Annotated in this window: 53 protein-coding genes, 3 pseudogenes and 1 riboswitch (1 of these 57 only partly in view); of the genes and pseudogenes, 6 read left to right on the top strand and 50 right to left on the bottom strand. The window is 40.4% G+C overall.

What is annotated here, in order from left to right; genetic code table 11:
- From JCM10596_RS07515 to lepB (JCM10596_RS07460), 11 genes are all read right to left on the bottom strand, one after another.
- Positions 1-438 (bottom strand): Lrp/AsnC family transcriptional regulator (locus JCM10596_RS07515; RefSeq protein WP_025026583.1); only part of this gene is annotated, 438 nt, incomplete at its 3' end.
- A 74-nt stretch (positions 439-512) separates the two neighbouring features.
- The gene (locus JCM10596_RS07510) at positions 513-1,058 is read right to left on the bottom strand and encodes an isoprenylcysteine carboxyl methyltransferase family protein (protein WP_025026582.1); all 546 of its coding nucleotides are present in this window, start codon (positions 1,056-1,058) and stop codon (positions 513-515) included.
- 24 nt (positions 1,059-1,082) lie between these two features.
- Positions 1,083-2,171 (bottom strand): type III polyketide synthase, encoded by a 1,089-nt coding sequence (locus tag JCM10596_RS07505; protein ID WP_025026581.1) that lies wholly within the window; start codon positions 2,169-2,171, stop codon positions 1,083-1,085.
- Between the two features lie 116 nt (positions 2,172-2,287).
- On the bottom strand, positions 2,288-2,602 hold the full coding sequence (locus JCM10596_RS07500) for a DMT family transporter (RefSeq protein ID WP_025026580.1): 315 nt from the start codon (positions 2,600-2,602) through the stop codon (positions 2,288-2,290).
- Entirely contained in the window at positions 2,602-2,943 is a 342-nt protein-coding gene (locus JCM10596_RS07495) for a DMT family transporter (RefSeq protein WP_025026579.1), read from the bottom strand. Before JCM10596_RS07495 ends, JCM10596_RS07500 begins: the two co-directional genes overlap by 1 nt.
- A gap of 59 nt (positions 2,944-3,002) precedes the next feature.
- Positions 3,003-3,101: riboswitch (guanidine-I (ykkC/yxkD leader) on the bottom strand.
- A 41-nt stretch (positions 3,102-3,142) separates the two neighbouring features.
- Positions 3,143-4,351, bottom strand: a complete 1,209-nt coding sequence (locus JCM10596_RS07490) for a glycosyl hydrolase family 18 protein (RefSeq protein ID WP_025026578.1) — start codon at positions 4,349-4,351, stop codon at positions 3,143-3,145.
- A 107-nt stretch (positions 4,352-4,458) separates the two neighbouring features.
- Positions 4,459-5,001, bottom strand: a complete 543-nt coding sequence (locus JCM10596_RS07485; protein ID WP_025026577.1) for a hypothetical protein — start codon at positions 4,999-5,001, stop codon at positions 4,459-4,461.
- 149 nt (positions 5,002-5,150) lie between these two features.
- A complete protein-coding gene (locus JCM10596_RS07475; protein ID WP_025026576.1) occupies positions 5,151-5,684 on the bottom strand; it encodes a hypothetical protein in 534 nt (177 codons plus the stop codon).
- Between the two features lies 1 nt (position 5,685).
- A complete protein-coding gene (locus JCM10596_RS07470; protein ID WP_025026575.1) occupies positions 5,686-6,333 on the bottom strand; it encodes an HD domain-containing protein in 648 nt (215 codons plus the stop codon).
- Positions 6,334-6,352: 19 nt separating this feature from the next.
- Positions 6,353-7,228: a 5'-3' exonuclease gene (locus JCM10596_RS07465; protein ID WP_025026574.1), complete on the bottom strand. Its 876-nt coding sequence runs from the start codon at positions 7,226-7,228 to the stop codon at positions 6,353-6,355.
- Between the two features lie 70 nt (positions 7,229-7,298).
- Positions 7,299-7,919 carry a signal peptidase I gene (gene lepB / locus JCM10596_RS07460; protein WP_025026573.1) on the bottom strand — a complete coding sequence of 207 codons (621 nt, stop codon included), beginning with the start codon at positions 7,917-7,919 and terminating at the stop codon, positions 7,299-7,301.
- Positions 7,920-8,067: 148 nt separating this feature from the next.
- Here lepB (JCM10596_RS07460) and JCM10596_RS07455 point away from each other — a divergent pair, with 148 nt between their 5' ends.
- Positions 8,068-8,469, top strand: a complete 402-nt coding sequence (locus JCM10596_RS07455; RefSeq protein WP_025026572.1) for a reverse transcriptase-like protein — start codon at positions 8,068-8,070, stop codon at positions 8,467-8,469.
- Between the two features lies 1 nt (position 8,470).
- Here the strand turns inward: JCM10596_RS07455 and JCM10596_RS07450 are convergent, their stop codons facing one another.
- The 5 genes from JCM10596_RS07450 to JCM10596_RS24455 all read right to left on the bottom strand — a co-directional run bounded on the left by JCM10596_RS07450 (position 8,471) and on the right by JCM10596_RS24455 (position 13,810).
- Entirely contained in the window at positions 8,471-9,601 is a 1,131-nt protein-coding gene (locus tag JCM10596_RS07450; RefSeq protein WP_025026571.1) for a DEAD/DEAH box helicase, read from the bottom strand.
- Positions 9,602-9,714: 113 nt separating this feature from the next.
- Complete coding sequence (locus tag JCM10596_RS07445) at positions 9,715-11,115, bottom strand: DEAD/DEAH box helicase (RefSeq protein ID WP_025026570.1); 1,401 nt, start codon at positions 11,113-11,115, stop codon at positions 9,715-9,717.
- Between the two features lie 124 nt (positions 11,116-11,239).
- Complete coding sequence (gene cimA, locus JCM10596_RS07440) at positions 11,240-12,853, bottom strand: citramalate synthase (RefSeq protein ID WP_025026569.1); 1,614 nt, start codon at positions 12,851-12,853, stop codon at positions 11,240-11,242.
- 252 nt (positions 12,854-13,105) lie between these two features.
- On the bottom strand, positions 13,106-13,450 hold the full coding sequence (locus JCM10596_RS07435) for a hypothetical protein (RefSeq protein ID WP_025026568.1): 345 nt from the start codon (positions 13,448-13,450) through the stop codon (positions 13,106-13,108).
- A gap of 108 nt (positions 13,451-13,558) precedes the next feature.
- Positions 13,559-13,810 carry a DUF2533 family protein gene (locus tag JCM10596_RS24455; protein ID WP_034680802.1) on the bottom strand — a complete coding sequence of 84 codons (252 nt, stop codon included), beginning with the start codon at positions 13,808-13,810 and terminating at the stop codon, positions 13,559-13,561.
- 101 nt (positions 13,811-13,911) lie between these two features.
- Here JCM10596_RS24455 and JCM10596_RS24450 point away from each other — a divergent pair, with 101 nt between their 5' ends.
- Both JCM10596_RS24450 and JCM10596_RS24445 read left to right on the top strand, forming a co-directional pair.
- On the top strand, positions 13,912-14,091 hold the full coding sequence (locus tag JCM10596_RS24450) for a hypothetical protein (protein WP_034680799.1): 180 nt from the start codon (positions 13,912-13,914) through the stop codon (positions 14,089-14,091).
- Positions 14,060-15,136, top strand: a complete 1,077-nt coding sequence (locus JCM10596_RS24445) for a DUF2515 family protein (RefSeq protein ID WP_081791947.1) — start codon at positions 14,060-14,062, stop codon at positions 15,134-15,136. The genes JCM10596_RS24450 and JCM10596_RS24445 overlap by 32 nt, the downstream gene beginning before the upstream one ends.
- Positions 15,137-15,182: 46 nt before the next feature.
- Here the strand turns inward: JCM10596_RS24445 and JCM10596_RS07420 are convergent, their stop codons facing one another.
- On the bottom strand, positions 15,183-15,371 hold the full coding sequence (locus JCM10596_RS07420) for a hypothetical protein (protein ID WP_025026567.1): 189 nt from the start codon (positions 15,369-15,371) through the stop codon (positions 15,183-15,185).
- A 153-nt stretch (positions 15,372-15,524) separates the two neighbouring features.
- On the opposite strand from JCM10596_RS07420, the gene JCM10596_RS29720 reads away from it, so the two are divergent.
- A complete protein-coding gene (locus tag JCM10596_RS29720; RefSeq protein WP_199900120.1) occupies positions 15,525-15,692 on the top strand; it encodes a hypothetical protein in 168 nt (55 codons plus the stop codon).
- An 89-nt stretch (positions 15,693-15,781) separates the two neighbouring features.
- On the opposite strand, the gene JCM10596_RS07410 is transcribed toward JCM10596_RS29720, so the two are convergent.
- Both JCM10596_RS07410 and JCM10596_RS07405 read right to left on the bottom strand, forming a co-directional pair.
- On the bottom strand, positions 15,782-16,123 hold the full coding sequence (locus JCM10596_RS07410) for an SCP2 sterol-binding domain-containing protein (protein WP_025026566.1): 342 nt from the start codon (positions 16,121-16,123) through the stop codon (positions 15,782-15,784).
- A gap of 66 nt (positions 16,124-16,189) precedes the next feature.
- Positions 16,190-17,182 carry an aldo/keto reductase gene (locus tag JCM10596_RS07405; protein ID WP_025026565.1) on the bottom strand — a complete coding sequence of 331 codons (993 nt, stop codon included), beginning with the start codon at positions 17,180-17,182 and terminating at the stop codon, positions 16,190-16,192.
- Positions 17,183-17,345: 163 nt separating this feature from the next.
- Here JCM10596_RS07405 and JCM10596_RS07400 point away from each other — a divergent pair, with 163 nt between their 5' ends.
- A complete protein-coding gene (locus JCM10596_RS07400; protein WP_025026564.1) occupies positions 17,346-17,588 on the top strand; it encodes a DUF2573 family protein in 243 nt (80 codons plus the stop codon).
- Between the two features lie 100 nt (positions 17,589-17,688).
- Here JCM10596_RS07400 and JCM10596_RS24440 read toward each other — a convergent pair.
- From JCM10596_RS24440 to cyoE, 8 genes and pseudogenes are all read right to left on the bottom strand, one after another.
- Positions 17,689-19,318: pseudogene (locus tag JCM10596_RS24440) on the bottom strand (gamma-glutamyltransferase family protein).
- Positions 19,319-19,425: 107 nt separating this feature from the next.
- Positions 19,426-19,854: a hypothetical protein gene (locus tag JCM10596_RS07390; protein WP_025026563.1), complete on the bottom strand. Its 429-nt coding sequence runs from the start codon at positions 19,852-19,854 to the stop codon at positions 19,426-19,428.
- A 65-nt stretch (positions 19,855-19,919) separates the two neighbouring features.
- Positions 19,920-20,375: a spore coat protein GerQ gene (gene gerQ, locus JCM10596_RS07385; RefSeq protein ID WP_439644815.1), complete on the bottom strand. Its 456-nt coding sequence runs from the start codon at positions 20,373-20,375 to the stop codon at positions 19,920-19,922.
- Positions 20,376-20,446: 71 nt separating this feature from the next.
- A complete protein-coding gene (locus JCM10596_RS07380) occupies positions 20,447-20,878 on the bottom strand; it encodes a cell wall hydrolase (protein ID WP_025026561.1) in 432 nt (143 codons plus the stop codon).
- Positions 20,879-21,019: 141 nt separating this feature from the next.
- The gene (gene proC / locus JCM10596_RS07375) at positions 21,020-21,877 is read right to left on the bottom strand and encodes a pyrroline-5-carboxylate reductase (protein WP_025026560.1); all 858 of its coding nucleotides are present in this window, start codon (positions 21,875-21,877) and stop codon (positions 21,020-21,022) included.
- Between the two features lie 93 nt (positions 21,878-21,970).
- Positions 21,971-23,110 (bottom strand): S8 family peptidase, encoded by a 1,140-nt coding sequence (locus JCM10596_RS27615; protein WP_081791946.1) that lies wholly within the window; start codon positions 23,108-23,110, stop codon positions 21,971-21,973.
- A complete protein-coding gene (locus JCM10596_RS29110; protein ID WP_051541222.1) occupies positions 23,089-23,868 on the bottom strand; it encodes a hypothetical protein in 780 nt (259 codons plus the stop codon). The genes JCM10596_RS27615 and JCM10596_RS29110 overlap by 22 nt, the downstream gene beginning before the upstream one ends.
- Positions 23,869-24,088: 220 nt before the next feature.
- A complete protein-coding gene (gene cyoE, locus JCM10596_RS07365; RefSeq protein ID WP_025026559.1) occupies positions 24,089-25,051 on the bottom strand; it encodes a heme o synthase in 963 nt (320 codons plus the stop codon).
- Between the two features lie 414 nt (positions 25,052-25,465).
- On the opposite strand from cyoE, the gene JCM10596_RS24430 reads away from it, so the two are divergent.
- The gene (locus JCM10596_RS24430) at positions 25,466-26,239 is read left to right on the top strand and encodes a COX15/CtaA family protein (protein WP_234410433.1); all 774 of its coding nucleotides are present in this window, start codon (positions 25,466-25,468) and stop codon (positions 26,237-26,239) included.
- 46 nt (positions 26,240-26,285) lie between these two features.
- Here the strand turns inward: JCM10596_RS24430 and JCM10596_RS07355 are convergent, their stop codons facing one another.
- From JCM10596_RS07355 to recG, 23 genes and pseudogenes are all read right to left on the bottom strand, one after another.
- Positions 26,286-27,440 carry an LL-diaminopimelate aminotransferase gene (locus JCM10596_RS07355; protein WP_025026558.1) on the bottom strand — a complete coding sequence of 385 codons (1,155 nt, stop codon included), beginning with the start codon at positions 27,438-27,440 and terminating at the stop codon, positions 26,286-26,288.
- 37 nt (positions 27,441-27,477) lie between these two features.
- Positions 27,478-28,329 carry a ribosome biogenesis GTPase YlqF gene (gene ylqF, locus JCM10596_RS24425; protein ID WP_034680796.1) on the bottom strand — a complete coding sequence of 284 codons (852 nt, stop codon included), beginning with the start codon at positions 28,327-28,329 and terminating at the stop codon, positions 27,478-27,480.
- Between the two features lie 60 nt (positions 28,330-28,389).
- A complete protein-coding gene (lepB, locus tag JCM10596_RS07345) occupies positions 28,390-28,959 on the bottom strand; it encodes a signal peptidase I (RefSeq protein ID WP_025026557.1) in 570 nt (189 codons plus the stop codon).
- Positions 28,960-29,106: 147 nt separating this feature from the next.
- Entirely contained in the window at positions 29,107-29,451 is a 345-nt protein-coding gene (gene rplS, locus JCM10596_RS07340; protein ID WP_025026556.1) for a 50S ribosomal protein L19, read from the bottom strand.
- Positions 29,452-29,585: 134 nt separating this feature from the next.
- Positions 29,586-30,335 (bottom strand): tRNA (guanosine(37)-N1)-methyltransferase TrmD, encoded by a 750-nt coding sequence (trmD, locus tag JCM10596_RS07335; protein WP_025026555.1) that lies wholly within the window; start codon positions 30,333-30,335, stop codon positions 29,586-29,588.
- Positions 30,332-30,859, bottom strand: coding sequence for a ribosome maturation factor RimM (gene rimM, locus JCM10596_RS07330; RefSeq protein ID WP_025026554.1), 528 nt, complete (start codon positions 30,857-30,859; stop codon positions 30,332-30,334). The genes trmD and rimM overlap by 4 nt, the downstream gene beginning before the upstream one ends.
- A complete protein-coding gene (locus tag JCM10596_RS07325; RefSeq protein ID WP_051541221.1) occupies positions 30,843-31,274 on the bottom strand; it encodes a YlqD family protein in 432 nt (143 codons plus the stop codon). The genes rimM and JCM10596_RS07325 overlap by 17 nt, the downstream gene beginning before the upstream one ends.
- Positions 31,275-31,345: 71 nt before the next feature.
- Positions 31,346-31,573: a KH domain-containing protein gene (locus tag JCM10596_RS07320; RefSeq protein WP_025026552.1), complete on the bottom strand. Its 228-nt coding sequence runs from the start codon at positions 31,571-31,573 to the stop codon at positions 31,346-31,348.
- A gap of 24 nt (positions 31,574-31,597) precedes the next feature.
- On the bottom strand, positions 31,598-31,867 hold the full coding sequence (gene rpsP, locus JCM10596_RS07315) for a 30S ribosomal protein S16 (protein WP_025026551.1): 270 nt from the start codon (positions 31,865-31,867) through the stop codon (positions 31,598-31,600).
- Between the two features lie 38 nt (positions 31,868-31,905).
- Positions 31,906-33,249 (bottom strand): signal recognition particle protein, encoded by a 1,344-nt coding sequence (ffh, locus tag JCM10596_RS07310; RefSeq protein ID WP_025026550.1) that lies wholly within the window; start codon positions 33,247-33,249, stop codon positions 31,906-31,908.
- A gap of 11 nt (positions 33,250-33,260) precedes the next feature.
- Positions 33,261-33,596, bottom strand: a complete 336-nt coding sequence (locus JCM10596_RS07305; RefSeq protein WP_025026549.1) for a putative DNA-binding protein — start codon at positions 33,594-33,596, stop codon at positions 33,261-33,263.
- Between the two features lie 124 nt (positions 33,597-33,720).
- Positions 33,721-34,719, bottom strand: a complete 999-nt coding sequence (gene ftsY / locus JCM10596_RS07300; RefSeq protein ID WP_025026548.1) for a signal recognition particle-docking protein FtsY — start codon at positions 34,717-34,719, stop codon at positions 33,721-33,723.
- 21 nt (positions 34,720-34,740) lie between these two features.
- Complete coding sequence (smc, locus tag JCM10596_RS07295; RefSeq protein WP_025026547.1) at positions 34,741-38,310, bottom strand: chromosome segregation protein SMC; 3,570 nt, start codon at positions 38,308-38,310, stop codon at positions 34,741-34,743.
- A gap of 187 nt (positions 38,311-38,497) precedes the next feature.
- A complete protein-coding gene (locus tag JCM10596_RS24420) occupies positions 38,498-39,553 on the bottom strand; it encodes an elongator complex protein 3 (RefSeq protein ID WP_025026546.1) in 1,056 nt (351 codons plus the stop codon).
- Between the two features lies 1 nt (position 39,554).
- Positions 39,555-40,256, bottom strand: coding sequence for a ribonuclease III (rnc, locus tag JCM10596_RS07285; RefSeq protein WP_025026545.1), 702 nt, complete (start codon positions 40,254-40,256; stop codon positions 39,555-39,557).
- Positions 40,257-40,302: 46 nt separating this feature from the next.
- A complete protein-coding gene (gene fabF, locus JCM10596_RS07280; RefSeq protein ID WP_025026544.1) occupies positions 40,303-41,553 on the bottom strand; it encodes a beta-ketoacyl-ACP synthase II in 1,251 nt (416 codons plus the stop codon).
- Between the two features lie 105 nt (positions 41,554-41,658).
- Positions 41,659-41,892, bottom strand: coding sequence for an acyl carrier protein (locus JCM10596_RS07275; protein ID WP_025026543.1), 234 nt, complete (start codon positions 41,890-41,892; stop codon positions 41,659-41,661).
- Positions 41,893-41,965: 73 nt separating this feature from the next.
- Positions 41,966-42,712, bottom strand: coding sequence for a 3-oxoacyl-[acyl-carrier-protein] reductase (gene fabG / locus JCM10596_RS07270; protein WP_025026542.1), 747 nt, complete (start codon positions 42,710-42,712; stop codon positions 41,966-41,968).
- Between the two features lie 41 nt (positions 42,713-42,753).
- Positions 42,754-43,689: an ACP S-malonyltransferase gene (fabD, locus tag JCM10596_RS07265; RefSeq protein ID WP_025026541.1), complete on the bottom strand. Its 936-nt coding sequence runs from the start codon at positions 43,687-43,689 to the stop codon at positions 42,754-42,756.
- Between the two features lie 48 nt (positions 43,690-43,737).
- The gene (locus tag JCM10596_RS07260) at positions 43,738-44,745 is read right to left on the bottom strand and encodes a beta-ketoacyl-ACP synthase III (RefSeq protein ID WP_025026540.1); all 1,008 of its coding nucleotides are present in this window, start codon (positions 44,743-44,745) and stop codon (positions 43,738-43,740) included.
- A pseudogene (plsX, locus tag JCM10596_RS24415) lies at positions 44,742-45,739 on the bottom strand (phosphate acyltransferase PlsX). The gene JCM10596_RS07260 and the pseudogene plsX overlap by 4 nt, the downstream one beginning before the upstream one ends.
- 36 nt (positions 45,740-45,775) lie before the next feature.
- Positions 45,776-46,326 (bottom strand): annotated as a pseudogene (gene fapR / locus JCM10596_RS24410) (transcription factor FapR).
- An 88-nt stretch (positions 46,327-46,414) separates the two neighbouring features.
- Positions 46,415-48,065 carry the 3' portion of an ATP-dependent DNA helicase RecG gene (recG, locus tag JCM10596_RS07245; RefSeq protein WP_034680826.1) on the bottom strand. 407 nt of this gene lie beyond the right edge of the window, so the window shows 1,651 of its 2,058 coding nt (coding positions 408-2,058); its start codon lies off the right edge, out of view; the stop codon is at positions 46,415-46,417.

Here is a 48,065-nt window from a genome sequence, read left to right as displayed (position 1 = left end):
CTTATATTTTTTTAATATAAAGTGAGTCGCCGTCGAAATAACATTATCTAAGGTCGACAATTTCTGTGAAACAAAAAAGGCGATATCCTTAATTGAGTCACCCTCAATGACGATAGAGAGGTCATAAGAGCCAGACATCAAATACACGGATTGCACCTCTGGGAATTTATAAATACGAGAAGCAATTTGGTCAAATCCCACATCTCTTTGAGGAGTTACTTTCACCTCAATCATTGCAGTAACCGTTCCCTTCCCATCTGTCTTGTCCCAGTTAATGAGAGCTGGATATTTTAATATAACCTTTTCTTTTTCTAATTTGGCAATGGCCTCCCTGACTTCCGCCTCTGTTACACCCATCATTGTAGCAATGGTTGCAGGCTCTAATCGGGCGTCTTCCTCTAAAAGTCTTAATAATTCATTTGTTCGAGTATGATCCATCTTCTTTCCTCCATCCATGACTTTGTAAATAATCATAAATCACGACGAGCTATAAAAGCAAGGATCGTTTTTTTCTATGGGAGTAATCGGGGGCGGTGGTCGAATACATCTCTATAATTTGTGACTTCTCTCAATGCTTTTTCCTCATAGGGTATGCGAATAGATAACATTAGAGCATTAAGTATCGTAAAAAGCAGTGCTGTATAGAACGCTTGAAAAATGAGAGGGAGAAACAAAACTTCAGCAATGACAATCACATAATTAGGATGCCTAATCCAACGATATGGGCCTTTCTCAATCACCTGCGCCCCTGGAAGGATCATAATTCTTGTATTCCAAAACCTCCCTAACGAAGAGAGACACCATATTCTTAAGATCTGTGCGAGCATAAAAACACTGAAAGGAATATACCACCAGACAGCTAATGACCGGTCTAATAATTGAACCTCAACAAGTAATACTAGAAAAAAAAGACTGTGTAACAGAACCATATACTTGTAATGACTTTGCCCCACTTCATAGCCCCCTTGAGCCATGATCCATTTTTTATTGACCTTGGCGACCTGAAGTTCAACTAGGCGCTGGAGAATAACTATAATCCATAAGAACCAAAAAAACATAAACACCTTCCCTTTCTTTTTTTGTCATGTCCACTGAACTAACAAGAGCTCTGAGCTAAAACCGGGACCCAATGCTGAAATCATTCCAAGTTCCCCTGCTTCTCGTCCGTTTAGCAGAACCCTTTCAAGAACGTATAATACCGTTGCTGAAGACATATTGCCGAACTCTTTTAGTACCTCTTCAGCATATTTCATTTTTTCTTGTGGGATGCTTAATGCACCCTGATAGGCATCAATCACTTTTTTTCCCCCAGGATGGGCAATGAACACATCAATATCTCTTACATCTAGCGAATATTTATCTAGAAAACCCTCCACATTTTGACCTAGCCATTTCCTGACTAAATGTGGGATAGATCTAGAAAATACAACATGGAGCCCTTCATTTTGAACGTTCCACCCCATCACATCCTCCGAATTAGGTAGTAGTGTAGACTGAGTTCCTAAAATGACAGGAACCGACGGGAGAGAGCTTCTTTCCTCTCCCCTTACTTTATCTCCACACATCACAACTGCGGCTACTCCATCCGCAAATAGAGAGGTTCCCACTAAGTTGCTTTTTGATTTATCCTGCTGCTGAAAAGTGAGGCTGCATAATTCTACACATAGGACGAGGACAGTAGACTCTGGAAAAGCTAGGCAATACTCGTATGCCCTCGAAAGTCCACTCGCTCCCCCAGCACAACCGAGCCCCCAAATAGGAATTCGCTTGGTATCCAAACGAAAAGGATAATGATTCATGATTCGTGCTTCTATACTTGGAGTCGATAGCCCTGAAGTAGAGATAAAAAAAATAGCATCAATCTGCTCATATGGGATATTTTTTTTCAAAAATTGTGTGCTGTTTAGGCAAGCCTCAATCGCTTTTCCTCCATACTCCACAGCTTTTGAGATGTAAAGATCATTTTTTTCCTGAAATGTTTTTTGTACATAAAACCAATCTAGAGGCGCTGCAAAGTGACGCTTTTCTATTTGTCCATTAACAAACACCTGCAGCATTCTCTCTATATCATCATATGATTCCTGAAACATTTCTTTGGCAAATTCTACCGCAACTTCTTGCTTCACTTGATAAGGGGGAGAATAGGTTCCTACGGAAAGTATCTTAGGCATGGGCAACCTCCTGTTGATCAAATCCTAACGACATATATGAATAAATCTTTCTTACCCTTGGTATACCCAATTTTTAGGCAAATCATGTTTTCCTATGGAGCATGAAAATTCTTTATTCATGAAACTAGTTTTAATCCAACGGTTGCCGATAAAATCATAAAAATAAATATGATTCTTCTCCATTCCTTGGGCTCACCATAAATAAGCATTCCGATGACAGCACCACCAGAAGCTCCGATTCCAGTCCATACGGCATAAGCAATCCCCATAGGCAAAGATTCCATGGCAAAAGCAAGAAACAGAAAACTAGCTCCAAATCCAACTATGATAAAAGATATAGATTTCCAGTTTCGGTTCTGATTCCAGCGATGAATCATCGCCACACCAAACATTTCAAAAAAGCCTGCTATCACTAAAAATACCCATGCCATTATAAATCCTTCCTTTCTGACTTTTGTTCTGCTGTAACCAGTTTCAAACCCATAACTCCTATTAATAAAAGAAGAATGAAAAAAAGTTTCTTCATTTTAAGGGGCTCGCCAAAAAAGAGAATATCGGCTAAAACAATGCCTACGGTGCCAAGACCAACAAAAACAGCATACACTGTACCTACTGGAAGCTTACGTCCAGATATAATCAATAGATAAAAACTAAGTACAATAGAAATGATTGTACCTATCCAAGTGATAGTGTCATCTGCATGTTTTAAGCCGATTACCCATAAGACTTCAAAAAAAGAAGCCAAATATACTTTAAACCAAGTTGAGTTCATTCGTGATCTACCTCCAGTAATTGTGACTAAAAAAACCTGAGAGAAACTGATAAACAGTTATCTCCCAGGCTTTTATCCCTCCGTGACACAGTAAAACTGTGAGTTTTCTCTCGGACCAGACCAATACAAATGTTTGCGGAACCCTAGAAAACTTTTCTATTTCGTTTGTTTTCACTGCAAATATCATACTTTTTAAAGATTATTGAGCTTGCAAACCTAGCTCCACTGCTTTCCAGAATGATTCATCTTCCAAGCCCATTCTCCATACAGATACTCCGCCTAATTGATATTTTTCAACAAGCTTTGTTTTTTCTAAAATGCTCAGCTCATTTTCATACCAAACCACATGTCGATGTCCGGATGAATCAGTATAATGAAAATATGGAGATTTAGAAGCTTCATCCCATTGTGGAGTAGCGCCCGTTGCAGCTAAAATATTCGGGATATTTCTCCATGTTACAGCTTTATGACCTGATCCAGCCGTTGTATTCCAATCATATCCATAAGCAGGAAGACCCATGAGGATTTTCTCAGAAGGAATTTGGGATACAGCATATTTTAACACATTTTCTACCCAATTATATCCAGCAACTGGTCCGGTTACATTGGACCAGCTCCCATTCTGGTCATACGTCATTAATTGAATATAATCCGCTGTTTGACCTAGTGTAGCATAATCAAAGGCTCCTACCCATGCACTTGAGGGAAAATCAGCTGTTTTGGCTGGAGCTGAAACCATGACTTTTAATCCTTCAGCATGAAATACATTGACTAATTCTCTGATAAATTGATTATAATTAGCACGATCACTGGCATACATGTTTTCAAAATCCATATTGACTCCAATATAACCATTGTTCTTCACTAATGCCAATAAATTCGTAATGGTAGTGGTGCGTAGGTTGACATTAGATAAAATATGATGTGCTAATTGAGGTGAAAAATTTCCATTGTCTATATTGTGAATGGCTGCGTACGATTTAATATTTTTTGAGTCTGCTAGACTGACTCCATCGCTCGGCACATCTCCTGTTACTGTCCCTGTAGCTGTCACGTTAAAAGTAGCCATAGAAATCTGGTTCATATAATCCCCATACTGAGCAAGACTATTGTAGCTATTTTGGTCTGTTGACCAGTATTTGACATAGTAGCCTAGAACAATCTTGGGATCCTTCGGAGCTGGAGCAGGTGTAGCTTCTGGGGCAGGTACAGTTTCTTCCCCAGGTTCTGGAGTCACAATAGGCTCCTCCACTGGTACTGGTGCTGGCTGTTCGACAGGAGTCGGTTCATTAAACTTTGGAGCCTTTGCTTTTCCTTTGGCATTGGCATCTGCAGATTGTGGTACTGAGCTAATGATAATGGCAATAATAAGAAGGAACACAGTAAGAATTTTGATCAGTTTGTTCATGCTGCTAATCTCTCCCTTTTAGTAGAATACATCCTACTAATTATGTCGGTAGATTAGCGAGTTGTTTCGCTAGGTCAATAAGTAGATTTTTTGGTAGTTCTTAGCACCTAGTTTTTGGAATGGTAGACTTGATCTACTAATTCCTTCAGGATAAAGAGCCTTTCTTGAAAGAGCGGTCGATAGTCCAGTGGTCCTATAAACGTTAAAAACTGCTGAGCCACATCGAGGACAGCTTCAACATATTCTCGCTTGTTAATGGTCCAGCTTTGGTAGACTCGATCATCCTGATTCATTCTTTCTTCTATCTCATAGAGTTTAATCTCATCTGGAGAGATATGTTCTACTATAAAGGAATAAGCTCTACAATCTGCATCGCCACAACCACAAACAAAAAAGGGGATCTTCTCCCATTCCTTTTCCTCTGCCCAGCGATTAGGTCGAAATGTCTTTAGACAGCTTTGTACCAGAGCAGCCAGTCCAACATCTATACAGAGTGCTTCATCAATTACGATTTCATCATCTATTTTCAACAACACATCTGCTTGCACAATTTGTAAATCCTGATCCAAGGCTAGGTTACCATAAGTTAATTCAAAGATAAAAATCACTCCTTGTCTAATGAGAAGTGCAGATATAAGGACTTCAGGCAATTAAATTCTCTAGAAAATAAAGATGAGATAAATTCCCGCTCCAAAAAGCAGGACTCCAAATAGAAGGGTTGCAATCATAAAATAATACAAGAATTGATTCTTGCTTCTCCGTTTAAAAAACTCATCCATTTCGCTGTCATCTCCCTTTATTAGCGTTCATTTAAAGCATGGATACTATGAAGAGTCAAATCGATGAGCTCCCTCATATCGTCAATCTGCCCTTCATCAATTTTGCGTCCAAATTCCAAGGAAATCTCATTGTTATAAGAAGGCATGAGAAGTAATTCTTGCTCCACGCTATCATAGAGATAAGAAACCTTCTGCTGAATATGCGGACGGTGCCCCCATATGTCTTGTAAGCATTTGTTGATCTCCGCACATTCTTCCTCTATGTTTTCTACCTTTACTTGGAACCTGACTCGAACAAGACATCCTGGAGTGTATTCATCCTCTTGCTCAAGGATTTCTGATGCTAGATCCTTTGTATCTGCCACAAGCCTTATTTCACCTAACGTACTATCATCTTCTTTAGCTTGAAATTGGATCATGTAATTACGACTCATCGTAGATAATTCGACTCGATCTATGCGATTCGTGACGTCAATCACCCCTGCTAAATCAAGATCATATACTGCTCCTTCAATTACCACTTTTAAATTCTCATAGATCGTAGGATCAAACATGCTATCCCTTCCCATTCCATTCTAAATAGAAATCCTCTAAGTATGTTACTAAACGCTGATGTCTTTCTTCCGCTATGCTTTTCCCAGTCTCCGTGTTCATCAGCTCTTTGAGCTTTAATAGCTTTTCATAAAAATGATTAATTGCCGTGCTTTTACCTGAGCGATATTCTTCAGCACTCATTGCCTCGCGCGGCGGTAATTTAGGATCATAGATAAGCTGTCCTTTCGCACCCGAATAAGCAAAGGTTCTAGCAATCCCAATAGCCCCTATGGCATCAAGTCGATCTGCATCCTGAACGATTCTTCCTTCAAGGCTGCTCATCGGAGGTCGGTTTCCTCCCTTAAAGGACATGGCGGAAATAATCTCAAGGATTTGCTTGATCAGAGCTTCCTCCACCTGAACCTGTCCAAGCCAGCTTCGCACTTTTTGCAACCCGATTTCTTCGCTTTCATTTAACTTTTCATCAGCGATATCATGTAAAAGAGCAGATAGTTCACAAATGAACTGATCTGCACCTTCCCTCTCTGCCATTCTTATTGCGAGCTGTGTAACTCTATAGATATGCCACCAATCGTGTCCACTGCTCTCATTTTCCAATTCTCGTTGAACATATTCTCTAGTGGCTTGAAGTATCTTTTCTTTATTCATTCTTCACCTCATAGATCTTCTAGCTAATTAGCTTCATTAGATTTTTAAACTCCAACAATTCGAATTGTTTCTTCACTCTTTCCTTATCTAACTCCCACAAACACTCCTCTAAAGAATGTTCCAGTGGTACATCACAGCGTATCTCAGCTAGCTTTCTAGAGAGATGAAGCATTTCCATATCTTCCTCTATTTTCTTTCGAATCCCTGCCGATAAAGATGAAAGGTTGTCTAAGACTCCTTCAATAGATTGATGCTCCTGTATCAGCTTTAATGCCGTTTTCTCTCCAATTCCTCTTACACCTGGATAATTATCACTAGTATCCCCCATTAAGCCCTTTAAATCAATAAATTGCTGAGGGGTAATGCCCTTTTCTTCAAGAAATAATTGAGGAGTATACACGGCATAGTTGGACATTCCTTTTTTCATAATGATGACGTTGATTCGATCTGTAAGAAGCTGTAGACTATCGTGGTCCCCTGTCAAGATCTGAACATTCATTTCTTGACTATAACAATGAGCTAATGTACCAATACAATCATCTGCTTCATAACCATGCACACCGATATTAGGGACTCCAAAGCTATCTACAACTTCCTTCACGAGGTCAAACTGTGGCACCAGCTCTTCTGGTGGCGCCACACGATTGGCTTTATATTGATCATATAGTTCCGTACGAAAGGTATGGGCTCCCATATCCCAGACGCAAACAACATGACTTGGTTGAAAGGTTTGTACAGCATCCCAAAAATACTTAACGAAGCCATGTACAGCATTTGTTGGTATACCGGTGCTGGTTTTCATAATATATCCTGTATAGGATGAGGCGTAGTACGCGCGAAATAGTAGAGCCATTCCATCGACAAGCATCACGGATTGCTGGTTGGACAATTTCATCTCTCCTCCGTCTTTTTTAATAGTTGTATTATATCACACAATGAATAGCTGAAAAAAAAAGAAAACAGGACTAAAATGTCCTGATCTTTTCAAAGGGATAGTAGCGAACCACAACGCTTCCTCGAATATTTTCCACAGGAATGGCGCCAATGGCTCTGCTGTCTTTGCTTAGATTACGATTATCTCCCATCACATACACATGGTTTTCTGGAACAACCACTTTAGTAAAAGGTTCTTCCATCTCTTCATTGATATACGGCTCGTTTAATTCCTCACCATTACGGTATACTTTTCCATCTATGTACTCTAACACATCCCCTTCTTTTCCAATCACTCTTTTAATCCAGAAATCCTCGCTTCGATGCCCTCGAATCAAACTAACCAAAAAATTATCGAGGAACTCATCCTTCAATGTTCTTATGCGCTCGACACGACTATCAACGATGACAATATCACCATGTTTCGCTTCTACTCCAAGGATATGAGGGAGTTTAAATAAAAAAACACGGTCTGCCTTAAGTACATCATTCGCCGAAAATATGTCCGCCCCTTGAAAGGTGGGTTCCATCGAGCTACCGCTGACGGTATAGGGTTCGAAGATAAATACATTAATCAAAATGGTGATACTAAAAACAAAAATTAATGTTTTTGTCCACTCAACTATTTCCTTTAAAATCCGAATGACAAACATGCTCTGTTCTCCTTCTCTCCCTAGCCAAAACTAGTATTATTAAGATAAACTGTTATGTATAATGAATATTATTCGTGCAGTAGCACTAAATTCCTGCTAAATGAACTTTTTTTGGGAAATACAGATCAAGTGAAGTGAGGTTCAAAAGATGATAAAAGTATATTTTGATGGAGCCAGTGCGGGTGACCCCGGTCCATCAGGTGCTGGAGTGTTTATTATAGATGACACAGGGAAGGTAGAACAGCACTCCTTCTACCTTGGGATCATGTCAAATCATGAAGCAGAGTATCATGCTTTTATCAAAGCCCTTTCCCTCTGTCTTGATAAACAAGTAAGAATGGTTTCTTTCCATACCGATTCACAATTAATCGAACGGGCTGTTGAAAAAGAGTTTGTCAAAAATAAACTTTTTGAACCCTTGCTACAGGAAGCCCTAGAATTATCACGAAAATTCGATTTGTTTTTTCTTAAATGGATTCCTACCAAACAAAATCATATGGCTGACGCTTTAGCCAAAAAAGGCATCAAGCAAGCCAAGCAAGAAAAGTAATTTACTTGCTTGGCTTAGGATTCTCTAATTTTCCGCCATATAGCTTCTTGCTCTGTAGTTCAACTGACATCGCCTGGGCATATTTTTTCAAGCTGGATTCTTCGAACTTGGAAATCAGTGTGATCACGGTTCCTTCTGCTCCCATTCTCCCTGTTCTCCCTGAACGATGAATATAGGACTCTACATTGGCAGGAAGATCTACCTGAATCACATGCGTCAAGCCTTCGATATCTAATCCTCGCGCAGCAATATCTGTTGCGAGTAGCAATTCAATTCTTCCTTCCCGAAAATGATTAAGGATGGACTCTCTTTCTGTTTTTGATGATAGACCATCTAACACTCCATGCTTAATTCCCATAAATTCAAGCTTTGCCGAAATTTGACCCACTGTGTTGGTTTCATTTATAAAAGCGAGCGCTTTGTTCTTTGAGTTCATGCGTACCAGACGGCGAATATAGTCCACCTTCTCCCTAGGTTCACAGATGAGATACATGTGCTCAACCTTAGAGGGAGCTAGCTCACTCCGAGCAATACGAATCGTTTCCGGCTCCATCATCATTTTTTCTGCCATTTGCTCAATCTTGGCTGGGACAGTTGCAGAAAAGAAAAGGAGCTGGCGATCTTTTAACGTCGTTTTTATAACCTCTTGCACATGATCCATAAATCCCAAGGATAGCATTTGGTCCACTTCATCGACCACTATGGACTTTACTTCATGCATTTTTAATTTCTTCATTTTATTTAGTTCAATAATCCTATTTGGTGTACCCACCACGATTCGAGGATTGGATTTCAGCTTATCCACTTGACGCTTGATGTCCGCACCTCCAATGAAAGAAGCACTTGTCAAGTCCGTTCCTGAGAGCAGCTTCTGCACCTCCTGATGAATTTGCATCACTAATTCCCTTGTAGGAGCCAATATCACGACTTGTGCTTGCTTGATATCTGGCTTGATTTTTTCTAGAAGGGGAAGAAGATAAGCCCATGTTTTCCCCGTGCCTGTTGGAGATTCAGCAATTAGGTCTTTCCCCTGACGAATCAGTGGGATGGCTTTTGCCTGTATAGCTGTCATTTCTTGAAACCCCTGCTTCTCCCATGCTTTTTGTAAAAATTGCGGAAAGGTAGATACCATCTCTAAATCATTAACCATTGTTAAACTCCTTTATCTGTACTTTTCCAAGAATATCTGTTCGAAAGAGTGTTTCGGCTTTACATCGTCTAGAGGATTGCCTCTGATCTATGATTTTAACGAGAAGAGGAATTTCTTTTCGCTTGTGCCCCTTCTTGACGACGTTTTTTTCTGATATTTTCATTGACCGCTTGTTGAACTTTCTTTCGTTTGGCTCGTTGAACTTCTTTCTTCTTTTCCATTTCGATCTTTTTCTTATAGCCTGGTTTTACTTTTTTCTTATCCGTTTGTTTGGCTACATCCTGAGCTTGTGGGGAGCGTCTGAATGTTTTTTTCTTAGCGTTCGCTTTTCCCTCTGTTTCCTTCTGTTCCTTTGGAGTAGAAGTGAATATGCCAAACTCCTTCTCATGAGTCATTATTTTCTGCTCGATTTTCTGACGAATCGCTCGTTCAATCTTGCTCATAATCGTCTTTTGGCGTGGAGAAACAAAGGTAATTGCTACTCCTTCTTGTCCGGCTCTTCCTGTTCTTCCCACTCTATGAATATAACTTTCTGTATCAGAAGGGAGGTCATAGTTAATGACATGTGTTACCCCTTCTACATCCAACCCTCTTGCTGCAATATCTGTACAAACTAAATATTGAAATTTAATCTGTCTAAACCCCTCCATCAGTTGCTCTCTCTTGTTCTGTGAGAGTCCTCCATGTAAGGCTTTTGCCTCCAGCCCTTCTTCTTGTAGCTTCTCTGTAATTTGTTCCACTCTATTCTGAGTGTTGACGAAAATGATACAGAGGTAAGGATTAAGCTCGGGTAATAAGTGTAACAAAGCCTCTATTTTCTCACTTTGATTAATCACATAGTAATACTGCTTCGTTGTTTCGGAAGTGGCTTGTTTCATTTCTACTCGTAGATGAGGTGGTTGAAACATAAAACGATGGGAGAGTTGCTTCACTCGATCAGGCATCGTAGCTGAGAATAAAAGGCTTTGTTTCTTCGGAGAAGTTGTAGCAATTATGGCTTCCACATCTTCTTGAAAGCCCATTTCAAGCATTTTATCTGCTTCATCTAGGACCAGCATCTCTATTCTGCCAAAATGTAAGGTTTCTCTGCCAATATGATCAAGAATTCTACCTGGTGTACCTACCACAATATGTACTTTTCCTTTTAACTTGTTCATTTGAGCTTGAATATCTCTCCCACCATGAAGACAAACCACATTTACATCAAGATATTTCGCCAGATCTTCAACATCCTCGGTAATTTGAATCGCCAACTCTCTTGTTGGTGTCATGATTAAACCTTGAATATGATTTTTATTGGGATTGATTTTCTGTAGCATAGGAATGACAAAAGCAGCCGTCTTCCCTGTTCCTGTCTGTGCTTGGCCTATCAGATCCTTGCCTTGTAAGGCGATAGGAATGGTTTTTTCCTGGATCGGTGTGGGTTTTATAAAATAAAGGTCTTCAATTCCTTTCATGATCTCGGGTTTTAAATTAAATTGAGTAAAACTAGACATGGAGATCTCTCCTTTCTTCAGTTGCATCTCTTATTGTATCTTACTTTTCCCTGAAAGCAAAACGAAAAACCGTTAGATGGTCACTCCCCTAACGGTTTTTTAGTTGATATCCTAGCCAATAGAGCTAATGATTACTAATTCCTATTCTTTCTTCCTGATGAATCGTGGGCTTAGGTTCCTCTGCTCCCATCAAGATATAGCGTATACTATCACTTAATGCCTGCCAACTCGCTTCGATGATATTTGCTGATACCCCTACTGTTGTCCATTTTTCTTTGCCATTTGTCGACTCTATCAGTACACGCACCTTAGCGGCTGTAGCCCCCCCTTCATCTAATACACGCACCTTATAATCGCTTAAGCTCATTTCCTTTAATTGTGGATAGTACGTTTCCAAAGCCTTGCGAAGCGCATTATCAAGTGCGTTAACAGGTCCATTTCCTTCGGCTGCTGTGTGAACAATCTCATTAGCTACCTTAAGTTTGATGATGGCTTCTGTTGTAATCGATTCATGCGCTGATTTTTCCACCAGTAGCTTGAATGAATCCAAGCTGAATAATTCGTGAAGCTCGCCTAAGCTTTCTCTTAATAAGAGCTCAAATGATGCTTCAGCTCCTTCATATTGGTAGCCCTCATGCTCTTTTTCTTTGAGTTTTTGAATGACTTCTTTATTTATTGGATTTGATTTATCTAAATCAATATCTAATTCCTTCGCCTTAAAAATAAGATTACTCTGTCCAGCAAGCTCTGATACAAGAACCCGCCTTTTGTTCCCCACTTTCTCCGGTTCCAAATGTTCATAGGTTTCAGGCGCTTTTAATATGGCGCTTACATGCATCCCGCCCTTATGGGCAAAAGCACTGACTCCAACAAATGGCTGATTTTTGGGTTGAACAACATTGGCTATTTCATGGACATACCTTGATAGATTAGTCAATTGCTGTAATTGACTTTCCTTAATACATCGAAAATCTAGTTTTAATTGAAGATTCGGAATAATTGAAATAAGGTTGGCATTTCCGCATCTTTCCCCATATCCATTCATGGTTCCCTGAACTTGTCTAGCACCTGCTCGAACAGCGGCTATAGAATTGGCTACTCCACATTCTGCATCATTATGACAGTGTATTCCGATTGAGGTATGTAACTCGCTTCTTACCCTTGTTACGATCTCTTCAATCTCATGAGGAAGTGTACCCCCATTCGTATCACAGAGAACGACCCAATCGGCTCCAGCTCTTTCTGCCGCTTTAAGAGCCGAGATGGCATATTCAGCGTTGTGCTTGTAACCATCAAAGAAATGCTCTGCATCAAAGATAACTTCAAGCTGATGCTCTTTTAGAAATTTCACTGAATCGTAGATCATGGCAAGATTTTCTTCTAATGTGGTTTTTAGTGCTTCAGTAACATGAAAATCCCATGACTTTCCGAATATTGTAACTACCTTCACTCCGCTTTCTAAGAGCTTTTGTAGGTTTTCATCATCTGCTGCTAGTATTCCTTGCCTTCTAGTACTTCCAAATGCCGTGATTTTGGCTGTTGTTAATGGGAGTTCCTTCGCTTTTATGAAAAACTCCATATCCTTTGGATTGCTCCCTGGCCATCCACCCTCAATGTAATGAACGCCGAACTGATCAAGACGCAAGGCAATATTTAACTTATCTTCTACGGATAAACTGATTCCCTCTCCTTGAGTACCATCTCGAAGTGTCGTGTCATAAATTAATACTTGATTCAAAGTTTCTCCCTCCACATTCTCCACCTATTCTACCTTTTTATCTAATTTTTTAAATATTTCAATAAAGTATATCATACATTGGGTAAGGTTTCTATATTTCTCTTGACCTATTCCATGATCCTACTTTAGTTTTTCTTAGCGTCAGTTATCTCCCTCTTATTAGGAGGGAATATTACCGACATTAAGACGAGATAAAAAAGAGCACCTCATGTATTCGCTACATAGGTGCTCTTTTTATATCATACAAATTGATTATTGATATTGATTATAGGTAGTTCCTTGTTTGCTTAAAGGATAAGGCAATTGAACCCCACTTTGAGGTTGCGTTGAGTTTACTGCATACGTGGCTGGTTGGTTAACACCATAGGCAGTTTGTTGAATGGTTGACTGATTAGTGATTCTTTGAGTTTCTTGTACTAGTTGATTACATAATTGATTTAATTCTTGAAGCTGATGAGTAGCCGCATTTTCATGTTGAGCGATTTCCTCAAGATGGCGAGCCAATTGTCTTAACTGATTTGCATTTTGGCTTTCCATCATTTGCATTTGTTGCAGGGTGTTTTGAATTTGTGAGATAACTCCTTGTGTCTGATACATATTACTTCCTCCTTAAGAAATATTCTATGTAAGCCTGACTTACTCTCATAGAATGACCTATAGAGGACAAAAATATGTGCAGGAGTTATTTTTCATTTTTTGTTTTCGTTATTTGCTAACATATGCCTTAATCATGTCTTCAGTCACGTATTTTCGCGTTGGAACAATTTCATGAACAGCTAGTTCGTTAATCTCTTTGGTGACTTGATTGATTATTTCAACCGAAAAAGATTCATTTTTTTTACATTTGTTTATCGCTTGTTCAATATAGAATTCACGTTTCGCGTCTAGTTCCATAAATTTTTTCAACGCTTGGTGTTGTTTTTGGGAATGCTGACTAATAGCTTTATGAACACTCATGTAAGTTCCTCCACACAATATTACTTTTAAAATAGTATACCATTTTTTTGACATACCCCAAACAAATTTATTGTAAAAATGAAAGAAAAGGAGGAGAATAAATGGCGCCTCATAATAAGGTGATAGGGATAATCAACAAATTATATACCCTTTGGTCTAGCTTTTCTACTCATTTCACTCCTAAGACCGGGAGGAGAATGTCTAGTGAAAAAAAGAAAAAAATCGAAGAAAAGCTTAGTCAACAGCTAGATCAAAAAAAAGAAGCTGCCCTTTTTATATGAAAAAGATCAGATCCTTATAGCAGAAATCAACAAAAAAACTTCGCATTTCAATCGGAACAATATCACCAGAACCAAAGCCTATCTCGATATATTTATTGAACTTCCTGAGCTTCACTGGGCTTTTCTAGCTCATATGGTTTCCCGTAATGGAGGCTGGTCCATGACCGATCTAAAAGGAGATTTATTGCCCCATCTACTAGAGAAGGAAAAAAGAGAACATTTCTTTCTCTTTCTTGAAACCAGCAATGCTTATATCTTTCAAAATGCTTATCCACAGCTTCTTCTCTATAAGGAAAGTCTGCGTGTAGGCAGAAGCTTATTTCATTTATTACCTGTCTTTCATGTTTCAGCATTCATGCTTCCTTTTTGGGAAGAATTCTGGGAAAGTCGTGATTCTTCACTATTAACACTGGCTCTAATCATAAATGAACAACATTATATTGAAAAACGGATCGTCCAGCATCCTGAATTTAAACAAATTGTCTTCAACACACTGGAATTTACTGCTCAATCTATATTACAGTTGACTCAAGTATTGTTACCTTATCAAGAAACAAAACGCTGGCTTAGATCTTCTTCAATTGCTCTTGCTGGCATCACTGTTCAACGTTTCACCCGTCTCGCTGATCGAATCGAAGCAGGCAGGAAGCTATATTCTATATTATTTGGCATATCGAGTATACATGAGGGCTGTAGAATATTTGCCTTACAGCATCGGCATACAGGCTCCAGAGCCGATTATTGGCCTACGCTTTTCTCGAAGCAAGATGAAACACAAGGGGGATACTATGGCAAGGAACGTCTGATCAAATGCCAGCTGAAACATGGTGCACCTCGTTTTTATAGCCCGGAGTTGACTGTAGCTTGGCAGGATGAGCAATGGAGAGAGCCTGAGCGTTTTGACTGGTTCGTCGATTTAAGTCCTCTTATCTATTTGGAGCCTCTCTCTCTTGCTTCTGATGTTGACATCACTACTGATTTCTGTAACGCTTTAAATCGAGTAGAGCTAGCCATCCTAGCCAAACAGCAATGGAATAAAAAATAAAGTGGACTTCCATCTGATGGAAGTCTACTTTATAATGGGGAGCCCTCTATGCTCTGTCATCCTCAATGTTTGTCACTTTCTTTGAGGGAGTTTCATTGTAAGTCATATCTAGAGCCTCTCCTTCAGTTTCTGGAATCTCTCCAGCTCTGCCAAATTGATCTAGTCTAGATGGATGACTTCTTGGATTGGGTGAGTTTTGTGCTCTACGTGGATCTTCATTTCGATTTTCAGACATGTCATTCCCTCCATTCTAACTCTTACCCAGTTTAAAAAAGCACCTATAGTATCACACTTTTTCCTCTTTCTATACGAAAAATAAAAATAAAAGGTATATTTTTGAGATAGATAGAAAAAATTAGAAATATAAAAAGCAAAGGAGGGTTGCTAAATGGAAATGAGCATGGAAGAGGTTTCTAACAAATTAAAGAACTTACATTCTCAAGGAGATCCATTAAATAAGAAAAAAATAAAAAAATCAGATCCTGATCTGATGAAGCACGCTCTCTACTACTATCCAAGCTGGGAGCATGCTCTCCAAGAAAATGGATTAAACTAATTCTAAAAAAAGGGACATCCATTCGCACTCTTCAATGCTTTACGGAAGTCCCACGCCATTATATGATTATTTCCCTTACTTCTTTTGGATTAAACTCCTCCGCCTTGATAAGCCTTGAGTAAAGACTGTAGCTTCATAGCAGCGCTTAAATCCCCTTTGATTTTGATTTTTCCCATCATAAAGGCTGTGGTTGGATTTAAGTTTCCTTCTACTAACTTCACAAAATTTTTATCGGATAAAACAAAGGTTGCTTTTGGCTCTTCTTTCGCCTCATTCGTAAAAACAGCTTGGTTATCCTGAATCTTAACCTGAAAGGTTCCTTGATCATCCCCACTTATATCAAATTGAAAAACCGTGTTCATACCAGCTAGGATCTCTGGAGATTGATTCACTTTATTGGTTAATTCTGCAAGAATTGATTGTACACTCATTGAGTTACTCCCCCTTCATTATTGAACGACTTCTTTAGCGATGAAGCACATTCATTCCCTTATTTTCTATAAGACTCTTTGAAACTTTTTAATAAAACGATGAGGATATTCATCAGGAAGCGCACTGATTTCATCTAAACGCTCCCACTGCTCTGCGGTTAATGTCCACCCGACACTTCCCATATTCTCTTCAAATTGAGCTAAGGTTCGTGCACCAAAAATAGGTGAAGTAACCCCTTGCTGATGAATCAACCAGTTTAATGCCACTTGAGCAGGCGTTTTCTGTGTTTCCTCAGCTATTTCACGAACAGTATCTAAGATCTTAAAGTTCGCCTCCGTCCCTTTCACTTCCCAGCTAGATTCACTACCTGTCGGAACTTTCAACCGTCCTTCTGTTGGGACTTCTCCTCTTGAATATTTCCCTGTTAAGAAACCACCGCCTAGAGGTCCCCAAGGTATAACTCCAACATTTTCTTCCAAACATAAAGACATCACTTCGCGATCCATTTCCCTATTCACTAAACTATATTGTGGCTGTATCGAAATAAAACGTGCATAGCGATTAAAGTCGCTGTATGAAAGTGATTTCATTAACTGCCACGCCAAGAAATTAGAGCATCCTATGTATCTTACTTTCCCCACTGTAATTAAATCGTCAAGGGTTCTTAAGGTTTCTTCAATGGGAGTTAGGTGATCCCAAACATGCAGTTGATATAAATCAATATAATCTGTCTGTAATCTTCTTAGGCTTGCATCAACTCCATCCATGATCCGTTTTCTCGAATAACCAAGATCATTAGGATGAGGACCTACCTTCATTCGTACTTTTGTTGCTAGGATAACCTCTGAGCGTCGATCCTTGATGGCTTTCCCTACAATTTCTTCTGATCTTCCCTCGACATATACATCAGCCGTATCAAGAAAATTACCACCCGCATCTAGAAAGCGATGAATCATTTCTATGGAATCTTTTTCCTCTGTCGCTTTACCAAAGGTCATAGTTCCTAGACAGAGTTCAGAAACGGCTAAACCACTTTTTCCTAATGTGCGATATTCCACGTTCATTCCTCCTACATGGTTAAATACAAGAACTTCAGTCCCTTCATTATATTGTAACACTAAATCTGAGCAAAGAATAAACGATAAGATCATACAATTTGGTGCTCTTGACTTTTTCCTGTAGACTTATCATAGAATGAAGAAAGTAAAAGGAGGGATTTACTTGCACCCATTTGAAAAAGAATTTCAGCATCTATTTGAAAAATATACGGAATTATTAACAGGTCAGTCTTCGTCAGAAACGATCGAAAAAGTGAAGATTTGGGCATTGTACTCCCATATGAATAAAACCATGCCTGCTTTACTTCAACATTGGCATCAAGACAACCCAGAATCTAGAACGAAAATGAAACAACTCTTTGAAGAAGTACAGCATCTCAACAAGAGTCACAAAACCCAATCGTAATACTTAAGCTTTGATTCCCTATTACAATGATGGCATTGCATACAACACCCTCGCTTGGAATAGGGTTTCAAGTATTCTCTGAAATAGAACTTGCACTATGTTACCAAACAGCAATATGACCGTCTGTCCTCCCTTCTGTTCCCCCTACATAGACTCCATGTTTTTGATCCCTTATTATAATTTGACCTCTGCCAAAATTTCCAGTGTCCAGCATCTTGACAACATGATGTCCTTTTCTAGCCAAGGCTTGGGCAATATGATCTGGAAAATGAGGCTCTACCTGAATAGTCTTCTCCTTTATCCATTGCCATCTTGGCGCATCTAGCGCCACCTGAGGACTTAGGTTAAAATCGATCATGTTCATCACGACTTGGAGATGTCCCTGCGGCTGCATAAATCCACCCATCACCCCAAACGGACCCACTGCTTCCGATCCCTTGGTTAAAAAGCCTGGAATAATTGTGTGATAGGTTTTTTTACCTGGGGCTAAACAATTTTCTTCCGCCTGATTTAAGGAAAAAGTATGTCCCCTATTTTGCAAGGCAATTCCCGTATCTGGCACAACAATTCCAGAACCAAAGCCCATATAATTACTTTGGATAAACGAAACCATATTTCCCTCTTGATCCGCTGTGGCTAAATAAACAGTCCCACCTCGTTGTGGATTTCCCACTTTGGGAAGATGAGCTATTTCTGTCAGGGTGGATCTGCGAGCTTGAGCATAGGCTTCAGATAGTAACTCCTCCACATCCACCTTCATATGCTGAGGGTCCGTAAGAAAATGTAGACCATCCGCAAAAGCTAATTTCAGTGCTTCAATTTGCTTATGGTAGGTGTCGACAGATTCTTTTTCGCTGAAAATATCTTCTTTTACAATATTCAACGCCATTAGGCAATAAGCCTTGTCCATTGGGAGGGATTTCCCAAACATCGATGCCTCGATAGTTTATTTTAATCGGTTTGACCCATTCTGGACGATAGGATGCCAGATCCTCTTTTCGTAAATAGCCATTCGCTTTTCGTGAATGATGATCGATTTTCTCCGCCAGTTCACCCCGATAAAATGATTCTGCATGAGTCATAGCAATCTCTTCTAATGTTTTTGCATGACTAGCTGAAGACCACCGCTCTCCAATTTGAGGAGCACATCCATTTGGAGCAAAGACCTTAAACCACTCTTCAAATTCTTGCCCCACGAGCTCTCTCGAATACATTTGATATGCTTTATTCCAATAATGACCTAGGATCGGCGAAATGGCAAAGCCTTCCCTCGCATAACGAATCGCAGGCTCAACAACCTCTGATAATGAGAGACGTCCAAAACGCTTCGATATTTCTGCCCAAGCTCCTGGTACTCCTGGTACAGTTACAGGTGCCCAGCCAAAGCGCGGCATCTCAGAAAATCCAGCTTCTTGAATAGCCTTTATTGAAATGGCTTGCGGGGCTGAACCACTTGCATTAAGACCATGTAACTCTCCATTGGTCCAAATCAGGGCAAAGGCATCTCCACCTATTCCGTTCGATGTTGGCTCCACTACCGTTAGACAGGCTGCTGTGGCAATGGCTGCATCCATCGCATTACCGCCTTTTTTTAGTACATCTAAGCCAGCTTGAGCCGCAAGTGGCTGGGAAGTAGCTACCATTCCTTTCGTAGCATAGACATTCATTCTTTGTGACGAATAAGGATAATATAAGGAATCAAATTGCAATCTATTCACTCCAATCTGCATCCTGTTCTCATAATGGTAAGATTCATTAAAAATAGCATATCATATTATTTAGATTGACGAAAAAAAATAAAAGAAGACGTAATTGGCGCCTTCTTTTTTTACACACTCTATTGTATTTTCACTGTAAAGCTCTTATCGATCCCCAAGGATTCATGGTCATTATGAGCCAACTCAATTTTTATTTCATGTGTGCCCATAGGAACATTCTTGAGGACAAAATGTTTATCGTAGACTTTAGCTACTTTTTCTCCATCAATATAAACATGAAGATGTCCCTGCCCATTCACTTTTTCTTTGTTCACATTTTTGAGCGATAGTTCAAAATGCTGAAGCTCAAACTCCATATGCACCTCTTGACCCTTTACCTCGTGAGTCACTTCGAAACTCGGCTGAGTCGCCTGTGTCTGATAGGTGTCATTCGTATGGGTATCATCCGATTTACTCATAATGAAATTGATCGCCAATAATATTATAAGGATCACGCTGTAGCGTATTAAGAACCCTTTCCAAGTCCAACGTGAAAATAGTGATTTCATTCTAATCCCACCTCTATGTTGTTTTTCTTTGCTAGAAGTATAGACATAGAATGAAAATCTTATACTTACCTAGCAGGAATACTTTGTAATACAAATCCTGGTAATGTAGGCGGGATGTAATCAATCGGTTCTGCAAATTCAACATAGTCCAAATTAACCATTAAGAGGAGATAATTCTCTCCCGTATCGGGGTTAGATAATATCAGATGATCACGTCCTGCTTCAACGATGATTCCTTCAAAAATTTTGGCTGGCCATTCCGGATTATACTCAAAGGTCTGATAAACTCTGACTCTTTTCCCTCGATTAAAACGAAGAATGTTTTCAATGTAGGATTGCTCTAATGGTAACATCCCTGGCGTGGGCATTTGTCCGGGCAATATCGCAGGTTGAGTGACTCCAGGGACTCCAACAGGGTGTGTCATCGGATATGGAGTGGTCGGAATAGCGGCTCCACTTGGAACAGGAACTGTTAGTTGTTGAGGAAATTCATATGGGACGGATGGGATGAATCCTTCCATTGGTACGTTTTGATCTGGTAAATTCATTTGATTATGGTACATACTTACCTCCTAAGTTTCTCTCTCAAAATTTAATAAACTGAATCTACATCTGGACATTCAGATGCTAATGGTGCATAGAAACAGTGTAATTTATACCTTCCTGCATTCCATTGATTCCACCATTGAGCTGGACATGAACCCTCTGGTCTAAAGAACCATAACGCTCGATCAGCAGGATGAAATCTTTCACCTCTGACCAATCTTTCTGCAAGTCGAAGTTCCTTTTCTCTAGCTCTTTGGTAAAAATAAGGTTTTTGAACAGCTTCATATCCACCGGGCGACTGATAGACCATTCTTTCAATCGAGTTAATGTCCTTAAAATCTAGACATCTCACCCTGACACGATTGACAGAAACGTTGCCTACCATGAGCATCCCCAGCTCTCCTTCCCCTTCTGCCTCAGCTCTGATTAACCTTGCCAGTAGCTGTCTATCGCTTTCGTTTGCTTTTATGACGGCCATCGCTTCACCTCACAATATAGACTCCATACAATATATTAGCCTTCGCCCAAAAGTGTTAATGGTTAGAACAAAAAATAAGAATCAATCCCTATGCCTTCACATAGGAATCGATCCTTATTCTGCTCGGTTCAAACATTTTATTTATTTCGAACTGTTTTCTTCTACCGGCTCTTCGGATAAAGTAGACCCTAGCTCCTTCGAGCGTTTGGTCGCTTGTTGGATACAGGCACGAATCGCCTGTTCAAATTCATATTTCCGCAATGTATCCAAGCCTGCCTGAGTCGTTCCATTAGGACTTGTTACTTTTTCTCTTAAATAAGCGGGATCTTCTCCAGTTTCAAGCAGCATTTGTGCTGCTCCAATTAACGTTTGTAGGATCAGTGATTTTGCTTCTTCTGGCGGTACTCCCACATCACCTGCCCCAGCTATCATGGATTCAACTAAATAGTAAATATAAGCGGGACCACTTCCAGAAATGCCTGTAATCGCATCGAGCTGATCCTCTGAGGTTACTACAACTGTCCCAATAGACTCAAATATTTCTTGAGCTAAGGCAACATGTTCTGCTGCTGCAAATTGTCCCGCACATAAACCTGTTGCTGATAAACCAACAATAGCAGAGGTATTAGGCATCGTTCGAATTACTGGAGCATTATGCCCTAATAATTTGTTAATTAACTCTGTAGATATTCCTGCCACAACAGAAATCACTAATTGTTGCGGATTCGTATATTGACGAATATCTTGTAAAGCACTTCGGACATCTTTTGGTTTCATGGCTAAAATCAAGACATCTGCCTCTTGCACTGACTTATATTTTAATTCTAAATCGGCTACGACTCCAAAATTATACACTAATTCATCTAAGCGAAAACGGTCATCCTTATTGGTTACAGATATTTGTCCTGGCTTGACAATTCTTTTATTCAGAAGTCCGCAAAGAATTGCCTCTGCCATTGCCCCTGCTCCCACAAAGCAAATTTTACGTTGATCAATCAAAGTTCTCCCCCACTCTCTCTCCTACACAATCGTCGTACACTTTATATTATTTGACTTTAAAGTGTCAGAACAGGACTGTCAACCTTAAATTTGTTATCTGTTAAATAACTCCCTAAAAAAGTACAAATACCATGGCTCTTCTAATTCCCGAGTTCTTTCAGCATTAGCAAAGGCAACTTCACGATGAGCCTGAACGTATTCCAAAGCTTTTGCTACGTTAATCAGCCCATATCCAAAATAAGAATCATGTCCCTCATCTCCTAAATCCTCGGCTGTATGTCGGATCAGATTCATCACCTCTTCGTTGGACAAATCAGGTCTTACTGATCGAATTAACCCAGCCATTCCTGAAACATGAGGAGCCGCCATCGATGTTCCTGACATATACACATAGTGGTTATCTGGAAATAGACTTGGAATACTCTCACCAGGTGCAGCAACATCAATATGAGAACCGTAATTAGAAAATTCTGCTTTGGTTTTGTCAGGATTTACTGCTGAAACGGCTAGAACTTCTTCATACCCTGCTGGATACATCATTTGACTGACGTTGTCATTCCCAGCAGCAGCGATCAGCATCACATCATGCTCATAGGCATATCGTATCGCATCATAGAGCATAGGCGAATTTTCTGTGTCCCCTAAGCTCATATTGATTACTTTGGCTCCATGATCTGTAGCCCAACGTATCCCACTCGTGATTTCAAAAAGGCTCCCCTCCCCCTTTTCATCTAAAACCTTGATAGGCATTATTCTGTTTCTCCAGGATACACCCGCGATTCCTTTGACATTATTCGTAATGGCAGAGGAAATTCCAGCTACATGCGTTCCATGCCCATGTTCATCAGTGGGATCAGATGAACCATCAAATGCATTAAAACCTTCAACCATCTTTTCAGCTATGTCTTGGTGCTTCAGATCCACTCCCGTATCTAAGACAGCAATAATCACTTCTTCAGAACCACTTGAGATTTCCCAGCCTTCTTTCACCTGAATCTGTGACAAATTCCATTGGTACGGCTGATAAAATTCATCATTAGGCTCCTGAACTGCGCCTGTTGTTTGTTTTGTATAAATGTAGTTGGGTTCCACACTTTCAAATCCAGCTTGATTTCTTAAACTAGCCACAAATTCATCTGTATCCATCTGTTCATGCACTAAGAGATAATAGGGTGGGCTTTCTTTCTTGACTCGAATCTGCGGTTCATTGCCTAACCATTCTTCAATATCCATATCCCCCTAAATTTGACGATAGCCTCCCCTTTTCTAAAATGCACTTTTTCCTGTTCTTCTTGCTCTCCGGTAGATTGAACAACAATTTGCCAGCCAAGTTCTGGAACTTCTTCCGTTGCCCTTCCTTTATCCCCTTCTTCTTCATTTTCAAACTTCACCTTGGTCCCATCTTGTGAGATAAAAAAATTTCCATTCGCATCAGCTACAGAAGCTAATTCTCCAACAAATCTTTTCACAAAGCTTAAATCAACCTCACCGACAATCCATTTATTCTCCTTATTCTTTTTTGCCACCATCATAAATTGTTTTTCCCCTTTTTCATAGGGATCAGAATAATACACATCCTTCTCAGACTTGGTAAGCTCTTTTATTTTTTCTAGCTCAACACTAGAAAGCTCTCCTTTTTTCACTTCAATTTTTTCACCATTTACATAAGCAAAGGAATGGAAATGTTTATGCTCTTTTAATTCACGTTCGAACTGTTCTTTCATCTCTGCTGAAGAAACGTCATACTCTTCCCATCGGTCAATCTGAGCCGACAACTGATCTACAAACAAAGAAGTCGTTAAGGATAAATCCTTCGCTAAAACCTGGTCTAAAATTTTCGGAGATACCTGCGATTGGTTCTCTTGTTTTTGAAACAATCCAAATAAGTTGACCTCCCCTCCATTGCGATCATGGAACACAGCCCACAAGGGAATAAGCAGAAACATAAATAAGAGCAATAAAACAATAGGGGTTCTTCTTCTACGTTTCATCTAAGCATCTCTCCTGTTTTTTTCTAGTTGTTCTCACATGTTAGGATGCACTATTCAGCAGGTAAACTTTCATAAAAGAGAAAGATAGATCGGGAAAATCAAACAAAAAACCTATAGCTGATAAAAACTGTCTACTCGTTTTTATCAGCTATAGGCATCTACATTCATTCATACAACTTGATTGAAGTGTATCTCACTTTTCAATACTCTGTGTGTTTTTTTAAAATAACGTCACAATAATCATCCCGATAAATAAAAAGGTCAAATAAATTAGAGAGAAAACGAAATACTTTCTTGCCCACAAAATCTCGTCCTTCGCTCTAAATCCTTGGATCGATAACCCTAACCACGTGAAGCCTAAAATGGCTGCAAGTACCAAATAGCTGTAGCCTAAAGCCGGAATCACAAAATATAAGGCAAAGGAAACTGGGATAAGTGCGATGACAAAATAAAGCATTTGTTTCTTCGTTTCAGCAAACCCTTTCACAACAGGAAGCATAGGAATTCCAGCTGCCCTGTAGTCCTCACAGCGTCTCATTGCAAGAGCAAAGAAATGGGGAGGCTGCCATAAAAACATGATTCCAAATAAGAGCCAGGCCCCTGCATCAATGGAAGAGGTAACGGCTACCCATCCAATAACAGGAGGTACCGCTCCGGAAAAGCTCCCTACAACTGTATTAATGGAATGCTTTCTCTTAAGCCACATCGTGTAGACAATAACATACATGAAAAGACCAAACAATGCGACAAGCGTTGTTAGTAGATTAACATATAACAGTAACAGCGTTCCCAAAACAGCCAGTACAAATCCCATGATCAGTACATTTCTTGGGTCTAATCTACCTTCAGCTAAAGCTCTTTTCTTCGTTCGTTTCATTAAGGGGTCTATATCTCTGTCGATATAGTTGTTCAAACAGGTTCCTGATGCAATAATAAGTGAGGTACCTAATATGGTTAAGAGAATCACACCCAAGGTAAGTTCGATTCCAGAATAAATAGAGGCTAACCACATCCCTGTAATAACGGTAATAAGATTACTTAAAATGATTCCAACTTTCGTTACAGAAACATAATCCTTCCAAGTTCCTGTGAGTTTTTTATCAGATAGAGGGCCTGGTTCCATAACATGATGAGGTACATATTTTCCTTTTACTACATCAATACTTGCTATGTTTTTGTCCACTCTAATCCCTCCTTTTTTATTTTCAATTTTCCTATTTAGTCATTGGCAATGAGAAACATCTCATAAGTTGTGACAGAAATATGAAGAATGATGCTTTTGTTCATTATTTCTTTCCACTATGCTTTATAATGTCTTTATAGTATTATCATAAGATAGTCTACATCAATTTGGGAAGAAGGTAAACCTTCACAACTTGTATTTTTCTACGAATATGTATAAAATGTGACAAAAATCACTCCTTCCCTTAGAAACAGGTGATTACATGGAGCAACACAAGAAAACGAAATCTACTCGTGCCAGCATTATTTTAAAAACATTAGCCGTTCTTACTACTCTTGTCATGCTTCTTGTCGTGATGGCTGGAGCCTCGTAACCAAAACAGGGTCCGGTGAAGGCTGTGGACCTAATTGGCCATTGTGTCACGGTCATTTGATTCCTCCTGAACCCACATTGGAAACAGTCATTGAATATTCTCATCGACTCGTAACTGGAGTGGTCGGTCTGATGATTCTGATCCTCTGTATCTGGGTTGCTGTAAAGTATAAAAGATATAAGGAAATACGCTACATTAACTATAGTGCGATCTTTTTTCTTTTATTACAATCTGCTCTTGGAGCGATGGCAGTCGTATTTGGACAATCTAATGTAGTTAAAGCTTCACATTTTGGTTTTTCATTATTAGCATTTGCCTCGATCTTGTTATTATGTGTCTATATTTTTCAATTAGACAAGCGTTCTGATTTACCCGTTTCACTGGCAGATCAACAAGTAAAAAAGTTTACTGGCTTTTTATTTATCTATACCTATATTGTCGTGTATCTTGGTGCTTATGTGCGTCATACAGGATCGGGAATGGGCTGTGAAGGATGGCCTCTGTGTAATGGTCAAATCATCCCTGAGCTATCTGGTCAAACAGGCGTTCAATTTGGTCATAGAGTGGCTGCCCTATTTCTCTTATTTGGCTTCATTGCTCTCTTCCTATACGTTAGAAAGAAATTAGCAGCTGATCGAATTCTTTATTGGTCCAGTTTCTCTTTAGCCGTATTATGCTTTTTGCAGGTGATCAGCGGTGGAGTCATGATTCATTATGATCTTCATCTTTATGCTTCCCTCATTCACGCTTTGATTATTTCTATCCTTTTTGGGATTCTATGCTACCTTATTTTATACGTTTTCAGAAAAAAATAATGAAAAAAAGGTTCTCCTCATTAGTTATTATGATGGAGAACCTTTTTTAAAAGAGTCGTTCTAATCGATGTGCCGCTTCTCTCAGTGTTTCTACGTCCTGAACCAAGGCAATGCGTACGTACCCTTCTCCTTCAGAACCAAAAGCATGACCTGGAGTCACAATCACCCCTTGCTCCAGAGCTGCTAAGGTAAAGTCAAGTGAAGACGACCAGCGCTCTGGAATCCTAGCCCATATAAACATGCCTCCATCTGGTTTCCTGACTTTCCATCCCAGCTTCTCACTCACGTCTAGAAACGCATCTCGGCGTTGCTGATAAACCTTAGTATGCTCCGTTAAAAAGTGGTAATCACTTGTCAAAGCAAGAGTAGCCGCTTTTTGTATCGGTAAAAAAACACCATAATCAATATGCGATTTCAACAGAGCCAGAGGTTCAAGGTACTCCTCTTTTCCCACAATATATCCAATCCGACAGCCTGCCATATTAAAGCTCTTCGATAAAGAATTAAACTCAATAGCTACCTCTTCAGCTCCAGGTAAAGACATGATGCTTAGAGGAGTGTGTCCATCAAAAATCAACTCAGCATATGCAAAATCATGGATAAGCAAAATTTGGTTTGCCTTAGCAAAGGCAATGACCTGAGCAAAAAATGAAGCATCCACCAAACTAGAAATAGGATTTCCTGGGTAATTAAGGATCATCAGTTTGGCTCTTCTACAGATTTCTGCTGGGATCTTACTTAGATCTGGTTTATAATCATTTGCTTCTCTTAAAGGTACTTCATATAGCTCTGCCCCAGCAATATGGACACTCGCTGAGTATATAGGGTAGCCTGGGTTAGGTACAATCACGACATCCCCTGGATCAAGATAAGATAAAGCAAGGTGAGCCAATCCATCCTGAGAGCCCATTAATTGAAGAACCTGACTGCTTTTTAGTTGCACACCAAACCTTCTCTGATAATAGACAGCTACTGCTTGCTTAAACTCTTCTGTAGCCGTTATAGAGTAACCATATTGATCCTCTTTTTGCACTTCGAGCGATAGACTCTCCCTGATAAATTGGGGCGGAGACTGATCTGGACTCCCGATACTTAAATCAATCAGTGCTTTCCCTTGGCGTAAATATTCGGCTTTTTTGGTCGCCAATTGACTAAAGACGCTCGTCGTTAAACGATGTAAACGTTGTGAAGGCTGAATCATATTTCTTCCCCGACTCCCCTTGTCATTCTACAACTTCCTATGTGTCTGTTGGCTCCTCAAGCGTAATTGGACCTAGCTTCCCAGATCGCAATTCTCTAAGAATCAACTCGCTCACTTTATCAAAATCAATAAATCCTCCACTGACTAGACAGCCTCTTCTCCGTCCAATAGCTTCTAGTAATTCTATATTATCGTCGGGAACAGGCTCGATCCCATATCTTTCCGTTAATCTAGAAGGGTAGTGCTCTTTTAAAAAAGCGGCAGTAAACACAGCAACCTCTTGAAAATCAAGAATCTCATCCTTGATGGCTCCACTTGCTGCTAAGCGAAAGCCAACTATTTGGTCTTCAAATTTAGGCCAGAGAATCCCTGGTGTATCAAGGAGTTCCATATCATTTCCTACCTTAATCCATTGTTGAGCTTTCGTTACCCCAGGACGATCTCCTGTCTGAGCAATATTTTTCTTCGCCAAACGATTGATCAATGATGATTTACCCACATTGGGTATACCGACAATCAAGGCACGTATCGCTCTTGGACGCATTCCTTTACTTGCTCTTTTTTCTAGCATGTCTTTGACAAGCTCCTTGCTCTCTTTCGATATTTGCGACACGCCTTTGCCGCTTTGGGCATCAATCGCAAGGGCTTTAAGACCCTTTTCCTTGTAGTATTCAATCCATTGCTTGGTTTTCTGAGGGTCTGCCAAATCTGCTTTGTTCAATAAGATCAGCCGAGGCTTACTTGAAATAATCTCTTCTATCATGGGATTACTAGAAGAAAGAGGGAGTCTTGCATCTAATAATTCAATGACGACATCAATTAGCTTTAGTTTTTCTGTTACTTGTCTTCTTGCTTTGGCCATATGACCAGGGAACCATTGAATTGTCATAATGCCTCCTTCTTTGCACTTACACTTGATTGTGTGCTTTTAACCTTATTATTATCTTTTTTATTTCACAATTCGTATATTTTGAATCGGCCAAAAAACAACATCAGCACGACCTACAACATCTTCAATTGGGATGGAGCCTATCCATCTGCTATCACGACTGTTTCGTCGATTATCTCCCAAAACATACAAGTGTCCTTCAGGAACCACTTCAGAAAAATCATCCGTTAATACTCCTGAAACACTTTCCTTGGAAGACACTAGATACGGTTCGTCAACCACTTCGTCATTTATGTATAAAACATCATTTTTCATCTCAATCTTATCACCGGGTAAACCAATCACTCTTTTGATCCAATCTTTGCTCTGAGTAGCATGAAAGACAATGATATCTCCTCTTTCCGGCTCACCTATAAAGTATACAATTTTGTTGACAATCATACGCTCTCGATCTTGTAGAGTGGGCATCATTGATTCCCCGTCAACAACAATGGGTGAAAATAAGAGATAACGGATTCCTACGGCAATGATGACGGCAATCGCTAAAGCCTTGATCCATTCCCATGTTTCATTTGTTTTATTACTTTCCTCTTCTCTGACTAGATCATCATCCTGATAGGACTGGTCCATCCTTGTCATCCCCTTTTGCACTTCCTATACTATTCCATATTATACAACAATCATTTCTAGATATGAGTGAAAAAATGAGCGAAAATGGTTTCTTTTTTGTTTGAAAAAAGGAGCTTGTCTACTACCAAGCTCCTTTGTTTCTGCTTCTTATCGAATTTCTTTAATACGAGCTGCTTTACCACGTAATTTACGCAGATAGAAAATTCTAGCTCGACGTACTTTACCACGACGCATAACTTCAATCTTGTCGATCTTTGGAGAGTGAAGCGGGAATGTACGCTCTACACCAACACCGTTGGAAATTTTACGTACGATAAATGTTTCACTAACTCCAGTTCCACGACGGCGAATAACTACGCCTTCAAAGACCTGAATACGCTCGCGTTGGCCCTCGATAACTTTTACGTGTACACGTAAAGTATCACCAGTACGAAATGCAGGGATATCGCTTTTCAACTGTTCCTTTTCAAGTTCGCGAATAATGTTGTTCATCGATATGTCCCTCCTTCCACAACAGACGTTCATTCCTAATTCGATTCATTAGTAGCGGACCGCCTTAGATACGTGCAAAATTGCCACAAGCAATATAATACCATATATTAAACAATACTTCAAGAATTTCTATGCTATTTATCCTTATTTTCCTGCCATTCTTTTAACCAAGCTTCTTCCTTCTTACTTAGCTGATAAGACTGTAGCAGGTCTGGACGACGGTTCCAGGTTCTCCAGAGAGCTTCTTTTGCTCTCCACTCCTCGATGTGTTGATGATGACCTGAGAGCAAAACATCTGGTACTTTCATCCCTTTATATTCGGCTGGGCGAGTGTAATGTGGGTATTCTAGTAACCCTGTACTAAATGAATCTGTCACAGCTGAGGTTTCATTACCAAGAGTTCCTTCACGGAGTCTGACCACGCTGTCAATAATGACCATGGCTGCAAGCTCTCCTCCTGTAAGAACAAAATCTCCAATGGATATTTCATCGGTTACTAAGTGCTGTCGTATTCGTTCATCATACCCTTCATAATGACCACAAATAAACACGAGATGATCCTCTTGAGCCAGCTCTTCTGCCTTTTTTTGATCATATCTCTCCCCTTGTGGACACATCAGAATAACCCTCGTTTTTTGTTGCTCATTGAGATTCAATGCCTCGATAGCCGAAAAAACAGGTTCAGGTTTAAGTACCATTCCCCCTCCTCCGCCATAAGGATAATCATCTACCTGCTGATGTTTGTTCGTCGCATATTGACGAAAGTTAATTAGACCAAAACGAACAATTTCTTTCTGAGCCGCTTTTGCTAAAATACTGGAACCAAATACTCCCTCAAACATCTCTGGAAATAAGGTTAATACATCGATTTGTAATTTGTTCATTCCATCAAACCTTCAAGTACATGAATGGTAATCCTTTTTTCACTCACCAAAACTTCCTTCACTACCTCGTCTATGTAAGGAATTAAGATATCTTTTCCTTTTCCAATCCTTTGAATAACCCAAACATCATTGGCACCTGGAGAAAGAATTTCTTTGACTTTCCCAAGCTTCTCACCTTCTTCAGTGAACACTTCACAGCCAATAATATCATCGTAATAATACTCTCCATTTTGATCCTCTAATGATCCTCGATCATCCGTATGTACCTTAAGAAAACCGCCCTTGTATTTTTCCACATCATTAATATTAGGATGATTTTCAAATGTCAGTAAATCAAAATTTTTATGGGCACGATGGCTCTGCACGATTAATGGCACAGGTACTGATGTGTCATCCATGAAGTAGTACAGTTTATTGCCTACAGCATAACGCTCTGCCGAAAAGTCTGAGCTCGTAATAACTCTGACTTCTCCTCTTACTCCGTGCGTATTCACGATTTTCCCTACCTTATAATACTTCGTCATCTTTTTCTTCCCTGCCTTCTCTTATCTCATGAACAATCCCATCACGAATAATAATTTCACTGCTCTTCATGAGATCTTCCCAAACATCTCCAACTTTAATTTCCACTTCACTTTCAATGGTACTATGTAGGATTTCAGTTCCAATGGGCAATAGATCGATCTGTTCAATTTGAAATTGTAGGTTTTCGATCTGCTCATTTTTTCTTTTTTCTTCTTGTCTTAATTTTTCTAAGGTGAGCCTTTGAAGGTCTGGGCTCTTTTTACTTGCATCATGAATCATTTTTTTGGATTGAAAGCGCAGCTGCTCTAATTCCAAATTCAACTGAGATAATCTTTCTTGATATTCTAAGGAAAGGTCATTTTTAGAGGTTTCGGTAAGTATTACTTTGACTTGAACGGGTCTTTTAATTTTCATCACGATCGCCCCTGTTCTTTTTGATACAGATATGTTTAAAAAGGACGAAGTCAATTCTCCGTCCTTTCAAATTATACAATCTCGATATAAACTCGTTTACTTTCCTTACTAGCAACTGCTTGCACGACAGAACGAAGAGCTTTTGCCACTCGTCCTTGCTTGCCGATGACCTTCCCCGTATCATTAGGATGTACAGATAGTTCATAAACAATACTGCGGTCATCTTCTTTTTTGGTGATTCGAACTTCTTCAGGTTGATCTACGAGAGCCTTTGCAATGGTTTCAATTAAATCTTTCATTGATTGGCCTCCAATCAGAACATATTATTTTTGTTTTGATTCATGGAATTTAGCTAAAATTCCAGCTTGGCTGAACAAGTTACGAACGGTATCAGAAGGTTTAGCTCCTGTTTGTAACCATTTTAATGCTTTTTCTTCGTTGATGTTTACTGCTGCTGGTTGTGTAATAGGATTGTATGTTCCAATCTCTTCAATGAAACGTCCATCACGAGGTGAACGAGAATCTGCTACTACTAAACGATAGAATGGTGCTTTGTGTGCTCCCATACGCTTTAAACGAATTTTTACTGCCATAATTAATTCCTCCTAGAAATTATATAAGTTATTTTTATTTAAGAGAAAAACGGAAACTTAAATCCTTTTTTCTTCTTTTTCGATGTCATTTGAGTCATTTGTTTCATCATCTTTTTCATGTCCTCAAATTGTTTTAACAATCGGTTTACATCTTGAACAGATGTACCACTTCCCACGGCAATACGCTTTCTGCGGCTTGCATTAATCATTTCGGGATTCTGCTTTTCTTCTCTTGTCATGGATCGAACGATGGCTTCAACCTTCCCAATCGCTTTCTCATCCACCTTGAGATCCTTTAGCCCCTTCACTTTCCCCGCACCTGGCATCATGTTTAAGATTTCATCCAAAGGTCCCATGTTTCGAACCTGCGACAATTGCTCTAGAAAGTCGTCAAAGGTAAATTCCATTTTTCGAATCTTTCTTTCTAGCTCTGCCGCTTTCTCCTGATCAACTGCACTTTGTGCTTTTTCAATCAGGGTGAGGACATCTCCCATGCCTAAAATACGAGAAGCCATTCGATCAGGATAGAAAGGTTCTAGAGAATCTAGCTTCTCTCCCATACCTACAAATTTTATAGGTTTGCCTGTAATTGATTTTACAGATAGCGCGGCTCCACCACGTGTGTCACCATCAAGCTTCGTTAGGACAACTCCCGTTAGCTCTAGCTGTTCATTGAAGCTCTCCGCAACGTTGACCGCATCCTGACCCGTCATCGCATCAACCACAAGCAAGATTTCATCAGGCTTAACCTCTGTTTTGATGTTATTCAATTCATCCATCAAAGCTTCATCGATATGCAAACGCCCTGCTGTATCAATTAGTACGTAATCACAATGCTCTTCTTTTGCCTTAGCAATGGCTTGCTTCGCAATCTCCACAGGGCTGACTTGGTCCCCTAGACTGAAAACAGGTGCTTTGATCTGCTCACCTAGAACCTGCAATTGCTTAATCGCTGCTGGGCGATAAATATCTCCTGCAACCAATAAAGGTTTGCGATTCTGCTTCTGCAAATGCTTCGCTAGCTTTCCTGTTGTCGTGGTTTTCCCTGCTCCTTGCAAGCCGACCATCATGACGACGGTTGGGGGTCTGTTGGCAACAGCAATCTTACTCTGCTCGCCCCCCATTAAGGCTGTTAATTCCTCATTAACAACTTTTACTACCTGCTGACCTGGAGTGAGGCTCTTTAAAACCTCCTGTCCAATCGCTCTTTCCTTAACGTTATTGATAAACTCCTTTACGACTTTGAAGTTTACATCCGCTTCTAAAAGGGCGATTCGAACCTCGCGCATCATTTCCTTGACATCCGCCTCATTTACTTTTCCTTTTCCGCGGATTTTTTTAAGCGTTTCTTGCAGTCGGTCGGCCAATCCTTCAAATGCCATAATGCCGCCCCCTAATCTACATTTTTCAATGCAGTCACTAAATTTCTTACCTGATCTACTTTTATTTCAGAACTCTCATGCAGGAGTTCATCTAACTCATCGATAATTCTGGCTCTCTGGTCATGCTTGGCTAAGAGCTGTAGATGAGATTCATATTGCTCCAAGAGTTGTTCTGCACGCTTTAAATTTTCAAATACAGCCTGTCTACTTACCTGAAATTGTTCTGCTATTTCACTCAGAGAAAGGTCATCATGGTAATAATACTCCATATATTTTCGCTGTCTCTCTGTAAGTAGGTTTTGATAAAAATCATAGAGTAGATTCATATGGGTTGTTTTCTCAAGCATGAGTATCATCTCCCCTTCAAAACCATACACTGCATCTGACAAGGTCATAACCTTTACACAAAATAGATCATACATGAGAAAATAATAACTGTCAAGTTTTTTTCTTGTCAGAGACCCTTTTTCCCTAGACCTCTTCTTTCTCCACTTGTTCTTCAATAATTCCAGCAAATAAGGCATGAACGAACTGATCTGGATCAAATGGCTGTAAATCGTCCATCTTCTCACCTAGCCCTACATACTTCACAGGAATATCTAGTTCATTACGAATAGCAATGACAATTCCACCCTTTGCTGTACCGTCCAGTTTCGTTAGAACAAGTCCAGATACGCCAGCCGCTTTCCCAAAAATTCTTGCTTGAGATAGGGCATTTTGTCCCGTTGTGGCATCAAGCACGAGCAACGTTTCATGAGGTGCTTCAGGGATCTCTCGTTGGATCACTCGATAGACCTTGCTTAACTCTTCCATTAAGTTCACTTTGTTTTGTAGACGTCCCGCTGTATCACAAAGTAAAATATCTACTTGCCTTGATTTCGCTGCTTGAATGGCATCATACATAACTGCCGCAGGATCACTGCCAGCCTGTTGCTTAATCACATCGACTCCTGTTCTTTCACCCCAGACCTCTAGCTGCTCAATCGCCCCTGCACGGAACGTATCGCCTGCTGCGAGTAAGACCTTTTTGCCTTGTGATTTAAACATATGTGCCATTTTCCCAATTGTTGTTGTCTTCCCGACACCATTCACACCTACAAACATGATGACAGTCAAGCCTTGCTCGGCAAAACGAAGCTGGGCATCCTCATCAGACTTATGCAGAAGCTGCGTTAGCTTTTCTGAGATGAGAGGCTTTAATTCGTTACTTTCCTCTATCTTTTGTCGTTTCGCTTCCATTCTCAGCTCTTCTACTAGCTCCATCACCGTATTCACACCTACATCCGCTTGGATCAGTAGCTCTTCAAGCTCTTCAAAAAATTCTTCATCTACTTTACGATAACGAGCCACTAAGTCGTTTACCTTTTCAGCAAACGAATCTCTCGTTTTGGTTAGACCTTCTTTAAACTTCTGAGTTACTTCTTCTGTTTTTGTAGCAATACTCTCTTTAAGCTTCTTAAAAAAATTCACAGTATTTTTTCCTCCTTCACATTATGCAGTGATTATTTTTTCTTCTCGATCTTCGAGCTTAACGGAAACAAGCTTAGACACTCCTGATTCTTGCATGGTCACTCCATACAAAACATCCGCCCCTTCCATCGTGCCCTTCCGGTGAGTGATGACAATGAATTGAGTCTGATTGGAAAACTCTCTTAGGTATTGGGCATACCTGGCTACATTAGCTTCATCGAGTGCCGCTTCCACTTCATCTAATACACAGAATGGAACAGGCTTCACTCTGAGGATGGCAAATAATAGAGCCATCGCCGTCAAAGCACGTTCTCCACCGGATAAAAGAGCTAAATGCTGTAGCTTTTTACCAGGCGGCTGAGCTACGATATCGATTCCTGTTGTGAGCAAATGCTCCGGGTCAGAGAGGATAAGATCTGCTCTACCTCCACCAAACAATTGCTGAAAAACATCTGAAAATTGAGTACGCACCTGATCAAATGTTTCTTTAAAACGCTTCGACATCTCTTCATCCATTTCAGCAATGACCTGGTATAGCGTTGCCTTCGCGAGATTTAAATCGTCTTCCTGTCCCTTCAGAAATTGATAACGCTCTTCTAGCCGCTCGTATTCCTCAATCGCTCCCAAATTAACGGTTCCAAGCGCTTGAAGCTGGCGTTTTAAAGAGTCCACCTCTTGCTTGACAATAGAATACTCAGCTTCAAGAGGATAACGCTCCTTCGCCAGTTCAAAGCTAAGTTCATATTCCTCTCTCAGCAGTGTCAGATAATGTTCTAATTCCACATCAAAGCGATTCGCCTTTACCTCTTCTTGATGAGCCAATTCCTCTACCTGCCGCAAATCCTTACGAACCTGTTTCAAGACAATTTCGAGGCGCTCTACTTCATGTGTTTCTGTTTTTCTCTGCTGTCGCAGGCGCTCGATTTCTGCGGTTAGTTGTTCTTTTTCCTCTTTCTTTCGCTGAATGGTCAGCTCTAATTCATCCACTTGATCTTCCTGCTGCCCTAAATCACCTTCTAAGCGCAGAAGATGACTCTGATACTCCTGTAGCTCTATATCAATCTCCTGCTTCGTCTGTTGAAGGCGCGCTACATGCTCTACCATTCCATCGTGCTCTTGAAGCACGCGTGCTAATTCTATTTTTAGCTGTGTGATTTGATCTGCTTTTTCATCACGGTTGACTTGCTTTTCTTTCTTCATGTTTTCAAGGTCTTTTATTTCTTGTTCAATTTGCCCTACTCGATCCTGTTTATCTCTCAGCTTTTGTTCTACGGTGGATTGTTTTTCCTTCGCCAAACGTAGCTCTGTTTGATAAGAGGACATTTCCTGGTCATAAATCATCAGCTTCTCGTCTAAACGATTTTTGGAGAAATACAGCTTCGACAATTGTTCCTTCATTTCTCCCTCTGCATTTCTCTCCGTTTCCCCATGCTGTGATAATTCTTCTAACGCTTGTTCTACTTTTCGAATCTCTTGCTTTTCTGCATTTATTTTGTCTTGTTGCTCAACGATCGCTTGATCAGCCTTCTTTAGCTCTTCAGCAAGGTGCTCAATTTCACGCTCTCTTCCTAGAAGATTCGATTGGTTTTGCTTCACACTTCCCCCCGTCATCGAACCACCCGCATTGACTACATCTCCTTCTAAGGTGACAAAGCGGTAGCGATGCTGTAGTTGTTTAGCCAACTTATTTGCAGTGATTAAGTCTGTTGTAATGACAACATGCCCCAACAAATTGCTGATGACGTTTTTAAAAGCATCCTCATAGGAAATAAGCTCATGAGCCATTCCTACAAAACCAGCCGATTCTTTAAGAACAGAAAGATCATAGCTCTGAAGCTCTCTGGGCTTCATCACATTTCGAGGTAAAAAAGTCGCCCTTCCCAGTTTTCTTTGTTTTAAGAAAGCAATGGCTTGACGTGCTGCTTCTTCATTCTCTACAACGATATGCTGAAGTGAAGCTCCTAAGGCAATCTCAATCGCAACTTCGTACTCTTTGGGAACTTGAATGAGTTCCGCAATCGCACCATCAATCTGATGCAATTGTGTACCTCGCACCTTCAGAACTTCTTTTACACCATGGAAAAAGCCGGAGAAATCTTCCTTCATCTCCTGTAAAAAGAGCTGACGTCCTTTTAACTTTTCCCTCTGATTCAAATAGCGGCGATAGGTTTCCTCCAGTTGTTCACTTTGATAAACATGGTCCTTTTTCTTTTTGCTCAATTCAACAAAAGCGGATCTCATTTCTTCTATTTTTGTGGAAATAAGCTGTAGCTCGGCTTCTTTTTCCTCGATTTGACCTAGCAGCTCCGTTCTCTCCAGAACATAGCGGCCATGATCCTGATTAAGTTGACTGATCTTCGTTTGATATTGCTGTAAGGATTGTTCAATGTGGCGCATTTCATTTTTCATGGAGGCATTTTCGTTTAAGAGGTCAATGTAGTCTCCTTTTAATTGGTCTAGCCTTTCATCCACATTTTGAACGAGTTCCTGTAATGTATTCTCTTCCTTGTGAAGAATACTCTTGGATTCCTTTACTTGATTTTGAAGCTTTTCTAAGCGGTGAGAAGCTTGCTCTAATTCATTATCAGAGACTTCTTTTCGTGTTGAAAGAGTATGAATCTTTTCGATAATTTCTTTTTTATTGGTCGAAAAATTCCGTTTGCGCTCACGAATGACTTCTCTTTGACCCTCAAGCTTCTCTCCTTCTTCCGTCAACAGAAGAAGCTTTTGCTGCCAATCGTCCAACTGCTGTTCCAGTTGACTGACAGACCATTTTGTTTTTTCCAGTTGAGCATCATGTTGATTTGCTTGAAAAGCAAGGTCTTCCTCTTTTGCTTTGTATTCCTTTAATTTGGCTGTCGCTTCTTCCCACTTGCTATGAAGGCTCTCAATTAGATAAACATAAGTAGCGATTTCCTTAGAGGTTAACTCTTTCTTCACTTCTTTATATCTTATTGCTTTTTTTGCTTGCTCCTTAAGAGGCTCCAGTTGCTCCTCGATTTCATAGATAATATCTTGAATTCTGACTAGGTTTCCTTCCGTTTCATCTAGCTTACGCTCTGCCTCTCGTTTCCTTGATTTATATTTCACCACACCAGCCGCTTCTTCAAAAATCCCTCTTCGATCCTCAGATTTTGTACTTAGAATTTCTTCAATACGTCCCTGTCCAATGATCGAGTATGCTTCTTTTCCTAACCCTGTATCCATGAACATCTCTGTAATATCCTTAAGGCGGCATGATTGCTTATTTATAAAGAATTCACTCTCTCCAGAACGATAGACTCTTCTAGTTACAGTAACCTCAGAATAATCGATATCCAAAGAGCGATCTGTATTATCTAAGGTTAATCCAACCTCAGCATAGTTGACAGCCTTTCTGGTATCACTTCCAGCGAATATGATATCCTCCATCTTCGCACCACGCAATGATTTGGCTGACTGCTCTCCTAAAACCCAACGGATCGAGTCAGAAACATTGCTCTTTCCGCTCCCGTTAGGTCCCACAACGGCTGTAACACCTGGTACAAATTCTAGTTCTGTTCGATCTGCAAAGGATTTAAATCCATATAACTCAATTCGCTTGAGGTACATTCTGCTTCCCCCTCAAAAGTTGTCAAACTATTAACCCTTCTATTTTATCATAGAGCTTTCAAGCATCCAAACATCTATTTTGCCCTTCTCTTCTTACAAAAAAGTAAAAAACAGTACATACTTACATCTCTCTCCTGTCTAACAAAAGGATGAAATGTCATACGTACTGTTGATCTCTTCATTGATTTTAGCTTGTAGATAAGAGCTGGCTCATGTGGTACGTCTGCTTTCGCCCCGCTGAAATGACGGTTACGCATTGTCTGGGTTCATTTCGATCCAACTCAAGGATCACTGACTGTGTAAGCTGATTAATAAAGCCTTTCCATCGGCTTCCTTTCCTTCCTCTAAGCGCCGTTTCATCTGCTGGATGAATACGAATGATCTCAGGAACAGCTTCAGCCTTAATCACTTGTAAAAGATCTTCAAAAAGATAGCCTTCAACAAGCTGCCTAAAAGCGGGATGAAAAGGACCAGCAATCACCGTTCCCTCTTCTCGTAAATCTTCGGAAGGCTGTAACCCCATACGAATGACCGGAACATTAGCCTGCATAAAGACAAGCCACATTTTGGCTACTCTTTCTATGGCTTCATCCATCGTCATAGGCTGATAACGCCCTAAGGCATAATCCCATTCTAGCTCTGTCCCTTTAATGACTAAAGTAGGATAGATACGAACAAAATCTGGCTTTAATTTTGCTACCTCTACTGCTGAGTAAACACTGTACTCCAACGTATCACCAGGTAACCCCGGTAATAGCTGCAACCCTAGCTGAAAAGAAGGGTGCTCCTTAATGAGCGTAGCCGCCTGTTTGGTATGCTCCACAGTATGCCCACGCTTCGTCCGATCCAAGACTTCTTGAATCATTGACTGGGTCCCCAATTCAATTGTGGTTACTCCATACGAATCAAGGTAACGTAAGATCGATTCATTAATATAGTCAGGGCGTGTCGATAATCTAATCCCATGCACTTTGCCTTGGTCAATATATTCTTTTGCAACAGCTAAAAGCATCGTTTGATAGCTCCTAGGCAAACCGGTAAAGCTCCCTCCAAAATAGGCAATTTCCACATGGTCATCCTTTGACATGGTGTTTAATTGAGAATCAATCGTTTCGCGTACTTGATTTTCGTTCAATTGATTTTCTCGTTTTTGTCCTGTAATTCTTGCCTGATTACAAAAGACACAGTCTTGTGGACAGCCTTGGTGAGGGACAAACAAGGCAATATTTTGATGTTTAGCCACGTTACATCGCTCCTAATTGGTGTAGCGCTTTTTCAGCTGCACGCTGTTCCGCTTCCTTCTTCGATTTTCCTGTACCTACTCCCATAGATTGATCATTTAGAAACACTTCAGAAACAAACTCTCGGTTATGAGCTGGTCCCTTCTCTTGAATGATCTGATAGGAGATTTCCCCTAGATTATCATGCTGAATGAATTCTTGCAATTGACTTTTATAGTCAATTACTTGGGAAAATTGCCCTTCAGTTACCTTTGGAAAAACATAGCTCGATAAGAAGCGATATACCGCATCTAAACCTTGATCTAAATATAAAGCACCAATAAATGCCTCGAAAACATCGGCAAGAAGAGCTGGGCGCTCTCTTCCGCCAGTCATTTCTTCCCCTTTTCCTAACAGAATTAGCTTGCCAAATTCAAGCTGATCGGCAAATTTAACTAGAGAAGGTTCACAAACAATCGCTGCTCTCAGCTTCGTCATTTCTCCTTCACTCATTTTAGGATAGTGAGTAAAAAGGTACTGGGACACTGTCAATTCTAAGACAGCATCCCCTAGAAATTCCAGCCTTTCATTATCACGAAAAGGCTGGCCACGATGTTCATTTACATAAGAAGAGTGGGTAAAGGCTTGAACAAATAGAGCTTGATTAGAAAATTGAATGCCTGACTTTTCTTGAAATTCCTTTGCTTTACTTTTAAATTCAGCCATCCTAGGTCCTTTTCCTACTCTTGATTTGCGTGCTTTTGAATTTGATTTAAACCGATTCTTTCTGATATTCTCTGAGGATGATGGTTGCATTATGACCTCCAAACCCAAGGGAGTTTGACAGTGTTACTTTCACCTTGGCTTTTCTCGCTTCATTTGGAACGTAATCTAAATCACATTCTGGATCAGGAAATTCATAATTGATGGTTGGTGGAAGAATTTGATCTCTAATCGCTAGAGCAGAAATCACTGTTTCAATTCCTCCAGCAGCACCTAATAAATGGCCAGTCATTGATTTAGTAGAGCTTACAGCTAATTTATAAGCATGTTCACCAAATGCCGACTTAATGGCCGCTGTTTCAAATTTATCATTATATTCAGTAGAGGTACCATGGGCATTAATGTAATCTACATCTGTTGGTTCAATTCCCGCGTCAGCCATCGCCTGTTGCATGGATCGAGTCGCCCCTTCACCATCTGGAGCTGGACTTGTCAGATGATAAGCATCTCCACTCATTCCATAACCAATGACTTCAGCAATAATGTTCGCTCCTCTAGCAAGAGCATGATCTAGTGATTCGAGGATCACAACACCCGCACCCTCACCCATAACAAAACCATCTCTTTTGGCATCAAAAGGTCGGCTTGCTTTTTCAGGCTCTTCATTGTGAGTACTCATAGCTCTCGCCGCATTAAAGCCAGCTAGACCTGTTGGACGAATCGAGGCTTCAGCTCCTCCAGCAATCATTGCATCTGCCTGCCCTCTCTTAATAATATGGAAGGCATCCCCAATCGCATGAGTTCCCGTAGCACAGGCACTAATCGCTGCACTATTGGGTCCCTTCGCTCCTGACATAATGGATACTAAACCAGATGCCATATTGGCGATCATCATCGGAATAAAGAATGGGCTTACACGTTTAGGTCCCTTTTCAAGCAGGATGGAATGCTGTTCTTCCCAAGTTTGTAGCCCTCCAATTCCAGAACCTACGTAGACTCCAATTCGATGTGCATTTTCTTCTGTAATTTCTAACTTTGAGTCCTCTAGGGCACGCTTCGCCGCTGCTACACCAAATTGTGCGAATCGATCCGCTCTTCTCACATCTTTTCGATCCATGTATTGCTCAGGATTAAAATCCTTAATCTCTGCTGCAATTTTTGTAGGGTACTCACTTACATCAAAAGATTCAATTCTAGAGATACCAGAGTTCCCCTTAACAATATTATCCCAAAAAGTTGGAATATCTTGCCCTAAAGATGTAATGACTCCACATCCGGTTATTACGACTCTTTTTTCCATCTTTACTCACCTCTATATAATAAACAGTTATCATCTCAAACTGTTGAATAATGTCCTTAAATTTAAATGAAAGTCCCGCAGTTGATAACGCGGGACTTATTAAAATTATAGCTGAGAATCTATGTAAGCTACAACTTCTCCAACTTTAGAGATTTTTTCTGCTTCTTCATCAGAAATTTCAAGATCGAATTCATCTTCAAGCTCCATTACAAGCTCAACAACATCAAGAGAATCTGCTCCTAAATCGTCTTTGAAAGAAGCTTCTAGAGTTACTTCTGACTCTTCAACTCCAAGTCGCTCAACAATAATTTTTTTTACTCTACTAAAAGTATCTGCCATGCTTGTCACCTCCTCTCACAGATTATAATAAAAATTAGACTCAGACACAATATTCGTTAGATGTTTTCTACGATTATTTCATGCTCATTCCGCCATCAACAGAGATGGTCTGACCCGTAATATAAGCACCAGCATCAGAGGCAAGGAATAAAACCACTCTGGCAATATCTTCAGGTGCTCCAAGGCGCCCTAAAGGAATCTGGGTCTGTAGCTCTTCCCGAATCTCCTCAGATAAAGCAGCCGTCATATCCGTTTGGATAAAACCAGGAGCAACTGCATTCACCGTGATCCCTCGAGAGGCTAGCTCGCGTGCTGTTGTTTTCGTTAACCCAATCACTCCAGCCTTTGCCGCGACATAATTGGCTTGCCCGGGATTTCCTAAGATCCCTACTACAGAAGAAAGATTAATAATTCGACCAGAGCGTTGTTTCATCATTGGTCTTGTGGCAGCCTTAATGCAATTGAATACACCCTTGAGATTTGTATTAATAACGTCATCCCACTCGTCTTCTTTCATCCGCATTAATAGATTATCTCGAGTTATTCCAGCGTTGTTAACCAAAATATCTAGCTTGCCAAACGCTTCTAGAACGATCTTAAACATCTCTGCTACAGATTCAGTATTTCCAACATTCCCTTGTACTACAAGCGCCTTTCTTCCGAGCGCCTCGACTTCCTGAGCTACTTGCCTTGCTTTATCCTCGCTACCAGAGTAATTAATTGCTACATCCGCACCTGCTTTGGCAAGCTCCAGAACGATCGAACGACCAATTCCTCGTGAGCCACCCGTTACAAGGGCTACCTGTCCTGTTAGGTTCATATTATCTCTCCTTTGTTCACTTCACCAATTCTTCTTATCTATTACTTTAATTGTTCGATTGTTGCTTCTAAGGTTTCTAAGTTGGATACAGAATAAATAGTGACTTCTCTGCTGATTTTCTTAATGAGTCCAGACAATACTTGACCAGGACCAATTTCAACAAAGGTCGTAACACCTTGCCCAATCATCCAACTGATGGAATCCTCCCATAGTACAGGAGAGAAAACCTGTTCAACAAGGGCATGCTCGATATCCTCACCAAGCATAGCAGGTCTGGCGTCTGCGTTGGTCACGACGGGTACTTTAGCCGTCGAAATCTCCACCTTCTCTAAGACACGAGCAAGTTTACTTGCCGCTGGTTTCATCAAGTCTGAATGAAAAGGACCGCTGACAACTAAGAGCTTGACTCGTTTGATGCCTGCCTCCTTCAAGCGAAGGACTGCCTCATCCACACCTTCTTTCGTCCCAGAAATGACAATTTGACCTGGACAGTTCATGTTTGCCATTTGCACGGATTGACCTGTTAAGGTAACCTCCTCGCAAATCTTACCAATCAATTCTCTTTCTCCACCTAATACAGCAGCCATAGCTCCTTCACCAGCAGGAACAGCTTCATCCATGAATGTTCCGCGTTTACTAACTGTGGCTACAGCTTCTTCAAAGGATAAAGCACCTGCAGCAACTAAAGCGCTGTATTCACCTAAGCTGTGACCAGCTACATAGTCAGGCTTTTTAACATGCTCTTTAAACAGCTCATACAGAGCGATACTCGTCGTTAAGATCGCTGGTTGTGTATGATAGGTTAGTTTTAATTGATCTTCCGGCCCTTCAAAACATAATGAAGATAGAGAGTACCCTAAGGTAGCATCTGCCAATTCATAGATTTTTCTAGCATTCTCATTGTTCTCATACAATTCTTTTCCCATCCCAACAGATTGTGAACCCTGACCTGGGAATACAAAGGCCATTTTACTCATCTTTCTTTCTCCCTTCATTCATACGACAAGACCTTACTACTCATGGGCTTACGCTGAGGTCATTTCCTGATCCCAACGGATCACACAGCCTCCCCAAGTAAGTCCACCACCAAACCCCACGAGTACTAGATGATCTCCTCGTTTTACTTGATTCCCTCGAACAGCCTCATCTAAGGCAACAGGGATTGAAGCAGAAGACATATTGCCATACTTATCTAAGTTAACCACTACTTTATCCTCAGGCAGTTCAAGCCTTTTTCTTGCCGCGTCAATAATTCTAAGGTTTGCTTGATGCGGAACAAGTAAAGCAACATCCTCTTTTAACAGTCCCGCTTTTTCAAGTACTGATTCAGACACTTGCTCCATCACTCGCACAGCAAACTTAAATACTTCTTTACCATTCATCTTCACATAATGCTGCTTGTTCTTCACACTCTTCTCAGTAGCTGGGCATCTAGAGCCACCACCAGGGAGATAGAGAAAATCTCCTCCTCCACCATCTGCGCCTAATTCAAAGGATAAGAAACCGTAACCTTCGTCCACTTTACCCAGTACCACAGCTCCCGCACCATCTCCAAATAGTACACTTGTGTTACGGTCTTCCCAGTCAACGATTTTAGATAAGCTTTCAGCCCCTATCACTAAGGCATATTGGTAAAGCCCTGTGCGAATGGATTGGGAAGCCATTGTCAACCCGTATAGAAATCCAGAGCAGGCAGCAGCTAAATCAAAAGAAGCTGCCTTTTTCGCTCCAAGTCTTTCTTGAATTAGATTAGCAGTAGAAGGAAAGGTCATATCTGGAGTAACTGTAGCTACAATAATTAAACCAAGCTGTTCTGCCGTTATCCCTGCTCTTTGCAATGCTTTTAAGCTTGCTTCATAGGCTAAATCAGAAGTAGCTTGATCATCAGAAACGATCCTTCTTTCCTTGATCCCCGTTCGACTGACAATCCATTCATCAGTGGTATCTACTATTTTTTCTAAGTCTATATTCATCATCTTTTTTTCAGGCAGATAAGAGCCTGTTCCTAGAATACCAACTGATGGAATTGTCACTCGGTTTCCTCCTCTATTTGAACTTCTTTTTTTATCAGTTCATTCACATCCAGAGAAACAAACTTTCTTGCTTGACCTATTGCATTTTTTATCGCTGTTGCATTCGATGAACCATGCGCTTTAATACAGATTCCCTTCAAGCCTAAGAGCGGGGCTCCCCCATATTCCGCATAATCCATTTGCTTCTTAAACCTTTTCAATCCTGGTTTAAGTAATAAAGCACCCATTTTACTGGTGAAGGTACTCGTAAACTCTTTTTTTAGAAGATCAAAGATGGTGCCTACTACACCCTCTGTTACTTTCAACAAAACATTGCCGCTAAAACCATCACAAACGATGACATCAGCTACACCATAAGGAACATCTCTTCCTTCTACATTTCCAATAAAATTCACCTTGGAAGCCTTGATTAGAGGAAACGCTTTTTTCGTTAGTTCATTCCCCTTAGATTCCTCAGTGCCCACGCTTAACAAACCAACGCTTGGACGATCATAGCCAAGGATTTTTTCAGCATAGATGCTGCCCATCATTGCATATTGTACTAAATGCTCTGGTTTGGCATCCATATTGGCTCCGACGTCAAGGACAACGGTAGCTCTGCCACTCGCAGTGGGCAAAATAATGGTTAAGGCAGGTCTTTCGATCCCCTTGATTCTGCCAGTCATAAGTAATCCTGCTGTCATATAGGCTCCTGTATTTCCTGCTGAAATACAAGCATCTGCCTCTCCTTCTTTGACCATGCGTGTCGCTGTCACTAAGGAAGAGTTCTTCTTTTGCTTGACAGCTTTCACTGGTTCCTCATCTGTGCCTATTACTTCATCCGTATGTTTAATATGTATGTTATTCATATCCTGTGGAAGTAAAGCCTGATTTCTGACTCATTTCCTACCAGAATGATTTCAAGATCGGTATATTCCCTTGATGCCTGTATAGCACCTTCAACAATCAAGTGAGGAGCGTGATCTCCACCCATCGCATCTACAGCTATCCTCATGTTGTCACTCCCTTAAATCATCATTTCATAAGGTCATTATGATCGATAAACAGTAAAGTTTCCTGAAAAGACCAACTCATCAAGAATATATGAGTCTACCTTCACCTTCGTACGTTCTCCTTCTTTTTCGACACCGTTGCCTTAGCAATCACTCGCTCTCCCATTTTTACCGAGCGAAGGAATCGAATATTAGCTGAAGCAGTTAAGGCTAAGTTGTCATCAATAACAGCAACAGCAAGTGAGTTAGCTTGTGCGAATAAATGATGTCCTCTGGCAATTTTATTTCTGGTGAAGACATGCTCTTCTTTAATATCTAATATTGAAATGGCACTTTTATCGAGCTGTAAGTCAATAATTTCTCCAATGACTTCATGTTCCATTAATGAACGGACTTCATCATAATTTTGCTCTGCCACTGATTTAATTCTTTCACGCAGTTCAGGAATTGATTTTTCCAAGCGATCTAAACGAATTGTTTGGACGCTGACTTGAAACTTATTGGCTAACTCCTCATCTGTCATAAAGGGGTTTTTTTGGAGAGTTGTAATCAGTTCTTCTTGTCTCTCCTTCTTATTTCGTTTAGACAAATCCGTCCACCACCTATTATGTCTAACTTTTTAGTACTAGGTACTAATAGTAGTATATAGTAGCATTGATTTCTTTTCAATCTTTTTATTAATCTAATTTTGTACTTTCCATGACACCTTGCTTAATTAAGTATTCTCGTAAAGGCTGATACTCTGGTTCAAGCCAAAAGCTTTCTTGTTCAATCAGCACGCTAGCATCGTTTCTAGCCACCTCTAGAGCCCGATAATCATGGACCATATCCGCCACTTTAAATTCGGGAAGTCCACTCTGCTTTTTGCCAAAAAAATCACCGGGACCTCTTAGCTCTAAGTCTCTTTTGGCGATTTCGAAGCCATCATTGGTTTCCTGCATGATTTTCATTCTTTCTTTTCCTGCTTCTGTTTTCGGGTCCGCCATCAGGATACAATACGACTGATGCCCTCCTCTGCCGACCCTACCTCTTAATTGATGCAGCTGAGATAAACCAAATCTTTCTGCATCCTGTATCACCATAAGGGTAGCATTGGGGACATTGACCCCGACCTCAACGACGGTTGTTGACACCAAGACCTGTACCCTATTTTCGGCAAAATCTCGCATCACCTCTTCTTTTTCTTGAGCTGAAAGCTTGCCATGCATTAATCCAATACGATACTGAGGAAGCAGCCCCACTAAAGTAGCATGAAGCTCCATGGCATTTTGCAAGTCTAGCTTCTCCGACTCCTCAATCAATGGACAAATAAAATAAGCTTGTCTACCTTGCAGCAATTCTTTTTTGATAAACTCAATGACTCGATCAAACATTTTTTCTGTTGCCCAATAGGTTTCTATCGGTTTCCGTCCTGCTGGAAGCTCATCAATGGTGGAAACATCAAGATCCCCATATGCCGTAATAGCTAAAGTTCGTGGGATAGGCGTCGCTGTCATATAGAGAACATCAGGAGCCTCTCCTTTGTTTTTTAGCTTTCTTCTTTGCTCTACACCAAAGCGATGCTGTTCATCTATGATGACCAAACCTACCTTGTTAAAAGACACCGTTTCCTGGATAAGAGCATGCGTACCCACTAGTACATGAATGGTTCCCATTTGTATGCCTGCCAAAATCGCTTTTCTTTCTGATGCTTTTGTACTACCTGTTAAAAGAGCAATGTGGACTCCCAACTCACTTAGAATTTGTTGTAACGTTTCATAATGCTGTTCAGCTAGAATTTCAGTTGGAACCATCAAAGCACCCTGGTAGCCTGCTGTATACGTAGCAAATAAACCAGCAGCAGCAATGACTGTTTTCCCTGAACCTACATCTCCTTGTAAGAGACGGTTCATGGCGTAAGGCTTCTGCAAATCACGCATGATTTCTTCTAACACTCGTGCCTGCGCTGAAGTCAAAGCAAAAGGAAGAGAGCTTAGAAAAGAAGAAATTCTCTCTTGATCGATCTTCTGCACTACTCCTTTTTGATTTTCCCTTCGTATCCTCTTCAGTGCCTGCATTTTTAATTGGAATAAGAAAAACTCCTCATAAACGATTCGCCTTCTTGACCATTTTCCGGTTTCAAAATCAGTTGGAAAATGCAATGCTTGAATAGCAGCACGACGAGAAACAAGCTTGTATTCTTGGATCAATTTCTGTGGAAGGATTTCAGGAATTTGTTCGCCAAATTGCTTAAGTCCTTGCCAGATTATTTTTTGCATGAAGGTTGTAGAGATAGATCCCGTTAAGGAATAGATAGGCTTGATATCTTCCTTGGCTTGATCTGCTTTT

It is taken from the genome of Caldalkalibacillus mannanilyticus JCM 10596, assembly GCF_000615945.1.
Taxonomy (GTDB): Bacteria; Bacillota; Bacilli; order Caldalkalibacillales; family JCM-10596; genus Bacillus_AT; species Bacillus_AT mannanilyticus.
Note: the sequence above shows the minus strand (reverse complement) of the source record. Positions and strands in the feature narration are given on the sequence as shown.

Bases quoted from the DNA above. Each gene is read 5' to 3' on its own strand.
- JCM10596_RS07510 (WP_025026582.1), bottom strand. From the start codon at position 1,058: ATGTTTTTTTGGTTCTTATGGATTATAGTTATTCTCCAGCGCCTAGTT.
- JCM10596_RS07505 (WP_025026581.1), bottom strand. From the start codon at position 2,171: ATGCCTAAGATACTTTCCGTAGGAACCTATTCTCCCCCTTATCAAGTG.
- JCM10596_RS07500 (WP_025026580.1), bottom strand. From the start codon at position 2,602: ATGGCATGGGTATTTTTAGTGATAGCAGGCTTTTTTGAAATGTTTGGT.
- JCM10596_RS07495 (WP_025026579.1), bottom strand. From the start codon at position 2,943: ATGAACTCAACTTGGTTTAAAGTATATTTGGCTTCTTTTTTTGAAGTC.
- JCM10596_RS07490 (WP_025026578.1), bottom strand. From the start codon at position 4,351: ATGAACAAACTGATCAAAATTCTTACTGTGTTCCTTCTTATTATTGCC.
- JCM10596_RS07475 (WP_025026576.1), bottom strand. From the start codon at position 5,684: ATGTTTGATCCTACGATCTATGAGAATTTAAAAGTGGTAATTGAAGGA.
- JCM10596_RS07470 (WP_025026575.1), bottom strand. From the start codon at position 6,333: ATGAATAAAGAAAAGATACTTCAAGCCACTAGAGAATATGTTCAACGA.
- JCM10596_RS07465 (WP_025026574.1), bottom strand. From the start codon at position 7,228: ATGAAATTGTCCAACCAGCAATCCGTGATGCTTGTCGATGGAATGGCT.
- lepB (WP_025026573.1), bottom strand. From the start codon at position 7,919: ATGTTTGTCATTCGGATTTTAAAGGAAATAGTTGAGTGGACAAAAACA.
- JCM10596_RS07455 (WP_025026572.1), top strand. From the start codon at position 8,068: ATGATAAAAGTATATTTTGATGGAGCCAGTGCGGGTGACCCCGGTCCA.
- JCM10596_RS07450 (WP_025026571.1), bottom strand. From the start codon at position 9,601: ATGGTATCTACCTTTCCGCAATTTTTACAAAAAGCATGGGAGAAGCAG.
- JCM10596_RS07445 (WP_025026570.1), bottom strand. From the start codon at position 11,115: ATGTCTAGTTTTACTCAATTTAATTTAAAACCCGAGATCATGAAAGGA.
- JCM10596_RS07435 (WP_025026568.1), bottom strand. From the start codon at position 13,450: ATGTATCAGACACAAGGAGTTATCTCACAAATTCAAAACACCCTGCAA.
- JCM10596_RS24455 (WP_034680802.1), bottom strand. From the start codon at position 13,810: ATGAGTGTTCATAAAGCTATTAGTCAGCATTCCCAAAAACAACACCAA.
- JCM10596_RS24450 (WP_034680799.1), top strand. From the start codon at position 13,912: ATGGCGCCTCATAATAAGGTGATAGGGATAATCAACAAATTATATACC.
- JCM10596_RS07420 (WP_025026567.1), bottom strand. From the start codon at position 15,371: ATGTCTGAAAATCGAAATGAAGATCCACGTAGAGCACAAAACTCACCC.
- JCM10596_RS29720 (WP_199900120.1), top strand. From the start codon at position 15,525: ATGGAAATGAGCATGGAAGAGGTTTCTAACAAATTAAAGAACTTACAT.
- JCM10596_RS07410 (WP_025026566.1), bottom strand. From the start codon at position 16,123: ATGAGTGTACAATCAATTCTTGCAGAATTAACCAATAAAGTGAATCAA.
- JCM10596_RS07390 (WP_025026563.1), bottom strand. From the start codon at position 19,854: ATGAAATCACTATTTTCACGTTGGACTTGGAAAGGGTTCTTAATACGC.
- gerQ (WP_439644815.1), bottom strand. From the start codon at position 20,375: ATGGAAGGATTCATCCCATCCGTCCCATATGAATTTCCTCAACAACTA.
- JCM10596_RS07380 (WP_025026561.1), bottom strand. From the start codon at position 20,878: ATGGCCGTCATAAAAGCAAACGAAAGCGATAGACAGCTACTGGCAAGG.
- JCM10596_RS27615 (WP_081791946.1), bottom strand. From the start codon at position 23,110: ATGGATATTGAAGAATGGTTAGGCAATGAACCGCAGATTCGAGTCAAG.
- JCM10596_RS29110 (WP_051541222.1), bottom strand. From the start codon at position 23,868: ATGAAACGTAGAAGAAGAACCCCTATTGTTTTATTGCTCTTATTTATG.
- JCM10596_RS07355 (WP_025026558.1), bottom strand. From the start codon at position 27,440: ATGATTCAGCCTTCACAACGTTTACATCGTTTAACGACGAGCGTCTTT.
- ylqF (WP_034680796.1), bottom strand. From the start codon at position 28,329: ATGACAATTCAATGGTTCCCTGGTCATATGGCCAAAGCAAGAAGACAA.
- lepB (WP_025026557.1), bottom strand. From the start codon at position 28,959: ATGGACCAGTCCTATCAGGATGATGATCTAGTCAGAGAAGAGGAAAGT.
- rplS (WP_025026556.1), bottom strand. From the start codon at position 29,451: ATGAACAACATTATTCGCGAACTTGAAAAGGAACAGTTGAAAAGCGAT.
- trmD (WP_025026555.1), bottom strand. From the start codon at position 30,335: ATGAACAAATTACAAATCGATGTATTAACCTTATTTCCAGAGATGTTT.
- rimM (WP_025026554.1), bottom strand. From the start codon at position 30,859: ATGACGAAGTATTATAAGGTAGGGAAAATCGTGAATACGCACGGAGTA.
- JCM10596_RS07325 (WP_051541221.1), bottom strand. From the start codon at position 31,274: ATGAAAATTAAAAGACCCGTTCAAGTCAAAGTAATACTTACCGAAACC.
- JCM10596_RS07320 (WP_025026552.1), bottom strand. From the start codon at position 31,573: ATGAAAGATTTAATTGAAACCATTGCAAAGGCTCTCGTAGATCAACCT.
- rpsP (WP_025026551.1), bottom strand. From the start codon at position 31,867: ATGGCAGTAAAAATTCGTTTAAAGCGTATGGGAGCACACAAAGCACCA.
- ffh (WP_025026550.1), bottom strand. From the start codon at position 33,249: ATGGCATTTGAAGGATTGGCCGACCGACTGCAAGAAACGCTTAAAAAA.
- JCM10596_RS07305 (WP_025026549.1), bottom strand. From the start codon at position 33,596: ATGCTTGAGAAAACAACCCATATGAATCTACTCTATGATTTTTATCAA.
- smc (WP_025026547.1), bottom strand. From the start codon at position 38,310: ATGTACCTCAAGCGAATTGAGTTATATGGATTTAAATCCTTTGCAGAT.
- rnc (WP_025026545.1), bottom strand. From the start codon at position 40,256: ATGGCTGAATTTAAAAGTAAAGCAAAGGAATTTCAAGAAAAGTCAGGC.
- fabF (WP_025026544.1), bottom strand. From the start codon at position 41,553: ATGGAAAAAAGAGTCGTAATAACCGGATGTGGAGTCATTACATCTTTA.
- JCM10596_RS07275 (WP_025026543.1), bottom strand. From the start codon at position 41,892: ATGGCAGATACTTTTAGTAGAGTAAAAAAAATTATTGTTGAGCGACTT.
- fabG (WP_025026542.1), bottom strand. From the start codon at position 42,712: ATGAACCTAACAGGACAGGTAGCCCTTGTAACGGGTGGCTCACGAGGA.
- fabD (WP_025026541.1), bottom strand. From the start codon at position 43,689: ATGAGTAAAATGGCCTTTGTATTCCCAGGTCAGGGTTCACAATCTGTT.